General features: G+C 48.4%; 35 protein-coding genes. 6 read left to right on the forward strand and 29 right to left on the reverse strand.

From position 1 onward, the window contains the following. The 3 genes from PsAD37_RS16375 to PsAD37_RS16385 form a co-directional block, all read right to left on the reverse strand. Positions 1 to 1723: AHH domain-containing protein (locus PsAD37_RS16375; RefSeq protein WP_193778279.1), on the reverse strand; the 1723-nt coding region annotated here is incomplete at its 3' end. A gap of 55 nt (positions 1724 to 1778) precedes the next feature. Next, positions 1779 to 2462 carry a hypothetical protein gene (locus tag PsAD37_RS16380; protein WP_063297065.1) on the reverse strand — a complete coding sequence of 228 codons (684 nt, stop codon included), beginning with the start codon at positions 2460 to 2462 and terminating at the stop codon, positions 1779 to 1781. A gap of 8 nt (positions 2463 to 2470) precedes the next feature. Beyond that, complete coding sequence (locus PsAD37_RS16385) at positions 2471 to 2842, reverse strand: toxin-activating lysine-acyltransferase (RefSeq protein ID WP_063297066.1); 372 nt, start codon at positions 2840 to 2842, stop codon at positions 2471 to 2473. 252 nt (positions 2843 to 3094) lie between these two features. Between PsAD37_RS16385 and PsAD37_RS16390 the strand changes: the two genes are divergently transcribed. After that, positions 3095 to 4372, forward strand: coding sequence for an IS4 family transposase (locus tag PsAD37_RS16390; protein ID WP_063297067.1), 1278 nt, complete (start codon positions 3095 to 3097; stop codon positions 4370 to 4372). Between the two features lie 40 nt (positions 4373 to 4412). On the opposite strand, the gene PsAD37_RS16395 is transcribed toward PsAD37_RS16390, so the two are convergent. The 7 genes from PsAD37_RS16395 to PsAD37_RS16425 all read right to left on the reverse strand — a co-directional run bounded on the left by PsAD37_RS16395 (position 4413) and on the right by PsAD37_RS16425 (position 12043). Beyond that, on the reverse strand, positions 4413 to 5186 hold the full coding sequence (locus PsAD37_RS16395; RefSeq protein ID WP_206600079.1) for a hypothetical protein: 774 nt from the start codon (positions 5184 to 5186) through the stop codon (positions 4413 to 4415). 470 nt (positions 5187 to 5656) lie between these two features. Beyond that, positions 5657 to 7423, reverse strand: a complete 1767-nt coding sequence (locus PsAD37_RS16400; protein ID WP_193778280.1) for a VWA domain-containing protein — start codon at positions 7421 to 7423, stop codon at positions 5657 to 5659. Between the two features lie 70 nt (positions 7424 to 7493). Beyond that, the gene (locus PsAD37_RS16405; protein WP_193778281.1) at positions 7494 to 8597 is read right to left on the reverse strand and encodes a DUF3150 domain-containing protein; all 1104 of its coding nucleotides are present in this window, start codon (positions 8595 to 8597) and stop codon (positions 7494 to 7496) included. A 213-nt stretch (positions 8598 to 8810) separates the two neighbouring features. Then, complete coding sequence (locus PsAD37_RS16410) at positions 8811 to 9740, reverse strand: YqaJ viral recombinase family protein (protein WP_063297071.1); 930 nt, start codon at positions 9738 to 9740, stop codon at positions 8811 to 8813. Then, positions 9737 to 10738, reverse strand: a complete 1002-nt coding sequence (locus tag PsAD37_RS16415; RefSeq protein WP_193778282.1) for a recombinase RecT — start codon at positions 10736 to 10738, stop codon at positions 9737 to 9739. Before PsAD37_RS16415 ends, PsAD37_RS16410 begins: the two co-directional genes overlap by 4 nt. Positions 10739 to 10811: 73 nt before the next feature. After that, complete coding sequence (locus PsAD37_RS16420; protein WP_084407879.1) at positions 10812 to 11774, reverse strand: AAA family ATPase; 963 nt, start codon at positions 11772 to 11774, stop codon at positions 10812 to 10814. Positions 11775 to 11860: 86 nt separating this feature from the next. Then, a complete protein-coding gene (locus PsAD37_RS16425; RefSeq protein WP_063297074.1) occupies positions 11861 to 12043 on the reverse strand; it encodes a hypothetical protein in 183 nt (60 codons plus the stop codon). Between the two features lie 394 nt (positions 12044 to 12437). Between PsAD37_RS16425 and PsAD37_RS16430 the strand changes: the two genes are divergently transcribed. From PsAD37_RS16430 to PsAD37_RS16450, 5 genes are all read left to right on the forward strand, one after another. Further along, entirely contained in the window at positions 12438 to 13151 is a 714-nt protein-coding gene (locus tag PsAD37_RS16430) for a hypothetical protein (protein ID WP_153039773.1), read from the forward strand. Positions 13152 to 13340: 189 nt separating this feature from the next. After that, the gene (locus PsAD37_RS16435) at positions 13341 to 14237 is read left to right on the forward strand and encodes a hypothetical protein (protein ID WP_063297076.1); all 897 of its coding nucleotides are present in this window, start codon (positions 13341 to 13343) and stop codon (positions 14235 to 14237) included. Continuing rightward, positions 14237 to 14485, forward strand: a complete 249-nt coding sequence (locus tag PsAD37_RS28105) for a hypothetical protein (protein ID WP_063297077.1) — start codon at positions 14237 to 14239, stop codon at positions 14483 to 14485. The genes PsAD37_RS16435 and PsAD37_RS28105 overlap by 1 nt, the downstream gene beginning before the upstream one ends. Further along, the gene (locus tag PsAD37_RS16445; RefSeq protein WP_063297078.1) at positions 14482 to 17586 is read left to right on the forward strand and encodes a helicase-related protein; all 3105 of its coding nucleotides are present in this window, start codon (positions 14482 to 14484) and stop codon (positions 17584 to 17586) included. The genes PsAD37_RS28105 and PsAD37_RS16445 overlap by 4 nt, the downstream gene beginning before the upstream one ends. A 99-nt stretch (positions 17587 to 17685) precedes the next feature. Next, positions 17686 to 18009, forward strand: coding sequence for a hypothetical protein (locus PsAD37_RS16450; RefSeq protein WP_063297079.1), 324 nt, complete (start codon positions 17686 to 17688; stop codon positions 18007 to 18009). Positions 18010 to 18371: 362 nt separating this feature from the next. Here the strand turns inward: PsAD37_RS16450 and traN are convergent, their stop codons facing one another. The 19 genes from traN to PsAD37_RS16545 form a co-directional block, all read right to left on the reverse strand. After that, positions 18372 to 21098, reverse strand: a complete 2727-nt coding sequence (gene traN / locus PsAD37_RS16455; protein WP_084407883.1) for a conjugal transfer mating pair stabilization protein TraN — start codon at positions 21096 to 21098, stop codon at positions 18372 to 18374. Between the two features lie 84 nt (positions 21099 to 21182). Next, a complete protein-coding gene (locus PsAD37_RS16460; protein ID WP_084407885.1) occupies positions 21183 to 22205 on the reverse strand; it encodes a TraU family protein in 1023 nt (340 codons plus the stop codon). After that, positions 22202 to 23413, reverse strand: coding sequence for a TrbC family F-type conjugative pilus assembly protein (locus PsAD37_RS16465; RefSeq protein ID WP_063297081.1), 1212 nt, complete (start codon positions 23411 to 23413; stop codon positions 22202 to 22204). Before PsAD37_RS16465 ends, PsAD37_RS16460 begins: the two co-directional genes overlap by 4 nt. A 56-nt stretch (positions 23414 to 23469) precedes the next feature. Beyond that, the gene (locus PsAD37_RS16470; RefSeq protein WP_206600080.1) at positions 23470 to 23985 is read right to left on the reverse strand and encodes a S26 family signal peptidase; all 516 of its coding nucleotides are present in this window, start codon (positions 23983 to 23985) and stop codon (positions 23470 to 23472) included. After that, complete coding sequence (locus PsAD37_RS16475; protein WP_063297082.1) at positions 23982 to 24320, reverse strand: hypothetical protein; 339 nt, start codon at positions 24318 to 24320, stop codon at positions 23982 to 23984. Before PsAD37_RS16475 ends, PsAD37_RS16470 begins: the two co-directional genes overlap by 4 nt. Then, positions 24317 to 26776 (reverse strand): type IV secretion system protein TraC, encoded by a 2460-nt coding sequence (traC, locus tag PsAD37_RS16480; RefSeq protein ID WP_063297083.1) that lies wholly within the window; start codon positions 26774 to 26776, stop codon positions 24317 to 24319. The genes PsAD37_RS16475 and traC overlap by 4 nt, the downstream gene beginning before the upstream one ends. Next, entirely contained in the window at positions 26773 to 27510 is a 738-nt protein-coding gene (locus PsAD37_RS16485; protein ID WP_084407887.1) for a DsbC family protein, read from the reverse strand. The genes traC and PsAD37_RS16485 overlap by 4 nt, the downstream gene beginning before the upstream one ends. 121 nt (positions 27511 to 27631) lie before the next feature. Continuing rightward, a complete protein-coding gene (locus PsAD37_RS16490) occupies positions 27632 to 33184 on the reverse strand; it encodes an Ig-like domain-containing protein (protein ID WP_084407889.1) in 5553 nt (1850 codons plus the stop codon). 196 nt (positions 33185 to 33380) lie between these two features. Beyond that, positions 33381 to 33782: a TraA family conjugative transfer protein gene (gene traA, locus PsAD37_RS29195; protein ID WP_063297086.1), complete on the reverse strand. Its 402-nt coding sequence runs from the start codon at positions 33780 to 33782 to the stop codon at positions 33381 to 33383. Between the two features lie 50 nt (positions 33783 to 33832). Continuing rightward, positions 33833 to 34279 carry a TraV family lipoprotein gene (locus PsAD37_RS29595; protein WP_369327104.1) on the reverse strand — a complete coding sequence of 149 codons (447 nt, stop codon included), beginning with the start codon at positions 34277 to 34279 and terminating at the stop codon, positions 33833 to 33835. After that, the gene (locus PsAD37_RS16500; RefSeq protein ID WP_063297087.1) at positions 34276 to 35625 is read right to left on the reverse strand and encodes a TraB/VirB10 family protein; all 1350 of its coding nucleotides are present in this window, start codon (positions 35623 to 35625) and stop codon (positions 34276 to 34278) included. The genes PsAD37_RS29595 and PsAD37_RS16500 overlap by 4 nt, the downstream gene beginning before the upstream one ends. 2 nt (positions 35626 to 35627) lie before the next feature. Further along, positions 35628 to 36578, reverse strand: a complete 951-nt coding sequence (locus PsAD37_RS16505; RefSeq protein WP_084407891.1) for a type-F conjugative transfer system secretin TraK — start codon at positions 36576 to 36578, stop codon at positions 35628 to 35630. Between the two features lie 113 nt (positions 36579 to 36691). Then, the gene (locus tag PsAD37_RS16510; protein ID WP_063297088.1) at positions 36692 to 37276 is read right to left on the reverse strand and encodes a TraE/TraK family type IV conjugative transfer system protein; all 585 of its coding nucleotides are present in this window, start codon (positions 37274 to 37276) and stop codon (positions 36692 to 36694) included. Continuing rightward, positions 37273 to 37554: a type IV conjugative transfer system protein TraL gene (gene traL, locus PsAD37_RS16515; protein WP_063297089.1), complete on the reverse strand. Its 282-nt coding sequence runs from the start codon at positions 37552 to 37554 to the stop codon at positions 37273 to 37275. The genes PsAD37_RS16510 and traL overlap by 4 nt, the downstream gene beginning before the upstream one ends. A 1216-nt stretch (positions 37555 to 38770) precedes the next feature. After that, positions 38771 to 39400: a DUF4400 domain-containing protein gene (locus PsAD37_RS16525; protein WP_063297091.1), complete on the reverse strand. Its 630-nt coding sequence runs from the start codon at positions 39398 to 39400 to the stop codon at positions 38771 to 38773. Between the two features lie 552 nt (positions 39401 to 39952). Further along, positions 39953 to 41827 carry a conjugative transfer system coupling protein TraD gene (gene traD, locus PsAD37_RS16530; protein ID WP_153039775.1) on the reverse strand — a complete coding sequence of 625 codons (1875 nt, stop codon included), beginning with the start codon at positions 41825 to 41827 and terminating at the stop codon, positions 39953 to 39955. After that, positions 41820 to 44327 carry a MobH family relaxase gene (mobH, locus tag PsAD37_RS16535; protein WP_063297092.1) on the reverse strand — a complete coding sequence of 836 codons (2508 nt, stop codon included), beginning with the start codon at positions 44325 to 44327 and terminating at the stop codon, positions 41820 to 41822. Before mobH ends, traD begins: the two co-directional genes overlap by 8 nt. Before the next feature lie 913 nt (positions 44328 to 45240). Next, entirely contained in the window at positions 45241 to 46149 is a 909-nt protein-coding gene (locus PsAD37_RS16540) for a ParB/RepB/Spo0J family partition protein (protein ID WP_193778283.1), read from the reverse strand. Between the two features lie 4 nt (positions 46150 to 46153). Further along, positions 46154 to 46873, reverse strand: coding sequence for a DsbA family protein (locus tag PsAD37_RS16545; RefSeq protein ID WP_063297094.1), 720 nt, complete (start codon positions 46871 to 46873; stop codon positions 46154 to 46156). Positions 46874 to 47001: the final 128 nt, after the last annotated feature.

Consider the following 47001-nt stretch of genomic DNA (forward strand, 5'->3'; position numbering starts at 1 on the left):
TCTGGCCGATCTCAATATAATCACCGGTCTCCGTGAGGAAGCGGTGGCCAGGTGTCACCAGCAGAGGGGCTCTGCCATCTTCAAAGCTGAGCTGCAGCCATTCATGAGTAGTGTTGCGGAACAGATGGGTGACTGCACCGGGCTGTCTGTTGCCCTCTGCATCAAAGGCCAGCACCTGATCAGTGACTGTGATCTTCTCAATTGGCTTTTGTGATCCATCCCACATGGCAATCAGCGTGCCTTTTGGGAAGCAGCGATCAGGGAATAGATTGACCTTTTCGAGGACACTCAAATCATCACTGTTGAACAGCGCTGTTTGCAGTTCAGATTGTAGCGAACCGCCGTTCTTGTCGACATACTCCTGAAGATGGAACAAAGCACCTTCGACATCATTGTCTGCAAACAGTAGCCAGGAGTTATCACCCTGTGCTCGCAGATGCTCTTTGACAGCAAAGCCGATTGTCGCAAGTGTCTGTGGGAAATCTTCAAAGGCAACCGTGAGCAGGTTTGCAACCTCTTGGTACTCAGGTACGAACTCAGGTTTGTCATGGCCGTCCTGACCAAACCAGCTTTCAATCTTCTTTACAGTTTCATTTAGGTAAGCGATTGTTTCGTTGTCAGAATGCTGTCCGACCCACTCCAAAGTCCCTTTGAGGCCATCAAGGCTCTCATAGATTTCATAGCCTTTCCAAAGCAGTCCCACACCCAACATGGTAGCAACACCAGTGATGACTGCTTCTTTTCCAATCTCAATTGCGATGTCGTCTACCAAATGAAGAGCTTTTGGCAGAATATTTGAGTTCGCTAGAGCGCGTGCCATGGATGTGAGACTGGTGGAGGAAGAAAAGACCCCCATCTCCACAAGACCATGCCCAATCAGCGCAAGTGAGACCGCATCAATGACTGCTGAACCGTCTCCAAGATCAAGCAGTCTAGCGCTCAAGCCTGCAGCAAGAGTAGGGCTGAACAGAATTGATGCTTTCCCGTCGGCATTTTTATGAATACTAAAGTTTTTATCACCGCGTAGTGTTTCTAAAATGTCGTCTAATGGAGCCCCATTTGCAGCACTATCGAGGGCTTGTTTTGCAGAGACTTTTGCAACTTCACTCGATTTGGCATCCGCAAGTTGGTCCTTAAGCTCATTGTAAACACTGTCATATGCTGCCTCGAGGTTCTCAAGACGCAGCTTTTGCTCAGCAAGATCTACTTTATCAAATTGCCAACCATTGAGAGCAGACTGGCCGTGAACGTAGTGCCAATCGCCGTTGGCCCCAACGGCCAGCGCCCCGTCGGCGAGCTCACCAAATTTGAAGAAGGAGGTGTCTTTGTAATCGTCAAACGGCAGGCCATCCTGTAGCTCCTTAAGAACATCCCCTTTCGGCCTATTGTTAAGCTCCTCAAGAAACCCCGGAGTTGCAAATTTAACTTTAAGAACGTTGGTCAGACCGATGAGCATTCCCTTTTTTTGCTCAAGCGAGGCATCTGAGTCATAGATAGTTTTAAGCTGCGAGCGAACCCAAACGGTGTATTCTTTATGAGGTCCATTATGGCGCGTAAAACTCTCATTCAATTGATGAGGAAGCCCCATAATATTGTATTTCTTACTGTCTTTTGGGAACAGATCACCCAGATCAGTAAGTAACGGATGCCCTTTGTCAAATATCTCTTGCGGAATAATGTGATGGTTCTCAAGGTCAGGTTTATTAGATTTTGTATCGGGCATCAGTAATCACTATCAGAAATTTAAATGTTAAAATGGCTGCTATCCGAGGATAGTTCTAGTCGTCAAAGACTTCGATTTCGCGAGTATCCCATTCAGGCACACCGATCATTGCAAGAGCATCCAAGGCAGGCTGGGTACACATAACTTCACGGGTATATGCATCACGCCAGAGGATATTTTCACGAACAACGCTGGCCTTAACCACCCTCTTCGATCCGTAAGAGCGGTAGGACCCGCTATGAGTTTTTTTTACCCCAGTTGCAATTCTAAGGTCTGATTTTTCAAGATTATAGGTTGGTAAGGTGGAGAGCACCGTTGCAAGATAGACAGGCCTATTCCAGGGAGAGCAATCACGCTCACTGTCAATGATATTCTTGTGCTGCGTGAACTCAAAGAGAGACGAGTCCAATGCATTCATGACTTCGACAAATGCGTCATCTACCGCAAAATCTACATATATGGAGGAGTCTGGGTCGCCAATAACATGGCTATGCTCAAGAGAGGCGCTAGCACCCGCAGCTAGAACATATAATTTTGCAAGCTCTGCTTTACTTTCCTCAGTTAAAGGCCCTGTCGCTGCCCATGTGTTCGCTCCAACCTTATAGGAAACATCGCGATATGGATTCCAGCTAATATTGCTACTGGACTTGATTGCTGTTTTTCTGTCAGCGTCTGTAGCCCAGATTAAGCCAGAGTGCGTTTTGCAATCAAAGTTAGGGGTAAGAATAAAACACTTCATCACAGCACCTACTTCTTCAACTCACTAAGGAACTTCTGCTCAAAGACAGCTGCAGGATTAAACGGAGAAATGCAGTCGAGGACGACAATGTTATTGCCCGAGCGCCACTCCTTGACGTCCAGCTTCTTCTCACCGTTTTCAATGCGCGCTTTAACTTCGTCATTCACTGAGGCCCAGACCAGAAAAGCAACAGGTTGGTTGCCTTTGGAGTAAAGCTTGAACTGGCGCAGCAATAATGCCGGAGCTATCCGCTCTTCAACAACGCGAATAGGCAACTCTTTGTGTGCTTCTGACATGGTCATCAACCACACAGCCTGCCCCATGGTTGAGGCAAAGGTTTGCGCATCGACTGCGCTTAAGTCAGCTTTATTTTCAGACATCGAACTGCCTTGAGTTGAGTAAACATTTCCAGCCTTTGATTAGTCAATAAAAAGCACAACTGCAACCTACACTTGCTGCGAGCAAAACCAGAAATCCAATGATCGTGTTTACAAAGCTTACCTTGCGCAAACCAGTTTTGAGAATGGCTGTATCAAGACGCAACCAAAGGCGGCAGACAGAAAGCTCCATCTTCTTGTGGAATCGAAAAAGTCATTCTGGACCTTTGGAATCATTGTGTGATTCACGAGGTGATGACCTCTGCTGCTCTTTTGTCATCTGAATGGGAAGTGGCCCTGACTTCTCTTCCCGTTAGCCTCGACTTGGACCAAACTGCCATCAAGTGTGGCGCACTCAAGCGGCGACGAGAAATCTCAAGCGGTAAAGATCTACTGCGCCTCGCTTTTGCTTACGGGCCTTGCGGCATGTCCCTTCGCAGTACTGCTGCCTGGGCTTGCATGTCTGGACTGGGTAAACTTTCTGATGTCGCGGTGCTCAATCGCCTCAAGGGAGCAACACAATGGCTGGAGTACATCGCAGCTGAGTTGCTGGCAGATACCAGCCGCGCTGATTTCCCGAGTGGGTATCGTCTGCGCCTGATAGATGGAACCACCGTGTCTGCGCCGGGGAGCAAAGGGACAGACTTTAAAATCCATGCCAGCTATGATCCCGCCACTGCACGCTTTGCTCATCTTGAAATTTCAGATGGTCGTGGAGCAGAATGCCTGACCCGAAACCCGGTTAATCCGGGTGAAATCCACATTGCGGACCGTGGATATGCCTTTGCGAAAGGCTTACATCCCATCATCAGTAATGGTGGTGATTTCATAGTCCGTGCCGGTTGGCGAAAGTTCCGCTTATTTCACCCGGACGGCTCGCGGTTAGATCTGTTCTCTGTTTTGTCAGAGACCACAAAGGCAACGCCGATTGATCGTCAGGTTATCATTCAAGGACGCTCAAAAGCCTATGACGTACCCGCCCGTCTGATTGCGATCCGCAAACCACCAGCCGCGATAGAACAAGAGAAAAAGCGCCTGCGTCGTATCTCCAGTAAAAAAGGATCAAAGCTAACCCCAAAATCTCTGATTGCTGCCGAGTACATGTTGTTGGTCACGTCCCTCCCGAAAGAAGACTTCGACACGGCAAGCGTTGCGGACCTCTATCGCTTGCGATGGCAGATTGAACTGGCATTCAAGCGCCTGAAAAGCATCCTCCACATCGACCGCCTGCCTGCAAAAGATCCAGCCTTAGCAAAGTCGTGGCTTCTAGCCCATCTCATCCTCGCCCTGCTGATCGAGCGTAAAAGCGAGGTCATGCTGGCACACGCGCCCGAGGAACAGAGCAAACAAAGCTGCAACCCTTCCACCTGGCGCGTATACAAACTGCTGCGCCAGTCATTGATCTCAGCTATTCAGGGTGTTTGGGACTTGAGCAGCATTACACTTCATGGCTACACGTTCTGGAGAACCATACGGGAGCCTCCAAGGAGACGAAAACGCCAACAAATTCCAAAGCTTACATGCTTAAGTTAGCGCCTATGGGGCATGGCCCCATTAGGGTTATTTTTTCAAATCACGCAGCGAGGCGATAAACGCCCTTATCAACCCGCGTGAAAAATCTTTCGTCTTGCACCACTTGGCGAACTTTTGCTTGCCAATGGTTATTTTGAGTGGTCACAGCAAACGGCTCCATCACAATGTAGAGCTGCTTCAGCGACATCTGGCGTCCCTGAAGAGCTCTTCGCACTGCAGCCTTCCAAGTGGTTTTCACCATGTTCTGAGCCCTGCGGTTCACTAACGCGACCATATAGAGAGCTCCTTTATCGTCCTTTCGAAAGACAAGAAGTTTCTCGTGAGCAATTCGAACTATCTTGGAGTTGTACTTCCGAGCATCGCTCAGACAGTTATGCTGTGTTTTGATTATCTCATCCACGAGCTTCGCCGGAGCAATGCGCTCTACCAAGCTGGATAGATTGTAGTATTCGCCGTCGCGGCGCAGATTTCCCATGAGAATGCCGTAGTATCCTCCAGGCCTGCAGGCGTCGTGAATGTTCATGGTTGCCAACTGCAACGCTTCCACAAAGTCGGGAAGTCCTAAGCGGCTGAGATCCCAAGGGTTCTCTTCACCCCATTGATCACCTGAATAAGTAATCATGTTCCAATATGGAGGATGCCACCAAACAAGTTCGGCCTGCTCCCCCAGAAAAGAGCTAAAATCATCCGTTAAAAGATTGAAGCCTCTATGGAGGTCAGTACCTTTGAAACGAATTCCCATCTCTCTTGCAACATCGCTACTGGTTCCACCACCGATACTTGGATCAGCAAGCAAACCTTGACCATCTGGCATGTAGGTTCGAATGAAGTCAGCAACGATGTGGCCGGTGCAATTGCCCCGATACTTGTTGTTTCCGTACGCACCCCTACTCGGGTACGACACGACTGAGTTTTTAAACATTGTGCCTCTCAAAGAAGAAAGGCCGCGCCCATACGGGACGCGGCCCGTAAGGGAATGATGATGCTAGAAAAACAGCATCAGGATTTAATAGGTTCTGGAATCTCTGCGCAGAACATCACAGATCGAAATCTGTTTTTTCTCCGTTGAGTGCCTGAAGAGAACGCGATGCGATCCAACCCGTAGGCGGAACATGTTGGTATCCCTTCGTAGCTTGGTAATGTGCTGACAGTTCGGAAACCTTTGCAGCGTTTGTAACGCCCGCTCGACCTTGCGTCTGTCATGAACAGGAAGAGTAGCCATCTTTCGATTTGCCGCTCGCTCCAATTGGATTGAGATCATTGATTTTTATCCTTGAAGGTTTGCTACAGCTGATTTTTCATTAAACCGAACAAGACTGATTTGAGATCATATACTGTTGATATGATGACGCTATTTTCGATGTATCTAGAGATATCACCACTGTTGATACCAATCCCTGACACCTCTACACCGCTGCGCTTCGCCAGCTCTAAAGCATCGCGAGTTGCCTGCGAATTTGACGGACGACCATCTGTTACGATAATCATGATTGCCCGATTGCACCGTTGCTGACTGAGTTCAAACAATGCGTACCAAATAGCCTGAGCCATTGGCGTATTCCCTGAAGGGCTCAAATCAGCCTTTCCTAGTTTTTCAGAAGCTCGTTCTCCATGCTTCAGCACCGGATAAACCGGCCTTGCGAAGCTATCACCGAACAACGTTATTGCCGGATTAACCTTGGGAATTCCTTCCAAAGCTACTCCCAACGCAAGCGCTGCTTCTTTAGCCGGCATCTCAAGATCAGGCCGTTTCATGGATGAACTATTGTCAATTAGGATATGCACCGCAGTGTCTGGCTTTTTTTCAGTCCAGGTCTTACGGAACACCTTTGTATCCCCCGTGCAAACACGATGAATATCAGGCGCGTGAATACGCTTTCCTATCGTTGCAGATATTGAACCAGAGCGACGTTTGGCTTGCACCAAACCGCTCAGTCTATGACGAATTCCGGAAGCCGCACTATTGGCGCGGCGGTTCCAAATTGTATTAGCTTCAGCATTAGTTGGAATAGAGATCGCGACCGGTACAGAAAGCACTTGCTCTTCCGTATGGTTGCTATTCTCAAAAAGCTCCGATCGGAGTTTTGACCTAGGGTCGAAACTCTTAAACTCACCTTCATTCAACGCTTGCAGTAGCCGCTCCTGTGCCTCAGACTGGTCTTTTGCCCCTTCGCCTGAAGTTGGTTTGTTAGGTTCCCCTTCAGCACCCTCGACTTCTCCTGCTGCTCCATGTCGAAGGCTATCGGTGAGTTGATCACCTTTAGCAGAAGACGATGTTCCGTCAGTACGTTCTGTAGAGCCGTCTGACTGCACATCACTGTCTAGGGGGTTGTTTGGATCCGTTCCATCCGCAGTTGATGCAGCGTTCTCCCCACCAGAAGAGTTCTCCTGTTGGCTAGATGCATTATCGTTAGCTTCAGGACAGCAAGCCTCTTGCTTCAGCAGCTCAAGGATTTGATCTGCAAGGTTCAAGGCCTGTTCTGTATTTTTCAAGTCCACTACGCGCTGCAAAAGTAGATCTAGTTTGCCTCGGGTAGATGCAGGAAACACCTGAGTAAAGGCTTGCTCAGCAGCCAACCAAAACTCTTTGAGTCCCTGTTGTCCGACAACGTTGCATTGCAAGTTGCAGAGACAATATGAAAACAGAATATCATAGGGCTCGTTTTCAGCTGATTGCAGGACATAATGCCCCTTCCGAGCCATATGGTCTGCTACAGCATTCAAAGTGGTCATGGTGCCCGGATAGACTCGCATCATTGCGAGTTCGATCCTTGCATCCTCCACTACGTTGAGCATTGACTGCCTATTGGGAGCTGTAGGAACAAACTTCCAATCAGTAAAGCGAACGTGCCCAGCCTCATGGGTAAGATAGCCCCAGAGCACATCATTGTTTGAATTATTGGGCGGCAGGGAAGGTAAAACTATTGTTTTACCATCTGTCTTTGCCTGATCGCCCTTAAACACAATTTTGACGCCGAATTTTTTGCCATATGCCGCCGCCACAATAGGCACCGCTTCAGCTAAAATCCTAGCATTGTATTGAGTATTCATTCGTCTCTCCATGCTTGGAGAAAGTTCCCCCCACGAGGGAGAAACTCCCTCAGGGATAATTGGTTAAATGCTAGAAAAAGAAGCCCGGAAGATCCGGTTGAGCCGCCTCATCTGGTTGCACAATGTGCATCTTATGAAGGTAGCTATCTTGAGCATCCGGTTTAGGAGTGACCTCCTCTTTTTGGCTGTCTGTTGCCTCAGCAACAAACTTTTCAAAATCCAAAGCAATGTCATTTTCAACTTGAGTTGGCTGCTGAATTTCAGCGGCTGGCTCAAGCGGAGACACTTCAGGATCTGATTTTTCTTCATCTGCATCTTGTTCAGAAGAAACTTGGCAACTCTCGCAATAAGCTTGAATTTTATCACTATCTGCCAAGATGGAGATGATTGAGTTCACCTTTGCAAAGTTCTCGCCTCCAAGGTTCGAACCCTTCTTTTTACCGGAAGCGCGATCGTAAGCAGCGATAACTTCATCCAGTAGATTGAGTAGAACCCGGAGTTTCCCGTTCAAGAAAACAAGACCGGCAACTTTGTCTCGAATTTTGATGATGGTCCTCTTTGAGGTTTTATGAACTTCTGTTTTACCTGACAGGTTCTTGTCATAGAACAAGCCAGCATCACGAACGACTTCGGAAAACAAGTCCTCTCCGAGCCCTGCTACCTTAGCCTCCATCTTGCGATGAGACGCATCATTTTCAGTACCCGTGACCTTGAAGATATTGAACTCGAACTCGATCCGGTTTTTCACATTCTCTAGTGAAAGAACGCCCTTTCGAATTATGTCTTCATATCCAGGATTCTCAAGAATCCATGCTTCTACATCTTGATTGTAAGATGTGAGCAGCTTCTCTTTCTCTGAATAAAAGTTTCTTTTTATCTGCTCCAAATCGCGCAGAACATCATTTTCTCTTCCCGCAGGAATGGCAAAGCCATTCAGGAATGGAATTCCGAAACTTGCCAAATAGCGATTTGCTTCTGTTTTCAATTTGGAAAAGCAAGACAACCTAGATGGGTCAAAAATCTTCTTTTGACCAAGCATTGCAATCTTCTCGGGAGGCAGTTGCCCACCATCTCCAAGTTGCACGTCGTCGGCTCGTAGTTTTACCTGTCCTGTCCAGATCTTAAAATCTGCGCTAACAACAGAAATGTTTTTAAGAATTTGAACGTCACTCATGGTGTGCTCCATAAAAAAAAGGACACACCAGCCCTTAGGGCATGATGTACCCTAAGGTTTCAGTTTGTTTCAACGCTGTTCATTAAAGAGCCCAGCTAGCTCTGCTCAGCGATGCATTTCTGCATTGCTAAACCTGCTTTCCGATAAACAATCCGCTTATGGGAAAGCAGGCAAGGGGAACCCCCTCGTCTGCTTCTTTGCCGCTACGATACGCTAAAAATAGCCTTGCGCAATCTTTGTATTGGCATTTTTGATTGGCTCCAACACCTTTGCATCTGCAATGTTTCTTGGCTCCAGTTCCTTTGTAAGGGTGACCCGATATCTTTGGCTGCCCTCCACGGTATACTGAGTGAACAGAATCCCAGCATACTCGCCGGATCTGTATTCCCCTTGCAACCGCTTGAAAGTGTCCAGGTGTGGTTCCTGAAGACTTTTTAGACGTTCAAATTCAGCACGGGCTTCATCTATTTTTCGCTGATGTTCCCGATACTGTGTTGCAGCAAACACCCAACTTGACGCATCATTTCCCCGAGGAAGATATTTGTCTCGTTGTGGATCTTGAGCTGGTTCAATATTCTCCACGACTTCATACCAAAATTTTTTGGCTTCGGCCATAAGTTCGAAAATGAACTGCTCATCTCGCTGAACGATGAACTCTTTTAACTGACCTTCGAAAAAGAAAACCAGATACCCATGAGAAGCGCCTGTAACATAGATTTGCTGGTGAACCTGGCAGACATATATTTGATATGCTAGCGACTGCTCACCTTGGTCCAAAACCTCTTTCCAGACGGCCTCGCTCGGGCACTTAGTTTCCACTGGACAGCCCGTAAGGCTCAGACCGTCCAATGATGCTTTAATGAGATGCGTTTCTTCGCTTTCAACACATAATGGGATAGCCATCTCGTTGTGCTTCTGCTCCCAAAGGCGCCTCGCTTTATCTTCGTTCTCCTTGCCCTTTCGAACAAGTGGATTCATAGAGAGATCAACCGCAGTGGCAAACCCTGTCTTTTCTGCCCAAAGCCGCCATCGCGTCTTGTAAGGAGATTTGGCCATTAAGATCGGAGCATCAGAGGCAGATAACCCCTGACGCCGCCATTCAAGCCAATCCTCCCCCTCTTGGAGAAGATCAATTACTCTCATGGAATTACTCCAAATGTGGCCTCGCTTTGAGTAGAGCTGCTGATCACATTGAGGTCTTGTGAGACTTCAACGGGAACATCGTTCTCCTCAGTTGAGACATCGGGAGTGGCACTCTCAGTACCGTCCGCTTTTAGTGGTTGATACTGTTCCTGGACAGGAGGGGAACTTTCACATTCCGCTTTTGCCTCCTGAGCCATTTGCAATGCAAATTGTAGATCATCCCCCTCAGGAATACTTTTTCTGAGGTACTGCTCAACAAACATCCAAGCGTTCAACTCTTTCGCTCGCTGGACGAGAGGGTCTACAATAGCTTTGACTTTCTCCCGATTCACATGAAGTGGGATAGCAGAAAAGGTCTGTTCGATCTGCTTTGGGGCCGGAGCCTCAACTGCAGGCGAACTCTTCACGTCAGAGACCGGTTGCAGATCTTGCTGATGATAGATACCAGAAACTCCGAATGCTAGACGCGCCGTTTGCACAAACGCCTGCATACGCAATCTTCTATTTGGTAACTTTTGCCAAGATCCTAGATCATGGCTCGCATCCTGAGGGTTTACAGCAGCGTCTTGATAGTTCTCGCGAAAGAACTCTCTCACCACCGTAGGATATCCACGATCCTTTCGGTGAATTGCGCATTCAATCCATTCGTACACTTCTTGACCGGTGTGTCGCTCGTTGACCTTGTCATCCGAGTAAACAAAGGCTTCGCCGTTGTATTCAGGGTGACGGTTTACGATACGAACCCACCCATCATAAGTAAGCAATGGAATGACTTTTCCTTCAGGTGTCCGAGATGCATAAAATTCACGAAGAAACGGATCAATGTCATATCGCTCAGCCACTGTGAGTAGCGAAACAATTTCTTCAACACTGATGTTTCCTTTTAAATTCGCAAGCACGATTTTCCTAAATGCAGCCAGGTATACATCCGTCGTCATCTTCAGCTTTTGTGCTAGTGATTGGGTTAGGTTCAATTGCTCAAGGTTGATTTGAGACATTTTCGTGTCCTTTAAATTATGGGCACGCCCCTTGATGGGGCAGCGCCCCATAGGGTTGATGTTCAGTTCAAACTTACCAGCTCACTCCAAACGTATCTTTGGTGAGTTGCTCCACCGCCAAGACTTCCGATGGGCTACAACGGCGCAGGAATGAATTTTGCAATGCGTATCGAACCGCATTATCTGATGCCTGGTAAACACTCATGAGATTTGCCCACCGACACAAACTACGGGTAGACATTGTCACCGAAAGTGCACCACCGTTACCATCTTCTCCAACAAACGAACGTCGGATGTCATTGGCAACTTTGATCATGCACGTCAGGATGCTTTCCGGAATTGTCGGAGCAATTCCTTTCAACACCTCAAGCTCATCTTCTGGTTCAGGATATTGAACCACTGTGAACCGATATCGATCCATTGAAGCGATGTCTTGTTGTTGCACGCTTTGATAAAGCCCCGTCACATCTCCATTCCCGACGGAATTGCCCGTGGCTATGAAACGGAAATTTGGATGAGGCTTGATCACCTCACCGCCATTTTGCTCCAAAACAAGCGGGCGTCCTTCAAGCACGTCATTAAGACCGGTGAGCTCTGAAGGGTCAATGCGATCAATCTCATTGAGCAGGCAGATATGACCTTCCATCATGGCTTTCGCCAAAGGGCCATATTGGAACTGCATGCTGGGCGTTTCGCCTGGAGTCGATGAAACAAGCTTGTAATGGCCTGTTAGGTCAGTGAACTCCATTCTTCCTCGCCCTGTCAAAGACTGTATCGGCCAATTTAGGCGACCAGCAATCTCACAAATCAGTGAGGTTTTGCCTGACCCAGTTGGGCCGGAAACATTCAGAGCATCTCCCATTGGGTTGTTCAGAAAGGCCAAAACTTCGCGCAATGGCTCCCTGCGAAACACATAGGATGAGTTGATACTCGGAATGAATGGATTGTCTGAAGGAGCTAATCCCATAGTGGTAATTGCTTCGGGAACACCTTCTTGAGCGAAGGTTTTAGCGATTGAGTAGCTTTGAATGTCCATGGTCATTCTCCGATTGGAGAGCGCACCACACCCGCTGGGTGTGATGCGCCCAGAGGGTTGATAAAAAGATTGTCAGATAACTCAGATTAGTTGGACTGAGTTTCAGTGATTAGAGTTGGATAGAAAGGGTGCATGTGATTATTGCTGAAGGTTGGCGTATCGCCGGTCACGCAACATTTCTTTGTAAATTGAGCACGCAGATGAACACCCACGAGCAGTAGAATTGTCAGACCGATCAAGATCTGAGCAGAAAGTAGAAAAGAGGTCATCAAATGCCCTCCTGCAGAATGAAAGTGATTTTGAAAGTCATTTCGCTTCCTCGTTTTGAGAGAGAAGCGCATGTCTCCAGAAAGGGCATACGCCCCTCTGGGTTGATGTGCTGTTTGTTTGCAGAGCCCAGCTAGCTCTTCAAGGCGATGCAATCGCATCACCTAAACTCTATCCACGCAGCGCATAGCATACCCTTGGAGGTCTGCTTCGGGAGGAATTGCTATGGGAGTTTTAAAACTGAGATGCTGTTCGACGGTCAGCTACCGTTGATAAAACAGTACACAATTTCAGTAGATTTGCAACGGAAAATCAAAATGTGCGTTTAGCTTCGCTCACCACCCAGTGATGAGCGCTAACTTCACAATCGAAGTTCATTTGTTACTGGAGCAAACAATGACTGAGACCCTTGAGCAAAACAGCCCTTCCACCGAAGACCGCGCACCGCGAAACACAACACGGCCAAACCAAAAGCCTCAAAGCCGCCCAACTATTACAAAGGTTTTGAGCTTGAACACGATCCACGCACAACGTGTTGCAAGGCGCGTCAGCCGGAAAATGAGTCAGGCCTGCTATACGGTACAGGTACACCTTCCAAATATCGCCGGTCGTCACGAAGAACTTGCCCCCTCTTTGGGCGAATTCTCTAAGCTTCTCATAGAGCCATTGGAGGAATTTGACAAAGCTATCAATGATGAAATTGAGCGTTTTGAAAAGCTGAAGAGCGATAACGCTATCGCTGAAAACGTGGACTACTCGGACCCAGAACAACTCCAGCTTGGTATTACCTCTCCAGGAATGATGATGTTTTCTACCCTGCTACTCAAACTGGATAGCCTGGTCTCCATTATCGACACGCTTTGGATGTCTGGCGTTTTCGATCCCAACCAGCGTTCCAAAGCAAATTATGAATGGCAGCAGCGCCTCTTAAAGGTTAGCAATCGCGTAATTGCCCTCGGCGGTACGACCAACAAGAAGCTGAATGACGTTACAGCGAGCGCGCCTGAAAATGAATTGGAGGGCAAAGACCCTGCAGCTGAAAGCATGCCCGATCCAACCGAAGAAGAAGACGAAGATGAACCAGAGCAGCCTCAAAAAGAAGTAGCCTAATCGCTACGCCCTTCTCTCCTAAGAAGAAGATCCCCTCCCTAAACTTACCCGCTTTCGAAGCGGGTATTTTTTTGTGCACATTTACACCCTTTAAGGGAGTTTTGGTTTTACTAATCCCTTTAGGGGAGTATATATAACTCTAACGACGGCACTGGTACTGCCATTCTTGATTTTTCAGCGGGGAACAAAATGAACTGTCAGCCGAACCTTTTTCATGATGACGAACAGAAAGTAACCCATGGTGCATTGGCTTTAGAAAAAGAGCTGATCGAACTATTGGAAGACTTTGCAACGAAATACGAAGCATACGAGCTGGCGGGCGTATTCCTTGGTAAATATCTACGCACTGAGTCCTTAAATCCTGAACAATCAGTCCAAACAGTTGTCAATAGCTGGATCAAAACCAAATGCGATCAGGCGACTCGTCAGGTTCAGCAAAAACACCACTTGATAATCGAACCATCCAGCTTGCCGGAAGATCTACAATCGCTGGTATTTCGAGGTCGTAGAAACTCGTTTGAAATAGATGCGAGAATGAAGGCTGTTCTAAGCACTTCAATTTACGAAGCACCTGTAAGAGAAGTGGTACAATGTGCGCTTCTACGATACGACGCTCAAGCTCTGTTTCACGCATTGGAGAAAGCAAAAACAGAACTTGGCAAAACAAGTATGGAGGATGCCGCCCACAAGCTTTCAAAAGAGTTTCGTTTAAACACCAATTATAGCCGTACAAGTCCTTTGCAGATTAAACGTCAGAAAGGGCGCTACATCATTGAAAGCTATTTCATTTATGAACACCACAGGAATTGGACAGAGTATCGAGATCTCGTTGCACCGGCCAATACGTTCGAATTAGAAACAGGCATTGAAGGGTTTCTTTCCTGCTTTAAAAGCTTGTTCGAGGCCTGCTATGCCACGAGTAACAATTTCGAGAGCCGGACCAAGTTCAATGTAGGTTCTGATGTTGAAGCCGTGGTATACAAAGAAAAAATCAAGTATCACCTTTCCCCTTCAGCCTTCGAAGCTCTCATCTCATTTCTCACCGATCATTGTCCTGACACTCTGCGCGAACTGGAGGTGGAGTAATGACAATGACCGTGAGCATTAATGTGGAATTTGGCTCAGATCCTGACATCGTTACCATCCGCAAATCATCACGATCAACGCCGATAATTGGCGATGTGCTGGGCATTGAAACCGCCGCTGATGGATCACCTTACCGCGTCTTCCTGCGTAACAAGATTCATCGAAACGAAGCAACAGAATATAGGGGATGGGCGATGTCTGGCGCGATCTCCACCATCCTAACAAGACAGCAGGAGCTGCAAACATGAGCTGGCGCGTCCGTTCAAAAAATATCGCCTCTCGTGGCTCAAACTCTGCAAAAGCTGTATCCCTTGCCGACTTGCATAGAAGACGCAACGAAACAAGCTCTCAGTATTTTACCCCTGAATGGGTTGCACGCGGCATCTGGCACCTCTTTAAACCATACCTCACTGCAGGGGAGCAGAGTGACAAAAGCAACTTCTCGGTACTGGACAACTCCATAGGTTCAGGAATGCTCTTTGAAGGCGCCCCAGTCGAGAAACTGAGCCTCTTCGGAATTGACACCGACGCACGTTGTATTGAGGCACTTTCTGATGATGCGCACGCCGCAGATTTGGACTATGAATTTCTCGTTGGAAGCATGGCGGATTTGCGCGCAAAAGGCTTTGACTTTGCAGTCATCAATCCGCCGTTCTCGCTGCAGCTGGAAAGTCCCAACCTTATTGATTTCGGCTGTAACAGTTTCGGGCCTTTTGGAAAAGGAACGTCAGCGCTCAGCCATGAATACGCGCTTGAACATGCCTTAAGTGCGGCACGTTTTGTGGCAGCAGTTCTGCCGGCGTCCATGGAGGCCTATTGCCGGTCTAAAGAACGATTGCTTCACATCGTACACCTGCCGCAAACAGCGTTTTGCAATGAAGGGGCAAATATCAAATGTGCTGTTTTCTTCTTTGCAAAGTTCCGCAACAAAGACGAGGTTCAGAGCACGAAAGTCTCAATGCATGATGTCTGGCCAACGTATCAACCAGACAAAATGCATGGCTACTATTGGGAGACGACACCAACGTTATCGCTTGCAGATGTAGACAACTCCGAGCCGGTCATTACTTTACCTGTCACCGGGAATAACCGTGTTGAGCTGCACCACAGCAACCGACGGATAACGCTGAAGTACCATTGCGGCCTTGTACAAGCGAAGGTGGCAAATGGGCTCCTACGCAGGCCTGCAGAAGGTAAGCGCCTCCCAGCCAATCTAAAACACGAGGGAGAAGGTAGATTTCTGCTCGATGTCCTCTTGCTGCAAAATCAACCCGAGCACGCACTTCAAGAGCTCGTTGACGAGATCAACACATTGGGCGGCAGCGCTTGGATCTCCCCAACCTTGCGTGGTTTCTATACCAAGCTGATTAAGCGACATGCACGGGCCATTACGCCCATGCGACGTGTCGTCAAAACTAAATCAGTTGGAACAACTGAACTTAGAGCGCGCCGCAGTACTTTATTGGAGCCGGGAAACTTCAAGAGCCCAACAGTCAGTAAGGGCGATCAGCTGCGTGCAAAACCTCTTGGGGGTGCATACGAGATCACGCACAAAGGGCAAACTGTCACCCTGCGCCGCGACGAAGTCACCCAGCGGTACGAAATTATGAATGACGAGCGCGTTGCCAAGGGGCAATGGGTCGTTAAAGAGGAAGGTTTACCCTTCCATTTCCCTCAACTAGCGCAGCAGTACGAAAGCCTTATTTCTCGAACAGGGATAAATTGGCTTGCCGACTTCCAGAAATATAGCGTGGTTGAAGGCCTTATTTCACCATACGGATACATCGGCGGATGGCAGCAAGGCTCTGGAAAGGCGCGCTATGCCCTTGCAATGGCATTGTTGGAGCCAGGTCGCAGTTTGATTGTTGTTGAATCCGGCCTTTTGCCCGAGATGCTCAAAGAGATCAAAAAAATCGGCTTGCAAAGCCAATGCTGGCGAGTGCTCAAAAAGGCAGATATGCCGACCACCAAGATTTCCATTGTGACATACCGAGAATTGCGTTCAGGCAGTCGCATCAGCTACAGCCGAACACTGACAAAGAATGGCGAGCTTAAAACTCAGTTTGTTCAGAAAGTTGTTCGTACTGCTGCTGATCGCTGGAGGCGTTTATTCCGGACAGTGCTTGTTGATGAAGGCGGCGTTCTGGCAAACAACAACACTCAGCAAACACGGGCTATCAGAAAATTGGCGGGTCGAAAGGTCATCCCTCTCGACGGTACACCCCAATACAATTATCCGCGCGACTTGTTGCCTATTTCTGAAATCAGTGCCGGTAATGGAACCGCTCACCAACCTTATGGTGTCCGTGGCAGAGGCTTTGTGCAACCAAAGCTCTCCAAGACAACAATAAACGCGCAGCGCGGAGAAGATGCATTCTTCGACAACCATGTAGTCACGCAGTGGGTAACAAATGAATTCCGAGAGGATCTGCAAAGCGGTGGCAAACGCGAGGTGCCAAAGATTAACAACCTCTCGATGTTCCGCGACTGGTTAGCTCCAAACCTCCAACGCCGCCTGCGGGAGGAGCCAGAGCTTTCAGAGTTCAACAACTGCCCAGAACCCGAGCGCAATGTGTGCCCAATTGAATGGGATCCAGACCATTTTGATCATTATTTAAAAGTCGCGACAGAGTTTTCCGACTGGTACAAAAAGGCACGAGATAGCTCCGATAAAGCCCTCAATTTGGTGACTGTTTTAGCCCGCATCGGCGCAGTTCAGCGTGCAGCGAACGCACCACACGTAAAAAGCAAAAATACTCTTGGCACCTTTCAGCCCTTAACCTCAAAGCAACGTTGGGCGCTGGATCGCATCAAGTATTGGACCGCCAAAGGCAAGAAAACAATCTTGTATGCAGAAGCCCCAGATGTCCTTGAGCGTTTGCATTCCTGCCTGGAACCGCAAGGTATTTCTTCAGTGCTGTTTACCGGGAAACAGGAGATAAATAAGCGTTCCAAAATCCTTGATGATGAATTCCGTCACGGTGACACACCAGTGCTATTATCTTCGTGGGTTGGTCAACGTGGTTTGAACCTAGAACAGGCTGGCGTAATCTTGTTTTACGAGCGTGCTTGGTCTGCCACAAAAGAAGAGCAGGCGATCTACAGAACGCAGCGCCCAAGCCAGACGCAGCACGTGCAGGTTGAGTATGGCCACCTAGCAGGCAGCATCGACATTTATCAGGCGCAACTTGTGGAATGGAAAAAGACATCAGCGGAAGCTGGGTTGGATTATGGCGAGCAAATGGATGACGAAGAGGAGTTCTTACATCTCGATACTCTGCTCAATCGCTTCTGCGAGGAAATCCACCAAATGTCTCCTATTGCCTTGCAGCAACAAGCTGCTGCATAAAAAAATGCCCCGGCGTCTGGTACACGACCGGGGCGACTTACCCTTCAGCGAGGAAACTGCGTTGAGGTAAGACATTTGCTATCGATGATTGGATCTTCAATGTCAACACCAGAACAACGCCTCGAAATCTACCGGAAGAGTTTTGAACGCTTCGCAGGCAACCAAGGCGACTTAGCGCGCTTGATGGATCTCGGAGGGGCACTTACCAATTCCAAACGCGGGAACATCAGTGAAAAGCTCAAAGGTGTAAAAGGAAAAGGCATCTCCAAAGCCGAAGCTTTGGCAATCCAGCTGCTTACCGTTTTCTCAACATCACTTGCAGAGAACGGCCATTCAGTTTCAGACATCGAATTTGACGAAGATGGTTTCCTGACCAAAGAGACAGAACAGCTCCTAAAAGGGTTGGGCCGCTCCGCCTCTTAACTCCACCTTATCCCTCGTGAAAGTGGCTGACTGACTGTAGGCTTGTGCCTGCAAGAACAACAAAGGGTAAGGCCCAAAGATAGTGTCCCAATGATGCGATGTAGGCCGCGCACACAAGCGGCAATACGAACACAAGTATGAGAAGCAGGGCGTGTTTGATAAGCCTGTCTTTCATTGTTGCCTCTATTGAAGATCTGAATCACGAGTACGGTTGTCGCTGATCAATCTATTGAAGAGTTGTTCTAACCAGACGAAGCTTCCCCCAGTTTGTCAAAATATTTATTTCAGGCGGAAATCACGCGCTGATACTTGGCGCAAGTCCAGCGGAAAGCCTCCTCTCCGCTGGACTTCAGAGAACTGTATCAAGGGCTCAAATCTTCATAGGCATTGTCGCGGTAAGCGTCCACGTCAATTTCGTCCAAACGATCAGTCGTGCGCGTGATAACGTCCTTACGAGTACCATCAGTGTTGAGGTCACTTCCAAAGCCTGTGAGATTATCAATCGTCATATCTTCTGCGCTTGGCCAGTTTCCTGTTTGATCCAAGATACCAATCCATTCACTCAGATCCATCTGATCCCAATCAAGCTCACCTACCTGCTCAATTGTTAGACCCCCGCATTGTGGGTTCTTTGCAGATCCAAATGACTCACCCAACTGCGGGCGAGCCTGTTCCTGAATGATCCTAGAAAGCGGTGAGTTGAAGCAACAGTAACTCTTCCGTTTCTCAATGCATTGTCCGAGCACTTCAGTTTTGCAATACGATCCGAGCGAGGTGCAACTCTTGAGCTGGCGTTTCACATTCAGCTTCAGCTCGTCTTCTTCACAAGCCCAAATAATTTTGATGAGCAGCATGGTTACACTGTAAACGGAATAGACCCACATCACCGTCGACAAGAGCTGTGCCCCCGTCTCCCCGAGCAATTGTTGAGTCAAGTTCCCGGCTGTTTCGCCTGCCAGTGCCTCACCACCTTCTACTGCAAGTGTCCCCATACTCTCAGCCGCCACTTCTGTTGCGGTGGTCGCGAACTGTTGACTGATCTGGGCAGCAAGGTCGGCAATTGGCTGCGTGATAGTATCAACGATACCGGAAAGGTTCTCCACCATGCCTGAGAACGGCTGTGTGATCTGTGTGAAGCCATCGACGATACCCGTTTTTAGAGCGGTATAGGCGCCTTCAAAACCGAGATTACCTGCGAGCATTGATGCTCCAGCTTCAAGTTTGGGAACCGTGACAAGAAGGTTCATATAGTCTGTTAGAGAAACATCTTGAGGCTTCTCACAGCAGTCCTGCACGCCCCCCACGGCTACCTTACAAGAGCCTTTCTCGCCCGCAAAAACCTTACAGCTAACGTCTTCCTCACCAGTCGGAACATCATTCCCATCAAGACCGGTGCACGTCATGTCTTGCGTAAGGAACTTCACAGCATCCAGTAGAGCTGCAACCTTCGCGAAATCTTCACTTTGTTCCCCTTCAAGATCAAGGCAATCATCACCCATGCAACGGATCGGGCCGGAGCAGTTCAACTCTTCATCGATCGCAAAAGACGGGACTTCTGATGTATAGCCGCAGTCGTAAGTGTCCTCATAAAGATAACATCGCCCACTTTCTCCAGTCGCTCCTTCAACACAGGTGGATCTCACAAAACCGCAGCCAGGATTTTCAGCATACTGAGAGCAGCTGTTGGTGTTTTCACCCTCATTCATAGGACATTGTTCATTGCCATTCACATCTGTGTAGCAACCTAATTGTCCTTTGTAGAAATCAGTTTCTGCTTCAATACGCACTGCCCTACAAAGCGGGCTTATTCCAGGAAACGGGGATGGCCCCATTTGGTCTTCACAGATCTTGTAACCATCGACCAGCGCACAACCAAATTCGTCAGAAGGATCATTCGTGCAAGTAAAGGTGCCTTCAGCAAATCCATCCATGATGCTCTGTGCTTTTTTTAAAGCGGCTGGAGGTGTCCAGTGATCTCCAGTGATCACTTTCGTTGGGTCATAACGAATTTGCAAACGCCCGAAGCCTTCACCGGCTCCTGAGACACTCACGCGGATTTTAAAACTAACGACGTCGCCTGGTTCGACGTCTTTAAACTGAGATGTAATATCCTTGTTGATGTCGTTCTTCACCCAGGACTTAGCGAGCTCACATTTGCCCGATGTTTCAGGTGGGAAATTCTTATTTCCCTGCCAAACAAGTTCCTCCTGTTCTGGCGGGCCTGCTAAGACTTGAATGTAATCGTCCCATTTGGCATAGGTCAGTTTTACGCTGGTGATTGCATCTGGGTTCAACACTTCAACCTGTGTTGACGCCTCGTAGATTTTGCAGTTTCCCTTCCAGTAGTTATCGCCAACTCTACCGATCCAAACTTTGACACAGTCAACTCCGCAGCTGTCCATGTTGTACGGCCCGGAATAGTGGCTGACCACTGCTCCGGAATAGTCGTGCAGTGCATCCGCAGAACCAGTCTCGTCAATAATGCGATCACAGGTATAGTTGTCGGGAACATGCGCATTCAGGCGCGTCTCTCGGACGGCTCTGTCAATAGAACAGTCATCAAAGCCGTCCGTGACATCGGTTACACCAAATATGTCCTCTGTGGTGCTTAAAACCGGATCTTCACCCCAGTCGATCCGGTCGCGCTTTGCTGCCTGCATGATGATTTCGTAAGCAGCTCCACCCAGTGTAGTGACGCCCCCGGCTACATCGGCCTCAAGACCAGATAATGCGCCGTCACCAGCCTCGCTCATTCTCGAATTTCGATCATACGCTCCGCGCAGGTTGTCGACACTCGTTCCTTCCATGTCAGGAAAATAATAGCTTGAAGGGCGGGTGTTTTCGCTACTCGTGCCCGGATAAAGATCCTGAATATCCAGGCTACCTCCGTCTTCTCCAGAGAACGTTATCGTATCCCCAGAGATTGAAGGTTGAGACTGATTGTATTGTTGGCCGATTTCCGTACCGAAGCTTTGCCCACTTCTACCAATCTCTCCAATGGTATCTGCTAATGCTGGTTGCATAGCGAGAAGGTAGGCTATTGAGACCCCGATTGAGGTGCTTCTACTCGCGATTTTGAGAAGTGTCATGCAATGATCCCTGCCGATGTTGGCGAGACCTTAGACAAAAAAAAAGCTGCCTTCCGGCAGCTCTGCTCTCTTTTTTGTTTTTACTCAGTAATTGCAGCAATCGTTCCAGCGCCAAATCATGTAGACGAGATCCTCCCCGACTGCCGGAATCTTCCGGCCAAGTCCCCATTTCATAGTACTTTCCCCCATAACATGAGCTGACTTAGTTTCAGGACGCGGGTAGACGGACGTGAACTTGTATTGCTGCTTGGGTAGCGTTGGATGGATCTTCCCCTCGCACATTGCTTTTTTGCCTGAAGTTTTCCATGCAAGGCCGCGCCGGTGCAGTGCTGCCAATACTCTGGCAGTGAGCAAAGAGGTGTCATTTACAATACTCCAGTTCCCGACTTTATTGCCTGATAACGGGTATAGTGTTCCCCAAGATCCTGCACACCAAAACATCTCTTTAATTGGACGCCCTGTTGTAGAAGCAATCGCATCTGCAGCACATGCGGTTGTTGCAATTGGGTTGGCGACAGCTGCAGCTTCCGGATTGGCAAAGAACGCCATATCGTCGTTGTTCCATGTTGGATCAATTTCGGACATGTACATCATATCCATATCCAAATATCCATCCGGATTACATGACTGCTTCACAAACAGATTCAAAATCGCGAGCAGGGGGAAAGCAAAATAATGGTAGTGCATGAACGTCTTATCACCACCACCATGTTCTGCATTCCCGTGAGACCCTTGAAACGTGCGGTTAAACGGGAAGCGCACTCCGTTGAGAATTGAGGAACAACCCGGAACACGTTGGAACTCTACAAGCCGAGCGGGCTCCCACATAGAGGTTGTTACCCCAGGATGCGGCAATCCCGCACCATCTTTACAAATACACAACGGGTTTTTAGCAGCGTCCTCGGGGTAGTATCCATCTCCACCCATCGGCACGCCCGCGATCCTAATCGGCAAAACACAGTTCCAGCACACATCCGTAATCATTTTTGGACCGATGAAGCCCGAAGAATAGCAACCAGCTGCAGCAATAGCTTGTCCACTCCACATACCGATTATACCAGCAACTAACCCGCCTAAGATTGACCGTCTGATTGTTCGCTTTGTCATAGTTCGTCCTCACCAAATTCTTCTACTTGGAAATGAAGGTCAGCGGCTGTCACCAGCGACGGTGTGAATTCGAGCTCAAACGTCCGCTTGATATCCGGGGTGAGCAGATAGACATGCTCTTGCAGGTATTCGGTGATCTCCTCGTAAGACCCCCACCCATCTTCCTTATCGATGCGTGTTGCGATCAAATTTACACGCGAAAAACGCGCATCATTCTGCAGTTTCAGAGAAAGCTCTTTCACTAACTCAAGCTGTTTCTTTGAGAGCGGGTCAAACACCAATACCGCTTGAGGAAAGGAACGTACTTTGAGCGGGTTGATGGATTGTCCACGATGCACAATCAGCTGACCATTCGGTGCTCTCACATCAGCTGTCACGACAAAGGATGGATCGATGAAACGTGTCCGAGACTTGATTGCCTGAGGGAGCTCGTTAAAAGTGCGCTTCTGCCAAAAATTCTCAACGGCCTGCTCTTTCTTCGCCTCCCAATCGATTGCTGCAACTCTTTCTTTTGCGGCTTCAATGAAATCTTGCTCCGTAATCTCCGCAAGCGGCCCTCTCGCGCCCAAGTCACCCGTACGACCTTCCTCAAGCTTTCGCTCTAACCAAACGGTATCACTCAAGCCAGACACTCGGGCGACCTCTCTCGGCAACCCTATTGCACCTTCTCTTGGTGTGAGTTTCACAACAACTGGAACCGATTGAATGTTGTGTTTTTTGAAAAGATCCGGATTGATTACAACATTGGGTACGGGATCAAACTTCGATGCCCGTTTTTGAACTTCAAGCACAGCTTCAGCAAGCTTTGCGTCTTTTGGAATACCGCGCAAAAGCACAATGGAATCTCGCTGCAATGAAGCTGCTTGAAGAACGGCGTTAAAGCTATCTTCCCCCATGCCCAATGAGGCAAAAATCAGCCAGCTGTGGTTTGTGTAGGTACTTTTACTCTCCTGAGCTTCCGCCAACATACGCATGTCTTTGTTGGTTCGCTGCAGTTCTTCCAGTAGCCCCTTTGCCTCTTCTTGGGCTTCTTGTTGGGCACTCTCCTTAGGCAGTAGGCTCTCCAGAGAGGTTATTGGCGAAGCATTTCGGATCTCGTCAGACTGCTCTCGAATGCCATCAACAATCTGTTTGAACGAGAGTTCTTCTGCGACACTGGGTTGAAGGAGCAATAGCAACGAACACGCTGCAAATATGAATTGTTTCATGGGAACACCTGTTCAAAAAGACAGTGAAACCTCGTTCATCCGACCGAATTGGCTTCTTAATAAATTGGATATGCTCTGCCGAGGATTTGGTCGTTATCGACCGCTCCCCAATAACGGGAATCGAAACTCAGCTCATGCTCTCCGAGAAACCAATAGTTCCCTTCTTGCAAGGTGCCAGATACCAAAAAGTCCTTGGGATCGCTTCCTAGTTTATCAGCCAACGCTAAGCCTTTCGCCAGGTTCGAAGAGTTTACAAACACACCGTCGTGACTAACTTGAACGTGATCACCAGGAAGAGCCGACAGGATCTTCACCAGTCGGGTGCCATCTTGAAAAATCGGTTCAAAACCGCGAGCGTCAAAAAAATACAGTCCCCCTCGTTCTCGCGAGGTGTCCCAAGTGTCTAAAAGATAAACACTATAGTTTGGCAGGCACTTCACTTTCTGAGGATCATAAGCAATCCGATAACGAGCTGAGAATGCCTCTGCAGCAACAAACAACAGAACCATGACCGACAGCGCCTTGAAGGCAAATAGCCTCCAAGACTGCTTTTTTCGTTTCCATTTCATCATTGGGTGGAAATGTTTGCTTGTTTTATAGCTTCTAACGGCAACAGCAAATCTTCAGGAGCATTGACAATTTTCTCCCTATCCAGAACAAGATAACCAGCCTCTTTCAGCTTCATGGTCGCATTATTGACCTTCAGCAACACGTCTCTAACCTCTGCCTCTGAGGCACCCGGATCCAAGCTTTTCGCAACTTCCAAGAAGTCTACTACCGCGATTGGAGGAGTTCTCTGCAGGTCCTGTTCAAACTCTTCAATCTTCAAACGCAAATCATAAGTTGTGTAAGTAACGAACACTAAGCCGAGTGCGAGAAATGATGTCAGTACAGTCGTGGGTTTCATGCTGCATTTTCCGATTTTTTATTGCGAGAATTAATGATCATATGAATGGCATCAGAAACACTGTAGCCTTGTCTGCGAAGATCTTCGATTAGCTGAACATCTCTTGGATCAGTTGAGTAAAGAAGCTTTTGGAACTCACCGACTATCAATCTTCCGATGCCAGTCCCGACGTTGGATTTGATGAAGATCTCGGAGTAAGCACCTGCAATAGTGTGAACGGTTTTCAACGCTCGAAAGCCGCCGTCCCCCATTGCCAATTGACCGCTTTTTTTAACGCTCTCAATTGTCTCGTCTCTCTGACCCAAGAGCATCATCATTGCTGAGTTTTCAGCAATCGCTTGACCTACAGCGTTTTGGTAAAGGTCATTGATTGACTGGGTAGCAATGATCACCGAGCCACCATACTTACGGAACTTTCTGTAAGCATGCTCCATGAACTTCGAGACTTCACCTTCTTTCAGAAGATCCCAAGCTTCATCGACAATGACGATTTTTTTTCGGTTTCTTTCACCGCGATACACTTCTTGCTGAATTTGATAAATCAGCTGAAGCAAGACAACTTGTCGAAGGTTTGTACGTCCTTGCAATTCATCAAGCTCAAGAACAGTCAATTGTTTGCGAAAGTCGATGCTATTTTTGCCTGAAAAGTAGCGACCGTAATTACCCCTTGAAGTAAAAGGGAATAGCTGAGCACCAATATCTTTCACTCGCTGATCTTTATCTTTCAAGCAAGCTTCAGCGATATGATCGATCTTGAGCGCTTTGTTGTGTTCTTCCCATCCTTCACTGATGATTGCCTTTAATCGCGCATTTTGCAGATCACTCAATGTTCCTTTGGGAGAGGCCATGTTGGATACAATTCCAACGATTCCGTCTTCTTCATCTTTATAGTTATCAATCAACTCAAATGGGTTCAGGCAAACATTGGTGCCTTCTTCAAAGTGCACAAAATCACCATCCAAGGTATCACACAGTTTTTCGTAACTCTTACCAGCATCGATTACCCAGACCTGGGCTCCTTCCGACATGTAAGCAATAATAAGTTCATTCGCGAGAAATGACTTTCCGCTGCCTGATTCAGCGGCGATAACTGCGTTCTTGTTTGAGTTACTGTCATGCAGGGAAAGGGTCATCAACTGACCGTTTCGGCTCATCAATGCAATGTGTGGAGTGCCTGTCCCTTTCCACTCTCCAAAAATGGGAGCCAAGACTGCAGCATGTTCCGCAGTGAGGGTTTTGTACCTGAACAGATCTTTGATTGCTTTCGCGTCAGTACACAAAGGTAGACTGTTCAAAAAAAGCGGAAGCTGTAGATAGCGGTCTTCCATAAGCTCAAACCGACTCTCTCGCCAGAGATTGCGCGCCGCTATTGCAGCAGCTTCAACGCGCTTTCTAGTAGGTGCTGAAAGAACAACAGAATAGCTGACCCTGATAGGCTTCGAACCCTCTTTCATTTTTTCGTGGAGGAGATCAAAGCCTTGTTTCTTATCACCCAAAACCGGAACCAAGTTGGTCATTGGTCCGAGAGCCTGGTTCACAGTAAAATGCCTTTTACGTTCGAGCTGGTTTTTTAGCTGCTCAGAATCTGGATACATGACATTCATGACGACGAAATAATTCTCTTTGATTGAAGAGTTGCCGCCTGAAATATCGCCTATGTAGGTAATTGCATCGCCAAAGTAATATGCGTCTGGCAGTTTCTTTGCACTGAGAACTTTGAGATGTTGGTCTCCCAAGCAGAGCGCGCGCGGCTCTACGTCGAGCTGTGTTTCAGGATCAAATAACTGTTCGTTGATTGTCCGATCCGTCTCATACCCTGTTGCATCGTTTCGCCAGCTCGCGTTCTGCCCCCAATTCAAGAGTGTCGACATCACCCGAATGTAGCCGCGCGCGTCGAGCTTTCTAGGGACCAGCCCGATATGATTGAGAGCCTTTTCCAACTTGCCCTGCAGCTGAGTAACTTCAAGCAGATTTTTCTCAGTAGGCTTGGGGTTCTTGATTGGGACCTTACAGCTAACAATTAGCTTCAGATCCTGCACGATCCCGTTGTCATAAATGCCCATGTCTGTCGAGACTGTGACATTATCAACGGTGTGTTCCTGCAAGAAATCAATACGTTCCTTAATCACCTGCTCCATTAATGGGTCTTGATTACCGTCTCGCATACTTTGCATATGATACATCTGCATGTTGATGTCTGGAGACCGGAACAAAACAAACTGCATACTGGAATCTTTGGGAAGGTCTTGGTTAATCAGTCCAGCAACGCGCTCTTGTATCTTTTCATCGCCAGCCGGTATTGGTTGGCACATGAAAGTAAAGCCGAGAGTTTGATCATCTAATAGAAACAGATGGTCGTCCTCGCTATAAGCCAAGACCGGAATAAGACTCGATGCCCGCACCGATTCTGGAACGATCTGGTCACTCAAAATGTTTTTGATCGAGATAAATTTCATTCGCTTCCCTCCAGAAATGCTTTCAGGACAGGTGGTCGACCGCGAATGACAGTGCCCATTGGGTTGATGATCAATGGCACTCCATTAACTCCCATCATTTGAGCAAAAGTGAGCGTCTGGTCATGCCTTTTGCTGTCGCAATTTCCCTCGTTATTCACTGATGCGAGATCTTTGCGCAGGTAAAGGTCTCTTTTTTCCTCGTTCGTAGTGGCAGAACAAAACAATGAGCGAATGAGCTGATTGGACCGGTTACCGAGCGCTGGAACCAAAATTAGTTTGAACGTGTATTCCTGCATGAGGTCTTTGGCTTCATCCAGAACACTGTGACAAATGCTGCACAGTGGATCTGTGAACATAATCACTTCTTTTGGGCCAGCACCAATTGTGATTGTATTTAGCTCGTCGGGGTCAACGCCATAAGCTCTCACATCGAGCTTCAGCGCCGCTTCTCTGATTTGCTCAAATGTATCTAGAGGTTTGCGTTGCCAAACATCGACAATTTGCCCAGACAAAACAAAACGGCCATTCGTCGACAAGAAGAAGATTTTCCCTTCTTTCTCAATGGCCCTGAGCCCGTCTACCGGTAACTCCACAATTCTATTAATGGGCGGTTCTTCCGGGCTAAACTCTAGTGCGCTTGCACTTGAAATAGCCAGTGAGCAACATAACGATAATAGCAATCTGCGCATTTTTTCCGATCCAGTTAACCTGGAACGCACATTAGCGAGTTTCATTTTGGTGCTTGCGTAGCTCTGTACTCATTTTCCGATGAGCTGTTTTTTTTCTGAGTTCCAACTTTCAAAACAAAAAAGCCAGAGCAAACGCCCCGGCTCTTTGTCTCTTTGATGCTGACCTTTAGTTTACAGCGTGGGAGGCGGACACCTCCATTGATTGAGCCCCTGCATCATCGATCGCGCTCAAAGTAACCATCGGCATTTGCTCCTGATCATTCTTGGAGATCGTCACACGGGATCCGCTGACTGATACGTTGTGACCATCTACGTGCCAATTGTGTTTAACAACGCGGCCATCTGGATCCTTGCACTTAGCCTTGCCAATCCACGAGCGTGAGGTATCGGTAATCTCCAGCTCACAAACAGGAGGCTGGTTTTCCGCAACAGGGATCACAAGTTCACCGGTTGCCACAACCCCCATCTTGGTCAGAACCTTCAACTGAACCGTGCTGTCACCAGCCTCTAGTTCCGCCCTTGCATAAGAGTTGGTCGACTTAAGCACCTGCCCGTTGACTGAATAGGCATAAGAGTCCACTCGGTCGTCCGGGTGACCACCGGTGACTTCCGGACGCAAAAACACGCCCAGTGGCGCACGATGGTAACTGTTCGATGGTCTGAACGAGATCTCCACGTCATAGTCCGGCGCAGGCTCCAGGTTCAGCATCTCGCGCAGCACAGTCTCATTGCCCCGCTCATCACTGATCCTGGCAATGATCTCGTATTCTCCCGGCTTGTCGATGACAAACGTACGATTACGATCACCTCGTTCTATGACATCGGTTGCGTCATCAGGCAGCACCCAATTATAGACGGGCTCTTCCGGGTTGCGCGTATTCCCCAAGACGCGCACGCTGGCTTTGACCGTCGTTGGGACTTGGTTCGTACCCGCGCTCACCCCAAACACAAACTCTGGCCACTCATACGCCCAAACTTGGGCTTTCAGCTCAACGGTCTTGGAGGTTTGATCCTTAAACCCTTCAAGCCACGCTGTGTATTTGATGGTTACCCGCCCGTCTTGCGTGTCTTCCTCGCGAACGGTGTAGCTGGCGCTTTCCCCTTCAACTGTGGACCCATCAGGAAACACGAACTCTCCTTTGACGGCAACGTTCATATCACGATAGGGGGCTTTCAAGCGCGCAGAAAACTCATAGCTCTGACCGATCTCAAGTTTTCTGGAGCCGTAAAGCGTTGCCCGCGGTTCCTTGAGACGGCGCATCCCAACATTGTGCCGATCAACCGAGTACGCATACCGGTCTTCTATAGGCGCCTCGATAGCCCGTACTCGCACATGGACCCGCTTTACGCCTTCTTCCATCCCCTCAACAACCAATTCCTTTCCTGAACCAGTCTCAAAAGTCTCTCCGCCATCCGTCGACCATTCAAGAACATACTCACTCTCCGGCGCCGCCAGACCATTCCTTGTGACTTGCGCCAGTACAGTACCATTCGAGCCAACAACGACCGAGCTTGGTCCGCTCAGCTCAACGTCAAGCAATTCATAGGCTGTAACACTAGTTTGATCCGTATGGGAAACGGCTCCTGAGTTTATGTTTGTAATCTTGGCACGCACCAAGTAGCTGCCCACATCAAATGTATGATGAAATTGCAGCTTCTTGCGCTCGCTTTCAGGTACAAACTCTGTCCATGTTCCTCCATTGTCATAGCTGACTTGCCAAATCACTTCACCCACAGCACGGCGGTCCAAGTGATCTGAAACACTCAGTTTGAAGTAGGTGCTGAGCGGTGCAGGCCCGCTAAAGGCGCGGCTGACAACGCTACCTGCAATTTCATTACCTCGCAGCACAGTAACAAACGTCGGGGTAACTGATCGCTCAACTCGTTGGTAACCAGGATGCTCACTCAGCAATCTGGCTTCAGCAAACAAGCGCAGGCTGGATGCCCCCAGGCCCGAAATATCAACAAAAGTGGTAAGACTTCCGCCTGTAAGCGGTTCAAAGTTCGAGAGTGCAACTGGCCCATCAAGGGTGTCATAAACAACTCTTGCTTCCCACTGCCCCATCGTGGCCGCGTCGTACGCTCCATTGAAGTTTTGCGTATCGCGAAGATCGATCGTCAACGGCACAAGTTCTGTGTCTACTGCATCTCGTTGGTCAGTAGAGATGTAAGGGCGAACTGTTTCAGCCGGCACTCCAACTGCGAGAATGGTAGCTGTCCTCTCAACACCAGAGAGTTCCGCATAGCGGGCGGTGACATCAAATTGCTGTTCTTGCCAAAGGGCCAAAGGCAAGGTTTCAAGGGACATATAGACACGATTGCTTGTTTCCGAGAGCAGGTTGTATAGCTCGTTGAAAACCGTGACATTGTCCCGCATGACATCAATCAGCAGCTTAGATGCTGGTGCTGTGACAACAATGTCTCGGGTTCGTCGCCCACCTAGAGGAGCAAAGAACAAGCCATCGCCAGCTTCCGACATCTCAATCTGTGGAGCTGGAGGATTAATCGCCTCAATGTTGTATGTTTGCTCATTAAGGGTCACGCGCTTGCCGGATGGAGCAAACTTACTCACACGCCACTGAACCGGATATGTGCCTTCATCAGATAATAATCCCGTCAGATATGGCTGTGAGTAGAAGTTTTGCTGCAATCCTGTCGGGATATTCGTCCACTCGAAGAAACACTTGTTTTGTCGCATTGCCTGATCACTGTCCAAGGTCAGGGAACAGGAGCCTCCATCAATATGTTTCATTTGAAGAGAGATATTTTCAATGCCACGGTACACGGTCGTCAGGTTTTCTGTCGGCGCTAAAGAAACAGATCCTTCAGCCGAAACAACTTCAAGATCCTGCGAGCCACGACCAACCACAATGCGAGATCCGTCACCGCCATATACAGCTAGTTCATAGGAGACTGCCTGTTTGCCCAAGGCAAAGGCTACCCCTTCGATTTGGGTCATTTGGAATTCACCGTGCTCACTTAGAACACGTTCACTCTCATCTGGAATCGTTGTCCAAACGAATTCGCAAACCGGATCATCAATTGGATCGGCGTGAAAAGCGTCTTCCATGGTTGTCGTCAGTCGGCACGGATTGCCAGGTGCAGGAGAGGCCTGAATAGAGACAGGATCCAAAACCTGTTTAACTGTCCAGCTCGATGAACTCAGGTTTGCTCGACCGATCCAACTCGTCAGCTCAGCTGACAAGATTGGAGAGTTTGGTGCCGTCGTCATCACCAAAATATGGGCCGTTCCTTCAATTCCGGCTTCGGCGGGGTAAGCGCCAATACTGAGTTTGCCGGATGAAGTTGAGAAATCATGATCACTCAAAATCGCCAGGGTTTGTCCTGGCTCAATCCGCATACCATTAACGATATAGGCCGAAGGTGCATCCCCACGTAGCGTGGCCAACACGTCATAAGTGCCTGAGACTGGCGCTCCATCAGCAAGCGTGAGCGGTTCAGTTTCGATCAGTCGCCGCCCGTCCTTGTGAACCAGTTCAGTAACCACAGCGGGAATATAGAACTTGCTGTCAAAGCCCCCTTCCAGAGTGATCTGATGAGGTTTGTAATTAAACCACAAAGCTTCTTCGCTAGTGTTCCCATGCTCATCTTTCACCACAACATGCGCTGTGTAGCTGCTGTTCGGCTCAAAACTAGGGAAGAGGATTGGATATTCAAGCTGATATTGACCACCGGCCACTTCACGCACTGGCAAATTAATCTGGTCTTTGGTAGGGCCACCGGTCAGCTGTACTGATGCAATTTGTGGGTTACTGTCAGAATTATCCGAAACAGAGATGAAGATGTCATCAAGTGATACAACATCACTGCCATCATCAAGATTGAAGTGAACCGTTGGCGCGGTGTTGTCGATTACAACTGTTTCGTTAATTTCTTTGACCGTCTTGTTGTTTTGTGCATCAACCGCTGTGGCTCTGATACCGGTGTAGACACCATCTGGCACCGCCGAGAGATCATAGATGAACCTACGCTTCCAATGAGTGTATTTTATCTCATGGCTATATGGCACTTCGCTGTAAGTACCATTGGAGGCTCGTAGTTCTAACTTTGATTTGCTTGGATCGACAAACCAACGAATCCTGTGAACCGTTCCTTTAATAGCATCACTGTCATCTTCATTGACCTCAACATGAACTTCTTTTTCCTGCTCGAGAACTTTGATGTCATTAACCTCAGGATTTGTAAAATTCGTATCTATGATACGATCATACATCTCTGAGTTCAGCTGTATCGGTAACTCATGCGAATAAGCATAAGCACGAATACCCGTTCGGTAATTAGCAAAGTTCGCCTGACGTGTTTCATAGGCACTGTACTCAGGCATATCGATAGTTACAGTTGTCTGGTTAGGCTCCATGAAGACCGTTCTGTCAAGACCACGCGTGTGGTTGTTATCTACCGTGATGCGCTGGCGGTAAGGACGGGGATCAACCGTTACTACAACACGATTAAAGATCCAATCTTTCTTATCGAGACCAATCCGTAGGCTGCCATATAGTTTTTTATCTCCTTTAAAGCCAAGCTTTAGGTTTTTGATTTTAGGGGAGATTGCCGTGCCTTCAGCCACGTTTACATCAAAGTAGTTAGTGGCAACATTGGTTAACAAATCTACTGAGCGCAGACTAGCATGATTAGCCCCTATCTGAATGAACTCATAAGGTTTATACGTTTCTAGATAGACGTAGTCGTCATCAGTGTGGAACGGAGTTCCAGACAAGCAATCATTACGGCAGTGGGTAGTATATCCCAAGCCAAATGGAGAGAACGTTTTGTAGTTCTCCCGCGATAATCTCGTAATGAGCTTAATCGGGTTCTGTGAGATTGTCATTCCGGCTGTATATGGAATAAAGCCTTCAAACTTGCTGTTGTTCAGCAGCGGAGTACTAGGGGCTTTGTCTGGATCGTAAATCGCAAAAGCTTCCATCGGACCGCGTTTCGTCGATGCTTTATCATAGTAGAATGTTTCTGTTAGTTCAGTGACATTACCAGCTTTATCCCGCAGTTGAGCGACCAGCTCAAATGTACTTTCTTCGCCCTCACTGAACAGTTCCTCTGGTTTCCATTCAGCACTTCCACCCCAGGTTGATGTATATGCTGTCCGTGTTGCGTTGCCAGCCTCCAAGTCTTTGATGGCGATCTTTGCAATAGTGAGTGGAATATCAGAGGTAATTCCGTTGATCTGAAGGTAGTTGAAATACAATCCACCAATCAAACGATGCGGGAATCCGGGGACTTCTGTTGGCCTCCCTTGAACAATGTCAAAGCCACCAGACGCAGGTGGTGTTGTGTGAACACGCACCGGATCAATCTGTTCAGAAACGACATCTCCATCAGAAGACAAGATCTGAGCAACAAACTCATAACTCCCATCTGCAGGCACTGGCAGCTGCAGCCGCTCCCCGTAGAATTCATCTCCATCAACCAAAATACGGTCATTGGCCCCAAGCAACTCGCTTGAGGCTGATGAGACAACCGCCCCTCCCCCATTGCGGATCAGCATCCGGACTTTCCGGTCCAGACCGCCGCTCAGGCTAAACGTCAATTCGCTGACAGGGTTTGCGTACTCGCTTCCCGCCTGCAGCACCCTCTGCTCTCCAAGAGTATCGGTAAAGCTGTACTCCAGAAGATCGGCCTGCGCGCTGGGGAGAGCCAGCAACGTGGCCACCCCCGACCACAGGGCTAATCGCCAAGTTCTCATTCTCTGCACCTCTCTGCTTCGATCAATGCCGCGACTCTAACGGCTCGGCGCGGAATTCTTGGGAGGGTGCGAACACTTCGAAAAAGAAAAACCCGCCCGCACTTACGCGCGAACGGGCTTGTTGGGGTCATTAACCGGAGTAAAACATATTTGCTATTTCAAATACCTCCTTTCAGCTGAGTAGCGAAGACTGCTGCTACATCCCAAAGCCAATGCTGGTTGAGATCAGACCAGCCGTATTGCTGACAAATTCAGGGGTTTTGGTTGCCGCTGTGATTGTTGCGGTCATGATAGATTCCACTACGGTCGGGGAATAGTTGAGGCCCATGCCGCCGCCGATACCGACTGCAAACGCCATTAGAGACTGTCGAGCGACACCACTAACGATACCAACAAGGATCATTGCACCTGCAACAACACGACCCAAGGTGCCTTCAATCCAATCCTTGAGAGCTTCCCAAACTTCATCGAACTCCGTACCACCCGTACCCGCATGCGCCGCATCTGGCTGTACTGCCACGAAAAGCACTGCAGCAACCGTGAGCAATGACAACAACTTCAGATATTTAGTTTCTATTTTCTTTACGTTTGTTTGCATGGATATCTCCGCTTAAAAATTCTTTCCGTTTGCCATCAATTTTGAGTTTCTTAGGGGTGAAGAGTAGAGATGCTTTTCCTGTGGGGGGCGCTAACCACCCATTTCCGTGGTTCTAATTCAGTAAAGACATAACCGGACATGACCAAATCACCGCTGGTGTCTTCACGGGGGGCCACCCAAATACGCATTACTTGCGCAGGGGATCGTATTGGCGTTGGTTTTCCTGAAAGCTGACCAGACACATACCCGAGGTCGTCCAACATTCCTTGAGGACGTGTCGAGTTGTGTTCTCCATTCGCATTCACAAAGTTTGACGGTAAACGGCCATTATTGGTCGCTTCATACATTTCAGCGGTAGACATGCACCTCACGTTTTTCGCATTGTCAGCGCAGGAAAACTCTGCCTCTCCAAGCCCCAGACTACTGCAGCCAGCAAGTGTAATTGAAGTAAGCAAGGCAAACAGTCCTCGCGAGTATGATCGCCGCCTATTGGTCATGCTTTGCCCCCTTTGAAACTGAGTTTCGCACCTTTTGTGACGATCACTTCGATTTGGCGACCGGCATCAATTTCGATAACTGGATGCACGCCTTCAGCTCGTTCAATGTAATAGTCTGCAATTTTCGCCAGAGCCTCTGAGGCACCTTTTGCGCCAGCATTACTCAATGCGTCCTGGCTCATGAGAGATTGATAGAGAGCTTGAGAGTCTCCTTTTGTGTTCAAGGCAGGTACTTGCGGTGCACTGAACGCTCCGGCAGCACCTGACAGGAAGCCTGCCAACATAGAGCGGCCAATAATTGCGCCCTGTTTGCTAACCAACCGGCCTCGAACACCGGCCTTTCCGTCCTCACCAACAGCATATGAAGCCAGGGAGGCTTCTATCACGCCTCCGTCGTCACGAACGCATGAGAGAGTTTCGCCTCTCAGATAAGCTCGCTCGGACGACAAATCACCGTAGCCAGACATGATGAGAAAACATTCACGAATATCAGCGAGAAAGTAGTTCGGCAGAATTGCTTCCTTCTGCAATCTCAACAGACTTGGGAACGGTTCTTTGCGAGCATTGCTGTTCGTGGGAGCGTCCATGCCGTTCAGAATAACGCCTTGCAGAATAGATCCGGACGCCAGGAACAAACCTGGGTCATCCTTTTCTTCAGCTTCGAGTTCTTCTACACCAGACGCAATTTGACTGATCGTGACTATGTTGCCACTAACTCTTGGCTCAGAGCCTTCCGAATTGCCCGCCTTTGCTGAATCTGACCTTTTTTGTCCAGATTCTGTTATAACTGGGTCTGGATAAATAGCTGTTTCAAAAACCTTATTTGGATTTTGGACTTCTTGAACATTCACCTCGTCACTCAGAGACTCGCCATCTTCCATGTCATCAGGAAAGTCTGACGGACTGGTGCCAGATACAGCTTCATTCACTGTGCGAATGACTTGCTTTTCTGTCTCAAGCAACTGCTGTTGGAGACTTTTGTTTTCGCTTTCAAGCCTTGCTACTGCTTCACTCAGCTTCTTAAGGCGAGTATTAAATTGCCCATCATTTAAGCCTTTACTCCTTGCGGAACCAAGCTGTTCTCCTTGGTTTGTTACATCGCGCTTCAAACCCTGAACATCGTTAGTTATGCGCGATAGTTTTGCATCTAAGGCTTCCAAGCTAACGCGGCGCGTATTACCACTCGTCAACACATTACGAATGGTCTCATCGCGCCCTTTTTTGACTTGTTCGGTATTGCTTGGGCCGGTCGTCAAAGCAACGAGAACCACCACACCACCAGCAGCCAATCCGCCAGCAGCCCATTTCTTGAACTTGGGATCAACCTTATCTAGCAACGCTCGCATGACTAACTCCCTCCCAGTAGCGACTTACGCTTCGTTGCAGGGCGACCGCCGACATTTCGACGAACAGCAACAAAGACTTCAGTTTTTTGCCCCGGTAAGAGCACCGAGTAGGGCCAAGTTGTAACAGCCGCGACATTCCACGCGCCGCAGCTCTGCTCATTAAACTCAAGAGCACGCTTCGTTTTGTTTTCAGCCACACCGATGAACACAGAGAGGTTGTGTCCAGTGTAGAGCTGCCCGGATGCGAATTTCGTCTTGATTCCAGCTTGCGTACACTTGGGTAAGTCAGCTGTTCGCGGAGTTTTAGAAAGAACGTAGCCTTGAGGAACTCTGCCCTGTGCTGTTTCTCGAAAGACGTTTCGGATTACCTCAACAAATGGCTGGCTTGTTTCCCAGCGCTCAGCATTACGGTTCGCTACGATGTTGGTTACATCACCTTGAGATAATTGAAGGTTTATCTCTTTCGGTGGTATTCTTTTGGGAACCATAGTCAGGCTGAGAGCTACGGCTTCGGAACCACGCTCCGTGATGAACATCGTCACCGGATATTCTTTGCTGGTCGCAACATAGATCACGTTATCGGTGATACAGACCTCACCACAGTCCGTGGCACTGCCCGCTTCCAACGTGGTTGATTTCACGACGGGGTTAGCAAACGGGGTCACAATCCGGTTCGGGTGATTTTGTGCAATCGGGATAATCTGGTTCACTCCAGGTACCATATTCAAATTGCTTTGAGCTGCTGGGGATCTTTCATCCTTACGCTTAGGGTAGTTCGCCGGATCAATCACAGGCCGTGTCTTTGGCGTAGACGCCGCACTCTGTTTCTGTATCACCGGGGTCTTAGCGGCAGCAGACGACTTATTCTGCTCTTCTTGAACAGGGCTTGTCGTCGGTTGTGTTACAGCCGCTGGCGCCTTTGCAGCCACAGGCGCAGGCACGTTTTTCTTCATAGCGCTTTCACGAACAAACGGCAGATCTAAAGCGTAAGCTGACGTGCAAGTCGCTAGCAACAAAACGGATATTAGGGAAATTCTCGACTGCATTTGGATTTACGCCCTTTGCTCTATTTCTTCTTGAGAACGCGAGCGGTACGCGGGCGTCCTTCATACATCTGCATGCCAGTAATGACGGGTGCGTAAGCTGAGACCTCCACGATGTATTCGTATGTACGATCGGTACGCCTCTCAGTACCGGAAGGAGCTCTCATGAAAGAGGTTCCATAGACAAATACCTTGTTCGAGCTTGGCTCAAACTCCAGCAATCGCGGTTCAAAACGCATGGAGACACGGTCTGCCTTGATCTCCTCCGCCTGCAGGTTGATTGCTAAGATCACGTCTTCATAAATCGAGGGATGTAAGAGCGGACCGACGCGCTTTTCGACCAACTCGACACTTGATGGCGTCACATTCCCCATAAGCATGGCCATTGCCCAGCCCCATGCTTCCTTGTAGCTCTGTGTGCTGTCTGACTTCATCACTTCCGCTTCTTGAGTCAAAGACCAAGGCTGAAGCACAACAACTGTGTCTCTCTTGAACACCAGAACCGTGAGCATTATGACCGCGAGGATGAGCCCAAGTAACAAGAGGCGGTTCCATCGATTTTCCGCTTGGGTTCCATCCCACGTAGTGAGAAACTTCTGAAGTCTCATGGGAAGTATCTCCGCACATATGGATTGCGAAAGGACCGACATAGTTGCGGGGTCAGCCCCACCCAGTAAATCGCGTGGTACATAAACCCATCAGGATTACCTTCGCGAACGCGCCGATAAATCTGCGCTGCAATGAGACCAATCGGTATGAAGTAGTGAGCCTTCCCAAGCAGCACTCCGAAGAAGAGGGCAATGAAGATTGGAGCGACCTCATCTAGAGACCAAAGCAACACATGGATTGGATCATCGACTCGCCTTGGAATTTGCACTGGTTTCATCACTACGCCTCATTTTTTAATCTCAATGAAGATAGCGATTTGCCAATTTCGTGAGCGAAGCAGCGGGCGCATTTCGTTTTTTTTTCGGCTATCTCTTCTTTATGTGTTCGCCATTGCTCAACCGACCATGATCAGCCAACACAAAACAGACGGTTTTCATTTTCAGGGAAATGGGGTGACGACTGTTTCCACCTACTGGCCCACCATCATCGTGGTGTTGGCACCAAATGTGTCCGCATACTTCGGGTGTTCGCATGCGAACACCCGCCATAACACTCTGTATTATATGTATTTTACACCATCCCAACAATCAAACCGAGACTAGTCGCAAAGAGGATAAGGGCGACAGGAAAGGTACACCGGTCCAAACCTAGAAGGTGGGTGATCTCAAAACCATCGGACGCATTGAAGGACTGCTGGAGTTTTAAGGGAAGGCTCTCCGCACAAATGGATTGCAGAACGAGCGACATAGCTGCGAGGTCAGGCCCACCCAATGAATGCTTTTGCACTTAAACTTGTCAGGAGCACCTTTACGCACGCGCCGATAAACCTGCGCTGCAATGACACCTATAGGTCAAAAGGAACGAGTCTTTCCAGATAGTTTGACGAAAAAGAGGGCAATGAAGGTCGGGATGATCTCATTAAGAAACCAGAGCGGGGTATTGGTATCTTCACACTCACAAGAAAGGAAATGCACTGGCATCTTTACTACACCCTGCTTTTTCGTCTCAATGAAGATAGCAATTTGCAGATTTCCTTGAGCGCAGTAGCGCCCGTATTTGGATTTTTTTTACCTTACCCTACTCTACGTGAGCGCATTGCTAAGCCGGCCATAATCAGCCAACACAAATTTAGCGGTTTCTCTTTCAGTTGATATGCGTTCATGACTGCTTCCAACCATTGGCCCACCTTCATCGTGGCGTTGGCGCCAAGTGCGCGAGTATACCTAGGGTGTTCGCATGCGAACACTTCATATAGGCCGCTGTTTTATATGATCAAACGTCTTCTTACGACGACCAAGGATGCACAGCGCACAACCGTTCCATGATGCTCTTCCAACCAAATGCACCTGCTCACAACACCGGCTTTCTTTGTTCAGGGAAATGGGGTGACGACTGTTTCCACCTACTGGCACACCATCATCGTGGCGTTGGCACCAAGTGTGCCCGTATACTTAGGGTGTTCGCATGCGAACACCCACCATAACACTTTGTTTTCATATCCTTTTTTGCATATTGCTGACTATCATACCGAGACAAACCGCAACCACAATAAGGGCAATAGGAATGATGCGAGGGTCCAAAGCTATAGGTAGCGTGAACGCGAAAACCATCGAAAAAACAACAAACGCTACGCCGCGTACACCATAACGGTGAATGACAGGGCTGGCGTATTGGAAGTTTGTTTTCTTAACACTGCGCATCATCAAGCCATCAAAAATAGCCGGAACAAAGATCAACGCCATGTATGGAGACCAGACTACAAAGAGCGAAACACGAACGAGCAAATGATAGATGGTTGCAAATAGACCGTTCAGTCGATCCTCAACCAATGGAAACCACCAATCTCCCATGTTTTCCAACCCGACAGACCGGTGCTTTTGTTCGTCTGTAGGGATGAATAGGCGGTAGGTTTCTTCCTGAATTCCGGTCTTTATGAACGCTGAAGTGTACCAACCGGATGCCCTGTCTTGTACCCACTTGGCAGTTTCTTCGCCAAGGCCAGAATTGATCAATGCCAACTCACTCGTAACCGCCTTGTGTGTCCAGTTCCCCGGTATCAGGATCACGATAGCCAGGATCTGGAGTGAAAGCGCCAACATCGCCCATACAAACGGCTTGCTCATATTCGTTCCTTAACAACAGTCGAGTGACTTTTCTCGTTGTTATATCGCGATACGTGAGCACCCTGTATTCATCTACATTCGGAAGTCTCGCCTCATGCCATGAAAAGGGACCACTATTGCCCCGGCAGAACTCATCTAAGGACGCACCAAACAAAGGGTTCCACCTCCCACCTGAAGCACATCTTATGCGGCATTGTGAGACTTCTGCTATCTGTGTAACAAGTGTCGAGACAAACACGGCCAACCGCATCGCCTGCGTGCTTTCCAAAGAGTTGGTCCGGTAGATCAGATTTTCGTATGCTTGCAGCGCATTCCCCACCAAAACGGAAACCAAGCGTCTATCGCCTAGATAGGCACTGTCGCCAAAAATGCGACAAACGTTTTGAATTACGTCAAATGCAATTGGTAGTTCATATTCTAAAACACTACCTGCACTACTGCCATCAGGTTCAGAGGGCATAATCTCTGTACGTAGACGCAGATAGACTTCACCTGTCGACAAATCAGGTTTTACGACGTTTAAGGCAAAGTTGTTCATATCAGCGGCTTCTATCAGTGTGCTTTCAGAATGGGGATTCGACCTTTAACAATACGACCCGCCGATATTTTAGCAATAAATTCAAGGTTTGGCAGCATCCCCATTAATTGAGATGGGAATATCTCGGCTTCTTCTTCCATAAGCCGTTCCCCTTGGTTACCTCCGTGAAGGATTGGATGATTTGAATCAGTGTTTTGCCCCTGGGTTCTCATCACGTATTTGACCCTCGTTTTGGGCAAATTCTGGGCAAGGTACTCTTGCGTTTCACTATCAATGGTTCTCAAAGCGAATGTGTTGTTCAAGTTTCCCAGAACCATCATAGCCCGCGCTTTAGACCCTAACTTCTCTTCCATGTCCGCAATTGTTTGTGTTGCAACAAATAGCCGGAGGAGTGCACCGCGACCTTTATTCAGAAGCTGAATGAAGGGTACGTTCATTACTTCTGAGGCTTCATCAACAAAGACATTTACTGGAGCAAGATCCTGACCGTAGTTATATCTGTCACCCGCCAAAGCTACCAGATCGGCAAGCATCAGAGATCCAACAGCTTGCGCGACCATATTATCAGTCAATGAATCCAAGCCCAAATACGTCACACAGTTGTTGTTAATCAGCTGCCCAAAACTCATGATTGGGCGTTCATCGTCCAAGTTTTCTGGATCAGGCGAAAGCAACTCACCAATTTCTCCACTGGTGAGCATGTTCATGATAGGCAGCAAGGATGAAACCATCTTGGCAAAGTGCGTTCTGTCATGTTCCCACATAGACAAAAGCCCTTCGAGATCTGAGTTTGGGTTCTCCGGTTGTAGTTTCTTGTAGTAGAACGCGGCCATTGCCCCCGCCCTATGATCATCATTTGCTTGATCCTTTTTTTTCAAAAAGGTCTTAGCTTCGTCTACGCCATTGGGAAGCACCTTCCCAGCGTATGAAATGACAGCCCGCTCAACAAGCTTTGCAGCGCCACCTTCCAGGTACTGTTTTATGCGTCTTAAATTGGGTGCTGCGTGAATCAAAAGAAGACCCTGCACAATATTATTCAGAGCACTCCACGAGAACTGAACGAAGGGATCAATTCCTCCACCGGACGTAGGCAGCAATGCAGCAATACGGCTTGCTAGCTGCGTACCTCTGGTGAAATTCTTCAACGGGTCAATACGAACAGACTGATCTGGAAATGCTGGATGGAAACTAACAAAGCGTTCTGGTTGCCCAAGAGCTATGCAAGCTTGTTTCGCGTTCTGCGCCATTTCCTTGTCGCCCTTGGGATCTATGATCACCACGGGCTCGTTACGGGCGATCGCCTGAGAGATAACAATGTCAAACATACGAGTTTTGCCAGCCCCCGTAGTTCCAATGATGAGCGTATGGCCTTCTACATGCGACATAGCCTGGAAGATATCGTTTTCCTCCGGCTCGACCCCATGTATCCAGGGTTGCCCTATGTTCTTACCCTGATCATCATTCTTACGCCTCGTAAAAGGTAGTTTTAAAGGCTTTGGACGGACGCTCTTGGTAAAGGTTGCCCAATCCCGCTTAAGTATCTCAAACACGCGCTGCGCGTGCCGATTTTCCCAATCAAACCCTGTCCCGTACCATACGTGAGCACCATCGCTACCCATTTTTTTCTGAAGTTCATCAAAATTGATATACTCAAATGGCCTACCGCCTAGGTTTTTCTGTAACCGATTTAGGCGCCATGCTGCAGGCAGGCGCGCTAGCCCCATCGCACCACAGATACCGGCCATCCAGTAGAAAGGATCTTCAGGCATCTTGGAGACCTGCTGGATCATCAGAGCAAGCGCAGATGACGACGCCCAACCTGAGATAGCCCACATCTCATAGTTTGGGCGCCAAGGAACTTCGTAATTTGTCGGATTGTACTTAATCATTTTCTGGCACCTTTAAACGCAAAGTGTTGTTTTCTGAATCAAGCACTATTCCCGCCTCAACAAGCAAATGCTCTAACTGAAACCGTCGTAGGCTAGGGCTCTCTTTAATGATCTCTTTCAGGGCATCTGCGCTGGTAATCAGATCATTTCCCTCTATCTGCACATTGGACCGAAGCCACCTTCCCTCCCGCGCAATGACCATCTCCTTCAAATCTCTAATGCGTTCGATACCCCTTGGCCGTTCTTTACCGCTCCTGCGCCTTTTTACCTCACGAGGTGCATTTTCTTTTTCAGGAATATGATCGGCTTCTTGTTGAGGCGCCTCTGTTTCAACATCACCGGCAGGTTTCTTGTCGGCTCTGTCTGCTTTCTCCTCGTCTGCTGCAGAGGGTTGAGGAACCAAGTCAGACATAAGTTGAGAGATCTGTATTGTTAGAACCAAGCAGCTGGTGCCCTCTACCGTTTGTGTCGCTCTACCGGTACTAAAACGATCAGGCTCAACCACTCCAGCCGCGTTGAGAGTTCCTAGTAATTTCAAGGGCTCACCAATACCTTTAGAGAAGGTAGACCATACCAAACAAAGCTTTTGTCCATGCCATAGAAATCTATCTGCACCCTCCCCTTGCTCCGAGCTTGCTTTGTCTGCAACCTCAATCAAAAGGTCTGCAGCTGCAGCATGCTCGCTCAGAACTTGATTAAGAGCTGCTTTAGGGCTCAGGTCAGTTGTCTCAGGCTTCTCAAGCTTATCTCGGATAGGTTCGCTTGACGGTTTTTCTTCTTCTGACACATCCGCCCACCTTATCGGTGCTTGCCCCGTTGTTTCATCAGTACGATCTTGATGAGGTTCGTCAGACTGAGATAGAGCTTTGTTCGTTTGTTCCTTTTTCTGTCGTCGGCTTACATTTTGCTGCAAATGCTTACTCAGACGAGTAGCTGTATCAGCCGGTGCTACATCCGTTGTCGTGCTTTCTGTTTGCTGCTTTAGAGGAGCTATTGGTACAACAGAGCTGGTTGCATCATGAGCATGCTCATTTTGGCTTCCTGGCTCCATTTCAGAGTAATCTTGAGAAAACTCCATTTCACCTTGTGGTGGTGCTGCATCAAAGTAGTCATTTGCTGGCGAAAACGGTATTTCCTGCGGGTCCATCGGAAACTCTCCCGTCAACGGGTCGTATTCGCACTCGTGGGGCTCTGTAGCTGTGTTCTGCACCACTGCACTAGAACTCTGATCAGTGGCAGGGTTTGCTTCTTTAATGCCCTTCAGTTCTACAGCTGGAGGCAACTCATTAGAGAACACATATTCGCTGACTATCTTAAGTGCCGTAACAGGGCTCATAAGGGAGATACCAGGTTGTCCAGAAGGTATCGGCAAGATCTTATGATAGAGGAGTTTTTCATCATCCCCTGGCGCAAGTGCGATGCCTTTTTCAAACAATATCTCAGCTAAAGTATGTGGGTCTTGCGGAACACCCGGAATGTTGTCTTCCTTTAACAGATCGTGAATGGCTCGCACTGTGGGTGGCCAAACCAGAAATGTTCCTTCCCTTGTATGCCAAACCCTTCCGCCTGCCTGATTGACCTGTAGCTGTCCACTACTTACCAGACGACGCAATGCGTCAATCACGTACCGCTCGATAGGAACACCATATGCGTATTGATCGGTGTCCAAACGGTTCAGTTTAAGGTCACGCTGAACACTTGCCTGATCAGCCGTAAGTACCTGCTTGGCAACCGGATTTGAAACACCTGTACCATTAATCGCAACAAGCAACTCTCGCAGTATCTCTGGCCCACTATCACTGAGCTTCCCCAGTATCGCAGGCGTCATGATCTGATTAACAGCCAGAGCGGCAAAGTTCTCGTGTTGCTTATGTCTGTTGTTATACCAACTCAGAAAGTATCGCTCAATTTCATGATCTGAGAGCCAGTCGCTAAGCGAACTGGTGTACGGGTTCCACTCCAACCCACCGTCTTGTGTTCTTACGCGGATATCTGTCATGGCTTTTCCTACGTCATGACAAAGCCCAGCTAGACAACAAGCTACTTTCCAACGCGGCTCAATCTCTCTTCTTTCAGCCGGAGTTCCTGTTGTAGCAAAGATAATGCCATTGGCTGTCTGTGCCGCGTACTGTGCGACTTCAAGCCCATGGCGAAACAACCCTCCTGCGCCTCGGTGGTGGTGACTCTCACTTGCAGGTAGGAGATGTACATAGGCCGCATAGTTTCGAATTGCGGGCGCGACAAGCTCTTCATAGAGCGCTGGATGCAGTCCAAGAGACTGCTTTATCTTTAACAGAAGCTCTTTTTGGGTAAGGAGTATCTTGTCCACGCTGATCGATGGCATTCCAGTAGCAAAAGGCGGATAACGAGGGAGGTCCCGGATCTCATCATCAATGCTCTGATCCTCTTGCGCTTTGCCTTTTGCTGCTAGGTCTGTCTTGCTTTTTGTGCGGACATTCCATCTCCGATTAGATAGCAAAATACGTGGGAGCAGCTTCATCTTTGGTCATCCTTTGTTTGGATCAATTTGCCAAAGACTGAAGCACTCATGGTCGAGGAACGCACATTCCTAGGATATTTCACAAAATAAGTTATCAGTCTGCGATGATTAGCCATGGCAGGTTTTAGATTGAGCACACAATTTCAACACAGAAGGCCTGCTCATGAACCGGACAAAACCACTTGCTGTTGCCTTTCTAGCTCTACTAGGCGGCTGCGATACACTCCAGAACTCACAACTACCGTTCTGGGTAAGCCAAAATGAACAGCCCGTGGCCCAAGCTGCCACAGTGGAGAAACCACACCGGCAAAATTGGCTGTCGAACCGGAGTAAAGCTGTTCCTCCAAAGGTGTCGCGCCGTGATCGATCTCTAGGTGGGGCAGCATACCGACAGGAGGGCTTCGTACACGTCTTGGACAATCGGTCTTCACATAAATCTGGAATTCCCATTGTCTACCCTCCAACGGTATCACTCTCTGCTTCCACGGCAGTCCAGATGGGTCGAGCGAATAGCGAAGTCTATGGGAGGTCTATCTATGAGCAAGAACGCTGGGACAGATATTGTAACCGAGGACATGGAATGGACTTGAACGACGTGAAGTTCATCCAGAGAACTGGTGTTCAGAACGTTCCAGGCTCTCTCAGGGCCACTTGTGAACTGCCACCGTTCGATTTGTCTGAGTACAGCAAGGCATGGAGCCGGCACTGTTCAGGTAACACAACTACAGCAGATCAAAGAATTGTCACGGCTACCCAAATGCCTTACTATTTGAAGCAATCCTGCAGTGGGAAATAACCTCGCTCACAAACGGGATCAGTGGCCCTCTCAGTAGGACCACTGTTTTTTTTTGAAAAGTATAGTTTTTTACGGGGTTTTCAAAAAATTTGAATATTCCGTTTTTTTTTGGGTTTTTCAAATTCCGTTTGCTTGGTCAAAGACCCCTACCACCGCTATGCATTCACATGGAACTTCAAACGAGTCTTTTGTACTGTCTCTTCTTACCCGAACAAATCCGTCCCGACAGCTTAGCTGCTCCAAGTCTAAAATCGCATTGTAGTTAGCTTCATCGTAAGCAACAGTCACATGCACTTGCGGCCTCTCTCCTCGCGAACTCTGCTTTCGTGATTTGCCTTTACCGACGATGGAAGGCTTTTTCTTCGCTTTTTTGGCCGTCACTTTTTGCAGAGTGTCACGTACATGCTCTCGCTTCAACGCATCAGTACCAACTGATTGGAGCAGCTGCTCAGTACTTGTAGGTGATACCGCATGTATTTTTACAAGATTAGATAAGATATCAGCGTCTGACACTCCTCTGTCAGCAAACTGCTTCACCAACGAGGGATCTTCATTGAGCTTGAGATGCCTCATCACGTACATTCGACTCTTACCAATGATTTTGGCAATCTCTCTATGGTTGAAGCCCAAAGAAACCAACTTCGCAAGTGAACTGCCAATTTCTTGCGCCGTCAGATTATCACGCTGAATATTCTCGACTAACTCCATCTCGATACGTTTAGCTTCGCCGGGAGCAGAACCAACTATTGCTTTTATCGTTTCCTTCTTTAGCGCAACATGCGCTCTCCAACGTCTTTCACCATTGATAATCGTGTACTTGCCGTTTTGCTTCTTATCCGACACTAGAATAGGTTGCTGCAATCCTGTTTGCTGGATGGAGTCAGCAAGTTGATCGATATCCCGAAATTCTTTTCGTACCTGGTTGGGGTTGGGCTCAACATCCAACACAGGTAAGAGCAAGATGCGATCTTTCGTTTGTCTATCAGCTAGCTGACCTAACCTTGCCAAGCTCCCACCCTGTTTCATCACCCTACCCCTTTGCAGCCAATCGTCTGATAATTGCAACCACAGCCTCATATGGTTGCGCGCCGCTTAGAGGGACGCTTATTCCGGTCGTGTTATCGACAACAAATGAAGATGGTGTCGATCTAATGTTCAAGTCATTGGCTCTCTGAACATCGCGTTCAACGATCTGCGTAGCTCTGCCACCGCGCATGCAGGTTTGAAGCTGATCAATATCTGCTCCAACTTCGTTGATCAATTTGGGAAGATCGCTCACACCCTGTCCGTTGCTACCGGAACGCTTGAAAACTTCATCCACAAAGACCCAAAAGCCCTTGTTACCTTTTTGCTCGCGAACACACTCGGCGGCTACAGCCTGTTGCTTGGCTGCTGGGTTATGGAAATCCAGCGGTAGGTGCTTGTATTGCCAGTTTACGTTCCCGTTAGAAGCTTCGACTACCTTCTTCGGAGTTTCATGGAATTTTTTGCAGTAAGGGCATTCAAGGTCCGAATATTCAACGATTGTGAAACGTGCATCAACATTGCCGTAAATTCGCCGCCCTCCAGTATCGTCCTTGGCCAGCGGCCAGTCTTGATACAAAGCCGCCTGGATCTCAGCTTCACGCTCATCCGCCATAGATTGGATCGTTGCTTTGATCATTGATCCAAGTTCATTTTTTTTCACTGCATTTGCGTCAACAACATCACGCAACTGTGCGAGCTCATTGTTGATACTGGTTACCTGCACAGTAAGCGTCCGGCGAACCCGACCTGACGATTCTAGCTTTGCTGCTCTATCGTACGTGTAGTTTTATCTGCATGGACTTTGATGATGATAGAAAGCCAAGGACGGCGCTGGAGTGACGATGAGAAGCG

The organism is Pseudovibrio sp. Ad37, from assembly GCF_001623075.1.
Classification (GTDB): domain Bacteria; phylum Pseudomonadota; class Alphaproteobacteria; order Rhizobiales; family Stappiaceae; genus Pseudovibrio.

Coding starts and splice junctions, on each gene's coding strand:
- PsAD37_RS16380 (WP_063297065.1), bottom strand. CDS start 2,462: ATGAAGTGTTTTATTCTTACCCCTAACTTTGATTGCAAAACGCACTCT.
- PsAD37_RS16385 (WP_063297066.1), bottom strand. CDS start 2,842: ATGTCTGAAAATAAAGCTGACTTAAGCGCAGTCGATGCGCAAACCTTT.
- PsAD37_RS16400 (WP_193778280.1), bottom strand. CDS start 7,423: ATGAATACTCAATACAATGCTAGGATTTTAGCTGAAGCGGTGCCTATT.
- PsAD37_RS16510 (WP_063297088.1), bottom strand. CDS start 37,276: ATGAGACTTCAGAAGTTTCTCACTACGTGGGATGGAACCCAAGCGGAA.
- mobH (WP_063297092.1), bottom strand. CDS start 44,327: ATGAAGCTGCTCCCACGTATTTTGCTATCTAATCGGAGATGGAATGTC.
- traD (WP_153039775.1), bottom strand. CDS start 41,827: ATGATTAAGTACAATCCGACAAATTACGAAGTTCCTTGGCGCCCAAAC.
- traL (WP_063297089.1), bottom strand. CDS start 37,554: ATGAAACCAGTGCAAATTCCAAGGCGAGTCGATGATCCAATCCATGTG.
- traC (WP_063297083.1), bottom strand. CDS start 26,776: ATGAAATTTATCTCGATCAAAAACATTTTGAGTGACCAGATCGTTCCA.
- PsAD37_RS16500 (WP_063297087.1), bottom strand. CDS start 35,625: ATGCGAGCGTTGCTAGATAAGGTTGATCCCAAGTTCAAGAAATGGGCT.
- PsAD37_RS16435 (WP_063297076.1), top strand. CDS start 13,341: ATGAACTGTCAGCCGAACCTTTTTCATGATGACGAACAGAAAGTAACC.
- PsAD37_RS16425 (WP_063297074.1), bottom strand. CDS start 12,043: ATGACCTCTTTTCTACTTTCTGCTCAGATCTTGATCGGTCTGACAATT.
- PsAD37_RS16485 (WP_084407887.1), bottom strand. CDS start 27,510: ATGAAACTCGCTAATGTGCGTTCCAGGTTAACTGGATCGGAAAAAATG.
- PsAD37_RS16450 (WP_063297079.1), top strand. CDS start 17,686: ATGTCAACACCAGAACAACGCCTCGAAATCTACCGGAAGAGTTTTGAA.
- PsAD37_RS29595 (WP_369327104.1), bottom strand. CDS start 34,279: ATGACCAATAGGCGGCGATCATACTCGCGAGGACTGTTTGCCTTGCTT.
- traN (WP_084407883.1), bottom strand. CDS start 21,098: ATGACACTTCTCAAAATCGCGAGTAGAAGCACCTCAATCGGGGTCTCA.
- PsAD37_RS16540 (WP_193778283.1), bottom strand. CDS start 46,149: ATGAAACAGGGTGGGAGCTTGGCAAGGTTAGGTCAGCTAGCTGATAGA.
- PsAD37_RS16415 (WP_193778282.1), bottom strand. CDS start 10,738: ATGTCTCAAATCAACCTTGAGCAATTGAACCTAACCCAATCACTAGCA.
- PsAD37_RS16390 (WP_063297067.1), top strand. CDS start 3,095: ATGACCTCTGCTGCTCTTTTGTCATCTGAATGGGAAGTGGCCCTGACT.
- PsAD37_RS16405 (WP_193778281.1), bottom strand. CDS start 8,597: ATGAGTGACGTTCAAATTCTTAAAAACATTTCTGTTGTTAGCGCAGAT.
- PsAD37_RS16410 (WP_063297071.1), bottom strand. CDS start 9,740: ATGAGAGTAATTGATCTTCTCCAAGAGGGGGAGGATTGGCTTGAATGG.
- PsAD37_RS16525 (WP_063297091.1), bottom strand. CDS start 39,400: ATGAGCAAGCCGTTTGTATGGGCGATGTTGGCGCTTTCACTCCAGATC.
- PsAD37_RS28105 (WP_063297077.1), top strand. CDS start 14,237: ATGACAATGACCGTGAGCATTAATGTGGAATTTGGCTCAGATCCTGAC.
- PsAD37_RS16445 (WP_063297078.1), top strand. CDS start 14,482: ATGAGCTGGCGCGTCCGTTCAAAAAATATCGCCTCTCGTGGCTCAAAC.
- PsAD37_RS16475 (WP_063297082.1), bottom strand. CDS start 24,320: ATGAAACCCACGACTGTACTGACATCATTTCTCGCACTCGGCTTAGTG.
- traA (WP_063297086.1), bottom strand. CDS start 33,782: ATGCAAACAAACGTAAAGAAAATAGAAACTAAATATCTGAAGTTGTTG.
- PsAD37_RS16420 (WP_084407879.1), bottom strand. CDS start 11,774: ATGGACATTCAAAGCTACTCAATCGCTAAAACCTTCGCTCAAGAAGGT.
- PsAD37_RS16470 (WP_206600080.1), bottom strand. CDS start 23,985: ATGATGAAATGGAAACGAAAAAAGCAGTCTTGGAGGCTATTTGCCTTC.
- PsAD37_RS16430 (WP_153039773.1), top strand. CDS start 12,438: ATGACTGAGACCCTTGAGCAAAACAGCCCTTCCACCGAAGACCGCGCA.
- PsAD37_RS16395 (WP_206600079.1), bottom strand. CDS start 5,186: ATGCCAGATGGTCAAGGTTTGCTTGCTGATCCAAGTATCGGTGGTGGA.
- PsAD37_RS16460 (WP_084407885.1), bottom strand. CDS start 22,205: ATGACAAAGCGAACAATCAGACGGTCAATCTTAGGCGGGTTAGTTGCT.
- PsAD37_RS16505 (WP_084407891.1), bottom strand. CDS start 36,578: ATGAAGAAAAACGTGCCTGCGCCTGTGGCTGCAAAGGCGCCAGCGGCT.
- PsAD37_RS16465 (WP_063297081.1), bottom strand. CDS start 23,413: ATGAAACAATTCATATTTGCAGCGTGTTCGTTGCTATTGCTCCTTCAA.
- PsAD37_RS16490 (WP_084407889.1), bottom strand. CDS start 33,184: ATGAGAACTTGGCGATTAGCCCTGTGGTCGGGGGTGGCCACGTTGCTG.